This is a genomic window from Enterobacter wuhouensis (genome assembly GCF_035835995.1).
In the GTDB taxonomy this organism is placed as follows: Bacteria; Pseudomonadota; Gammaproteobacteria; order Enterobacterales; family Enterobacteriaceae; genus Enterobacter; species Enterobacter wuhouensis.
Genome location: NZ_CP142124.1, coordinates 1495150 through 1551580, shown reverse-complemented (window position 1 = coordinate 1551580; position 56431 = coordinate 1495150). Strand labels below are relative to the sequence as shown.

55 protein-coding genes and 1 riboswitch (2 of these 56 running past the window's edge) are annotated in these 56431 nt (G+C 57.6%); of the genes, 30 read left to right on the top strand and 25 right to left on the bottom strand.

What is annotated here, in order from left to right; genetic code table 11:
• Both VPX56_RS07425 and mntR read right to left on the bottom strand, forming a co-directional pair.
• A protein-coding gene (locus VPX56_RS07425; RefSeq protein ID WP_326470833.1) for an anion transporter crosses the window boundary here: on the bottom strand, positions 1-513 show its 5' portion. The gene continues 597 nt to the left of window position 1, outside the view; 513 of the gene's 1110 nt are visible here — the first part of the coding sequence; its start codon is at positions 511-513; the stop codon falls past the left edge of the window.
• Positions 510-983, bottom strand: a complete 474-nt coding sequence (mntR, locus tag VPX56_RS07420) for a manganese-binding transcriptional regulator MntR (protein WP_131632958.1) — start codon at positions 981-983, stop codon at positions 510-512. Before mntR ends, VPX56_RS07425 begins: the two co-directional genes overlap by 4 nt.
• Positions 984-1167: 184 nt before the next feature.
• Between mntR and mntS the strand changes: the two genes are divergently transcribed.
• Both mntS and VPX56_RS07410 read left to right on the top strand, forming a co-directional pair.
• A complete protein-coding gene (gene mntS / locus VPX56_RS07415) occupies positions 1168-1296 on the top strand; it encodes a manganase accumulation protein MntS (RefSeq protein WP_326470829.1) in 129 nt (42 codons plus the stop codon).
• 278 nt (positions 1297-1574) lie between these two features.
• Positions 1575-3158: a phosphoethanolamine transferase gene (locus VPX56_RS07410; RefSeq protein WP_131632960.1), complete on the top strand. Its 1584-nt coding sequence runs from the start codon at positions 1575-1577 to the stop codon at positions 3156-3158.
• 161 nt (positions 3159-3319) lie between these two features.
• Here VPX56_RS07410 and ompX read toward each other — a convergent pair whose 3' ends face one another.
• Positions 3320-3838 carry an outer membrane protein OmpX gene (gene ompX, locus VPX56_RS07405; RefSeq protein WP_131632961.1) on the bottom strand — a complete coding sequence of 173 codons (519 nt, stop codon included), beginning with the start codon at positions 3836-3838 and terminating at the stop codon, positions 3320-3322.
• Positions 3839-4191: 353 nt separating this feature from the next.
• On the opposite strand from ompX, the gene rhtA reads away from it, so the two are divergent.
• From rhtA to ybiO, 6 genes are all read left to right on the top strand, one after another.
• Positions 4192-5079: a threonine/homoserine exporter RhtA gene (rhtA, locus tag VPX56_RS07400; protein WP_131632962.1), complete on the top strand. Its 888-nt coding sequence runs from the start codon at positions 4192-4194 to the stop codon at positions 5077-5079.
• Positions 5080-5377: 298 nt separating this feature from the next.
• A complete protein-coding gene (gene dps, locus VPX56_RS07395) occupies positions 5378-5881 on the top strand; it encodes a DNA starvation/stationary phase protection protein Dps (protein ID WP_010428924.1) in 504 nt (167 codons plus the stop codon).
• Between the two features lie 361 nt (positions 5882-6242).
• Positions 6243-6986, top strand: coding sequence for a glutamine ABC transporter substrate-binding protein GlnH (gene glnH, locus VPX56_RS07390; protein ID WP_131632963.1), 744 nt, complete (start codon positions 6243-6245; stop codon positions 6984-6986).
• Between the two features lie 117 nt (positions 6987-7103).
• Positions 7104-7763 (top strand): glutamine ABC transporter permease GlnP, encoded by a 660-nt coding sequence (glnP, locus tag VPX56_RS07385; protein ID WP_010428919.1) that lies wholly within the window; start codon positions 7104-7106, stop codon positions 7761-7763.
• Positions 7760-8482: a glutamine ABC transporter ATP-binding protein GlnQ gene (glnQ, locus tag VPX56_RS07380; RefSeq protein WP_131632964.1), complete on the top strand. Its 723-nt coding sequence runs from the start codon at positions 7760-7762 to the stop codon at positions 8480-8482. The genes glnP and glnQ overlap by 4 nt, the downstream gene beginning before the upstream one ends.
• Positions 8483-8606: 124 nt before the next feature.
• Positions 8607-10820, top strand: coding sequence for a mechanosensitive channel protein (gene ybiO / locus VPX56_RS07375; RefSeq protein ID WP_326470822.1), 2214 nt, complete (start codon positions 8607-8609; stop codon positions 10818-10820).
• 48 nt (positions 10821-10868) lie between these two features.
• On the opposite strand, the gene rlmF is transcribed toward ybiO, so the two are convergent.
• Positions 10869-11780 (bottom strand): 23S rRNA (adenine(1618)-N(6))-methyltransferase RlmF, encoded by a 912-nt coding sequence (gene rlmF / locus VPX56_RS07370; protein WP_165500681.1) that lies wholly within the window; start codon positions 11778-11780, stop codon positions 10869-10871.
• Positions 11781-12022: 242 nt separating this feature from the next.
• Between rlmF and mcbA the strand changes: the two genes are divergently transcribed.
• The 3 genes from mcbA (at position 12023) to ybiJ (ending at position 13223) form a co-directional block, all read left to right on the top strand.
• A complete protein-coding gene (mcbA, locus tag VPX56_RS07365; RefSeq protein WP_326470820.1) occupies positions 12023-12289 on the top strand; it encodes a DUF1471 family periplasmic protein McbA in 267 nt (88 codons plus the stop codon).
• A gap of 121 nt (positions 12290-12410) precedes the next feature.
• On the top strand, positions 12411-12677 hold the full coding sequence (locus tag VPX56_RS07360; protein ID WP_326470818.1) for a DksA/TraR family C4-type zinc finger protein: 267 nt from the start codon (positions 12411-12413) through the stop codon (positions 12675-12677).
• Between the two features lie 285 nt (positions 12678-12962).
• Positions 12963-13223 (top strand): DUF1471 family protein YbiJ, encoded by a 261-nt coding sequence (ybiJ, locus tag VPX56_RS07355; protein ID WP_131632970.1) that lies wholly within the window; start codon positions 12963-12965, stop codon positions 13221-13223.
• A gap of 118 nt (positions 13224-13341) precedes the next feature.
• Here the strand turns inward: ybiJ and ybiB are convergent, their stop codons facing one another.
• Positions 13342-14304, bottom strand: a complete 963-nt coding sequence (gene ybiB, locus VPX56_RS07350) for a DNA-binding protein YbiB (protein WP_263611188.1) — start codon at positions 14302-14304, stop codon at positions 13342-13344.
• A 255-nt stretch (positions 14305-14559) separates the two neighbouring features.
• On the opposite strand from ybiB, the gene VPX56_RS07345 reads away from it, so the two are divergent.
• The 5 genes from VPX56_RS07345 to VPX56_RS07325 all read left to right on the top strand — a co-directional run bounded on the left by VPX56_RS07345 (position 14560) and on the right by VPX56_RS07325 (position 19930).
• Positions 14560-15096, top strand: coding sequence for a fimbrial protein (locus tag VPX56_RS07345; protein WP_131632972.1), 537 nt, complete (start codon positions 14560-14562; stop codon positions 15094-15096).
• Between the two features lie 66 nt (positions 15097-15162).
• The gene (locus VPX56_RS07340; RefSeq protein WP_131632973.1) at positions 15163-15837 is read left to right on the top strand and encodes a fimbrial biogenesis chaperone; all 675 of its coding nucleotides are present in this window, start codon (positions 15163-15165) and stop codon (positions 15835-15837) included.
• Between the two features lie 28 nt (positions 15838-15865).
• A complete protein-coding gene (locus tag VPX56_RS07335; RefSeq protein WP_326470815.1) occupies positions 15866-18409 on the top strand; it encodes a fimbria/pilus outer membrane usher protein in 2544 nt (847 codons plus the stop codon).
• 22 nt (positions 18410-18431) lie between these two features.
• Positions 18432-19421, top strand: coding sequence for a fimbrial protein (locus VPX56_RS07330; protein ID WP_263611190.1), 990 nt, complete (start codon positions 18432-18434; stop codon positions 19419-19421).
• Positions 19422-19426: 5 nt separating this feature from the next.
• Positions 19427-19930, top strand: coding sequence for a fimbrial protein (locus tag VPX56_RS07325; protein ID WP_263611191.1), 504 nt, complete (start codon positions 19427-19429; stop codon positions 19928-19930).
• On the opposite strand, the gene dinG is transcribed toward VPX56_RS07325, so the two are convergent.
• On the bottom strand, positions 19917-22094 hold the full coding sequence (dinG, locus tag VPX56_RS07320; protein WP_326470813.1) for an ATP-dependent DNA helicase DinG: 2178 nt from the start codon (positions 22092-22094) through the stop codon (positions 19917-19919). The two genes, VPX56_RS07325 and dinG, sit on opposite strands and share 14 nt — an antisense overlap.
• A 97-nt stretch (positions 22095-22191) precedes the next feature.
• A complete protein-coding gene (gene rhlE / locus VPX56_RS07315) occupies positions 22192-23577 on the bottom strand; it encodes an ATP-dependent RNA helicase RhlE (RefSeq protein ID WP_131632978.1) in 1386 nt (461 codons plus the stop codon).
• A 205-nt stretch (positions 23578-23782) separates the two neighbouring features.
• Between rhlE and cecR the strand changes: the two genes are divergently transcribed.
• From cecR to VPX56_RS07290, 5 genes are read left to right on the top strand one after another with little or no spacing between them, the layout of a single operon-like run.
• Positions 23783-24460: a transcriptional regulator CecR gene (gene cecR / locus VPX56_RS07310; RefSeq protein WP_263611193.1), complete on the top strand. Its 678-nt coding sequence runs from the start codon at positions 23783-23785 to the stop codon at positions 24458-24460.
• Entirely contained in the window at positions 24457-25452 is a 996-nt protein-coding gene (gene hlyD, locus VPX56_RS07305; RefSeq protein ID WP_131632980.1) for a secretion protein HlyD, read from the top strand. The genes cecR and hlyD overlap by 4 nt, the downstream gene beginning before the upstream one ends.
• The gene (locus VPX56_RS07300) at positions 25445-27184 is read left to right on the top strand and encodes an ATP-binding cassette domain-containing protein (protein WP_326470808.1); all 1740 of its coding nucleotides are present in this window, start codon (positions 25445-25447) and stop codon (positions 27182-27184) included. The genes hlyD and VPX56_RS07300 overlap by 8 nt, the downstream gene beginning before the upstream one ends.
• Positions 27174-28307, top strand: a complete 1134-nt coding sequence (locus tag VPX56_RS07295) for an ABC transporter permease (protein ID WP_326470806.1) — start codon at positions 27174-27176, stop codon at positions 28305-28307. Before VPX56_RS07300 ends, VPX56_RS07295 begins: the two co-directional genes overlap by 11 nt.
• Before the next feature lie 57 nt (positions 28308-28364).
• Positions 28365-29471, top strand: coding sequence for an ABC transporter permease (locus VPX56_RS07290; RefSeq protein WP_326470804.1), 1107 nt, complete (start codon positions 28365-28367; stop codon positions 29469-29471).
• Here VPX56_RS07290 and VPX56_RS07285 read toward each other — a convergent pair.
• A complete protein-coding gene (locus tag VPX56_RS07285) occupies positions 29433-29843 on the bottom strand; it encodes a YbhQ family protein (protein ID WP_131632984.1) in 411 nt (136 codons plus the stop codon). The genes VPX56_RS07290 and VPX56_RS07285 overlap by 39 nt on opposite strands.
• Before the next feature lie 133 nt (positions 29844-29976).
• Here VPX56_RS07285 and VPX56_RS07280 point away from each other — a divergent pair, with 133 nt between their 5' ends.
• Genes VPX56_RS07280 through VPX56_RS07270 form a run of 3 tightly spaced genes read left to right on the top strand, consistent with a single transcriptional unit; the run spans position 29977 to position 32935 of the window.
• A complete protein-coding gene (locus VPX56_RS07280) occupies positions 29977-30738 on the top strand; it encodes an endonuclease/exonuclease/phosphatase family protein (protein ID WP_131632985.1) in 762 nt (253 codons plus the stop codon).
• Positions 30735-31973, top strand: coding sequence for a cardiolipin synthase ClsB (gene clsB / locus VPX56_RS07275; protein ID WP_326470801.1), 1239 nt, complete (start codon positions 30735-30737; stop codon positions 31971-31973). Before VPX56_RS07280 ends, clsB begins: the two co-directional genes overlap by 4 nt.
• Positions 31973-32935, top strand: a complete 963-nt coding sequence (locus VPX56_RS07270; RefSeq protein ID WP_263611197.1) for a lysylphosphatidylglycerol synthase domain-containing protein — start codon at positions 31973-31975, stop codon at positions 32933-32935. The genes clsB and VPX56_RS07270 overlap by 1 nt, the downstream gene beginning before the upstream one ends.
• Positions 32936-33024: 89 nt before the next feature.
• Here the strand turns inward: VPX56_RS07270 and VPX56_RS07265 are convergent, their stop codons facing one another.
• The 6 genes from VPX56_RS07265 to moaA form a co-directional block, all read right to left on the bottom strand.
• On the bottom strand, positions 33025-33732 hold the full coding sequence (locus tag VPX56_RS07265) for a Bax inhibitor-1/YccA family protein (protein ID WP_326470798.1): 708 nt from the start codon (positions 33730-33732) through the stop codon (positions 33025-33027).
• A 58-nt stretch (positions 33733-33790) separates the two neighbouring features.
• Positions 33791-34243, bottom strand: coding sequence for a molybdopterin synthase catalytic subunit MoaE (gene moaE / locus VPX56_RS07260; protein ID WP_326470796.1), 453 nt, complete (start codon positions 34241-34243; stop codon positions 33791-33793).
• Between the two features lies 1 nt (position 34244).
• Positions 34245-34490: a molybdopterin synthase sulfur carrier subunit gene (gene moaD, locus VPX56_RS07255; RefSeq protein ID WP_326470794.1), complete on the bottom strand. Its 246-nt coding sequence runs from the start codon at positions 34488-34490 to the stop codon at positions 34245-34247.
• Complete coding sequence (moaC, locus tag VPX56_RS07250; RefSeq protein ID WP_008501142.1) at positions 34483-34968, bottom strand: cyclic pyranopterin monophosphate synthase MoaC; 486 nt, start codon at positions 34966-34968, stop codon at positions 34483-34485. The genes moaD and moaC overlap by 8 nt, the downstream gene beginning before the upstream one ends.
• 3 nt (positions 34969-34971) lie before the next feature.
• The gene (gene moaB / locus VPX56_RS07245) at positions 34972-35484 is read right to left on the bottom strand and encodes a molybdenum cofactor biosynthesis protein B (protein WP_326470792.1); all 513 of its coding nucleotides are present in this window, start codon (positions 35482-35484) and stop codon (positions 34972-34974) included.
• Between the two features lie 23 nt (positions 35485-35507).
• Positions 35508-36497, bottom strand: coding sequence for a GTP 3',8-cyclase MoaA (gene moaA / locus VPX56_RS07240; RefSeq protein WP_131632992.1), 990 nt, complete (start codon positions 36495-36497; stop codon positions 35508-35510).
• Positions 36485-36619, bottom strand: a riboswitch (molybdenum cofactor riboswitch). (Overlaps the previous gene by 13 nt.)
• Before the next feature lie 226 nt (positions 36620-36845).
• Between moaA and yvcK the strand changes: the two genes are divergently transcribed.
• Positions 36846-37754 carry a uridine diphosphate-N-acetylglucosamine-binding protein YvcK gene (gene yvcK / locus VPX56_RS07235; RefSeq protein WP_131632993.1) on the top strand — a complete coding sequence of 303 codons (909 nt, stop codon included), beginning with the start codon at positions 36846-36848 and terminating at the stop codon, positions 37752-37754.
• A gap of 72 nt (positions 37755-37826) precedes the next feature.
• On the opposite strand, the gene uvrB is transcribed toward yvcK, so the two are convergent.
• Positions 37827-39842 carry an excinuclease ABC subunit UvrB gene (gene uvrB, locus VPX56_RS07230; RefSeq protein WP_131632994.1) on the bottom strand — a complete coding sequence of 672 codons (2016 nt, stop codon included), beginning with the start codon at positions 39840-39842 and terminating at the stop codon, positions 37827-37829.
• 751 nt (positions 39843-40593) lie between these two features.
• Between uvrB and VPX56_RS07225 the strand changes: the two genes are divergently transcribed.
• The gene (locus VPX56_RS07225; RefSeq protein ID WP_131632995.1) at positions 40594-41316 is read left to right on the top strand and encodes an ABC transporter ATP-binding protein; all 723 of its coding nucleotides are present in this window, start codon (positions 40594-40596) and stop codon (positions 41314-41316) included.
• Here VPX56_RS07225 and bioD read toward each other — a convergent pair.
• Genes bioD through bioB form a run of 4 tightly spaced genes read right to left on the bottom strand, consistent with a single transcriptional unit; the run spans position 41279 to position 44906 of the window.
• Entirely contained in the window at positions 41279-41980 is a 702-nt protein-coding gene (gene bioD / locus VPX56_RS07220) for a dethiobiotin synthase (RefSeq protein ID WP_326470788.1), read from the bottom strand. The two genes, VPX56_RS07225 and bioD, sit on opposite strands and share 38 nt — an antisense overlap.
• Positions 41973-42728, bottom strand: coding sequence for a malonyl-ACP O-methyltransferase BioC (bioC, locus tag VPX56_RS07215; protein ID WP_326470786.1), 756 nt, complete (start codon positions 42726-42728; stop codon positions 41973-41975). The genes bioD and bioC overlap by 8 nt, the downstream gene beginning before the upstream one ends.
• Complete coding sequence (bioF, locus tag VPX56_RS07210) at positions 42712-43869, bottom strand: 8-amino-7-oxononanoate synthase (protein ID WP_326470784.1); 1158 nt, start codon at positions 43867-43869, stop codon at positions 42712-42714. The genes bioC and bioF overlap by 17 nt, the downstream gene beginning before the upstream one ends.
• On the bottom strand, positions 43866-44906 hold the full coding sequence (gene bioB, locus VPX56_RS07205; RefSeq protein ID WP_326470782.1) for a biotin synthase BioB: 1041 nt from the start codon (positions 44904-44906) through the stop codon (positions 43866-43868). The genes bioF and bioB overlap by 4 nt, the downstream gene beginning before the upstream one ends.
• 68 nt (positions 44907-44974) lie before the next feature.
• Between bioB and bioA the strand changes: the two genes are divergently transcribed.
• Positions 44975-46282 (top strand): adenosylmethionine--8-amino-7-oxononanoate transaminase, encoded by a 1308-nt coding sequence (gene bioA, locus VPX56_RS07200; RefSeq protein WP_326470780.1) that lies wholly within the window; start codon positions 44975-44977, stop codon positions 46280-46282.
• Between the two features lie 48 nt (positions 46283-46330).
• Positions 46331-46807 carry a kinase inhibitor gene (locus VPX56_RS07195; RefSeq protein ID WP_024908770.1) on the top strand — a complete coding sequence of 159 codons (477 nt, stop codon included), beginning with the start codon at positions 46331-46333 and terminating at the stop codon, positions 46805-46807.
• Between the two features lie 105 nt (positions 46808-46912).
• On the opposite strand, the gene hutH is transcribed toward VPX56_RS07195, so the two are convergent.
• From hutH to hutI, 5 genes are all read right to left on the bottom strand, one after another.
• Positions 46913-48433 carry a histidine ammonia-lyase gene (gene hutH / locus VPX56_RS07190; protein WP_326470778.1) on the bottom strand — a complete coding sequence of 507 codons (1521 nt, stop codon included), beginning with the start codon at positions 48431-48433 and terminating at the stop codon, positions 46913-46915.
• Positions 48433-50118, bottom strand: coding sequence for a urocanate hydratase (hutU, locus tag VPX56_RS07185; RefSeq protein ID WP_326470776.1), 1686 nt, complete (start codon positions 50116-50118; stop codon positions 48433-48435). Before hutU ends, hutH begins: the two co-directional genes overlap by 1 nt.
• Before the next feature lie 127 nt (positions 50119-50245).
• The gene (locus VPX56_RS07180) at positions 50246-50980 is read right to left on the bottom strand and encodes a histidine utilization repressor (protein ID WP_326471987.1); all 735 of its coding nucleotides are present in this window, start codon (positions 50978-50980) and stop codon (positions 50246-50248) included.
• A gap of 19 nt (positions 50981-50999) precedes the next feature.
• Positions 51000-51938 (bottom strand): formimidoylglutamase, encoded by a 939-nt coding sequence (gene hutG / locus VPX56_RS07175; RefSeq protein WP_326470774.1) that lies wholly within the window; start codon positions 51936-51938, stop codon positions 51000-51002.
• Complete coding sequence (gene hutI / locus VPX56_RS07170) at positions 51935-53158, bottom strand: imidazolonepropionase (RefSeq protein WP_326471985.1); 1224 nt, start codon at positions 53156-53158, stop codon at positions 51935-51937. Before hutI ends, hutG begins: the two co-directional genes overlap by 4 nt.
• 223 nt (positions 53159-53381) lie before the next feature.
• Between hutI and VPX56_RS07165 the strand changes: the two genes are divergently transcribed.
• A complete protein-coding gene (locus VPX56_RS07165; protein WP_326470773.1) occupies positions 53382-54665 on the top strand; it encodes a putative acyl-CoA thioester hydrolase in 1284 nt (427 codons plus the stop codon).
• Between the two features lie 87 nt (positions 54666-54752).
• Here the strand turns inward: VPX56_RS07165 and pgl are convergent, their stop codons facing one another.
• Positions 54753-55748 (bottom strand): 6-phosphogluconolactonase, encoded by a 996-nt coding sequence (gene pgl / locus VPX56_RS07160; RefSeq protein ID WP_131633004.1) that lies wholly within the window; start codon positions 55746-55748, stop codon positions 54753-54755.
• A 140-nt stretch (positions 55749-55888) separates the two neighbouring features.
• Here pgl and VPX56_RS07155 point away from each other — a divergent pair, with 140 nt between their 5' ends.
• Positions 55889-56431 carry the 5' portion of a pyridoxal phosphatase gene (locus tag VPX56_RS07155; RefSeq protein WP_326470771.1) on the top strand. It continues 276 nt past the right edge of the window, so the window shows 543 of its 819 coding nt (coding positions 1-543); the start codon lies at positions 55889-55891; its stop codon lies beyond the right edge, outside the window.

Here is a 56431-nt window from a genome sequence, read left to right as displayed (position 1 = left end):
CATCATCACCAGCGCCAGCGGCGCCATCTGCCAGGTAAAGGCGGCAAACGACAGCCCAGAGCGTCCCCAGAGCAGAATGTTTTGCGGGTTACCGATAGGGGTTAACAGTGAACCCGCGTTAACCGCCAGCGCTTCAAAAATAATGAGGCGAGTCACCGGAATTTCGCAAAGCTTACGCAGCGTAAGCGTCAGCGGCACGATGATGAACAGCGCCACATCGTTAGTCAGAAAGGTCGACAGCACCGCCGCAGAAAAGACCATGAACAGCGACAGCCTGCGCTCGGTCGCAAAGCGGCGGACCATCTTGCGACCCAGCACGTCGAAATAGCCGCTCAGCTCTACCCCTTTGGTGAGCATCATTAAGCCGCTCAGGGTGATGATGGTGCGCCAGTCGATGGCAGCAGGCCAGGTATGCGGGGTAAACGGCACAAAAAAACTTAATCCAGCGCCGATAAGTAATAAGAGATGAAAGAAGCGATCGCGGGCCAGCGCCTGCAGTCCAGGAAGCGTCATTCTGCGCCGGGTCCGTATTTAAGGGTAAATTCACGGAATCTCACCAGCGTCTCTTCGCTGACGTGATGCTCCATCCCCTCGGCATCCCGGCGGGCAATCTCCGGGCTAACGCCCAACACCAGCAAAAAGTTTTCAACGATCTGATGACGCTCGCGGCTCTCCTGGGCCAGCTTTTCGCCTTCCGCCGTCAGAAACACGCCGCGCCAGGGGATCATTTCGATCAGGCCGACGGTTGCCAGGCGTTTTAACATTTTGGCAACCGTTGGCTGAGAAACCCCCAGTCGGGCGGCCATATCCACCTGACGTGCTTCGCCGACTTCCCGAATCAAATCGGAGATCAGCTCTACATAGTCATCAATCAGCTCCCGTCGGTGGGCTTCGCGCACCTGACGAAACCCTTCAACGTGCTCTTCAACATTCACCAGTTGCGTCGTTTTTTTTGTTGTTGGCTTACCTGCGCGACGGTTCATTGTACTTCCTCAGTGGGGATGACGCTTCCAGCGCCCGGTATCAAGAGCGAACATTGTAAACCATAGCTCTACAAGCACAAAAAATTAACGAATTAGCCATAGCTATACAATATAGCCTGTGCTATATCTGTATGTAATGCAGTCACCCTTCACGGATCGAAGGGATCTCAAACCAGGAGGCCATATGAATGAATTCAAGAGGTGTATGAACGTGTTTACCCACTCTCCGTTTAAAGTGCGCTTGCTGCTGTTGAATATGCTGTGCGATATGTTCAACAACAAACCGCATCAGGACGACAAGTCATCCCACTAAGCGGCGTCGCGGCACGCCGCTTCATTTTTCCGTCACACATCCTCTGTACGCTGGCCTCTGGCCGCCTTATTCCCGATCTTTTTTGCGGATTTGCAGCCCCCTTCGCAAAACATCTGTTTAGCAACTGTTGACCTTATTTCGCGCTCGCACTATCTTCTTGCAGCCCTGCACTATTTGCGGCTCGCTGAAGCGGACCCTCATTCCCTCTCCACGCACTGTCAGGCAGGCTTTGACCCTTGGCGCCAGGGTGAGCACATGGCGTTTCACGATAGTGAACTATGAACGTAACCCTGAAAGAAACACTTGCTACCCGCAGCCGGGCCTTAAACCCGTGGACGGGATTCTACTTTCTGCAATCGCTGCTGATTAACTTCGCGCTTGGCTATCCCTTTAGCCTGCTTTATGCCGTTGCCTTCACCTGTATCCTTCACCTTCTGTGGCACAGCGCGCCGCGCGTTCAGAAAGTACTCATCGGGATCTGTTCGCTGGTTGCGGCATCCTATTTCCCGTTTGGCCAGGCTTACGGTTCGCCAAACTTCAATACTCTGCTGGCGCTGCACTCTACCAATATGGAAGAGTCAACGGAGATCCTGACGATCTTCCCCTGGTACAACTATGTGGTTGGCCTCTTCATTTTTGCGCTGGGCGTGATTGCGGTCCGTCGTAAGCAGGCCGAGAAAAAAGCGTGGGGCAGAATTGAAAGCCTCTGTCTGGCGTTCAGCGTCGTCACCTTCTTCGTCACGCCGGTACAAAACCTTGCCTGGGGCGGCGTGTTTAAGCTGAAAGACACGGGCTACCCGGTGTTCCGCTTTGTCAAAGATGTCGTGGTTAACAACAAAGAGGTTCTCGACGAGCAGGCGCGCATGGCCGAGCTTTCCAATATGAAAGACACCTGGAACGTGCTGGCCGTGAAGCCAAAATACCATACCTATGTCGTGGTGATTGGTGAAAGCGCGCGCCGCGATGCGCTGGGCGCGTTTGGCGGCCACTGGGATAACACACCGTTTGCCAGTTCGGTCAACGGCACGTTTTTTACCGATTATGTGGCGGCCAGCGGTTCGACGCAGAAATCACTTGGCCTGACGCTGAATCGCGTGGTCGACGGTAAGCCGCAGTTTCAGGATAACTTCGTTACGCTCGCTAACCGCGCGGGCTTCCAGACGTGGTGGTTCTCAAACCAGGGCCAGATTGGTGAATACGATACCGCTATTGCCAGCATTGCGAAGCGCGCGGACGAGGTGCAGTTTCTGAAAAACGGCGATTTTGAAGCCGATAAAAACACCAAAGATGAAGCCTTGCTGAAAATGACGGCGCAGGTCTTTGCCACCCAGCGCACTCAGCCGCAGCTGATTGTTCTGCACCTGATGGGCTCGCATCCGCAGGCGTGCGATCGTACCGGGGGGAAATACGCCGAGTTTGTGCAGTCGAAAGAGACGTCATGCTATCTCTACACCATGACGCAAACCGACGATCTGCTGAGCAAGCTGTATACCCAGTTACGCAATACCGGCGACAGTTTCTCGCTGGTCTATTTTTCCGACCACGGGCTGGCGTTCAAGGAACGGGGCAAAGAGGTGCAGTACCTGGCGCATGATGATAAGTTCCAGCAGAACTTCCAGGTGCCGTTCATGGTGTTGTCGAGTGACGATAAAACCCATCGCATCATTAAAGCGCGCCGGTCAGCGAATGATTTTCTGGCGTTCTTTTCGCAATGGACGGGAATTGCTGCGGAGCAGATAAAAAAAGCTTACCCGTTTGTCTCAAACAAGAAAGCTCCTCCAGTTTACATTACCAACTTCAAGTTACAGAAAGTTGACTATAACCACCTGGGTACGGATATTTTCGATATTAAGAGTAAGTAATATCTTCCGTCTCGTGCGGTCTGATGCCCTCACCCTGGCCCTCTCCCACGGGGAGAGGGGACAAACACTAAAAACGGCAACCTCTGGTTGCCGTTTTGCTTTTACCTTCCAAAAAAAAATCCGCCACATTGGGCGGATTTTTTACTGGCTCACCGAAGTGATTAGAAGCGGTAACCTACGCCTGCGATCCAGGTGCCAACGTCAACGTTGCGGATACGGCTCTGCTCATAGGAGAAGTCCAGAGCAACGTTTTCGATTGGGTTGAACTGCAGACCTGCGCCGTAGGAGAAGCCGTAGTCGCTGTTGCTTGCAGTACGGTTAGCAGATTCGTTTTCAGTCTGCTGGAATTTACCGTAGCCAACACCTACAACACCGTAGATGCTTGCCCAGTCGTTCAGACGGTAAGCTGGACCAGCAGTGATACCGTAGTACTGACCTTTGTTATAAGCACCGTTGTCGAAATTATCTTTTTCGGTGTAGGTGAAAGAACCGATCACGCCCAGCGGGTTGTTATCCTGCTCATAACGGTACTTCAGGTTGAAACCGTTAGCTTTGTTCATTACGCCCTGATAGTCGCTCTGTGCGTAACCACCGGTAACGGTAGAAGTCGCAGCTACAGCGGTACCTGCGGAAACAGCCAGAACAGCGGCCAGTGCTGAAAGACATGCAATTTTTTTCATAACCACCTCAAATGTGCTTCAAGTAAATCCGTAAGTTTTAAATATATCAAAAAATCTTGTGAAACTCTTTGAGATTCGTGATGTCTAATGAAGCCTTTCCTGTAACAGAACGTTTCCAGAATCAGCTATCTTATTCAAATCTCGCCCGTTTTTCACGTCTCAACGCTGATTTTGCGCGACCTCACCGTTACATTCATCCAGATTATTCCTAATCTTTTCGATGATAAATCAACCAGTGCCCGTCCATTTTACGGATTTCTCCTGGATTTTTTTCAACAGTAGCTCAACCGTAGCCGCTTATTTCATTTACACTGCGTTTTTTACTTCATTTGACAAAATTGACAGGAGAAAGGATGCCTGGGTTATCCCGCAGGACGTCGGTCTGGATGCCGGTTGTCGTAATATTGATAGCGATGATGTCTATCCAAAGTGGCGCATCGCTGGCGAAATCGCTTTTCCCGCTGGTAGGCGCACCCGGCGTTACGGCGTTGCGTATCGCGTTAGGCACTCTGATCCTCGTCGTCATTTTTAAGCCCTGGCGGCTGCGTTTCAAAAAAGAGCAGCGCTTGCCTCTCCTGTTCTACGGACTGGCGCTCGGCGGGATGAACTATATGTTCTATCTCTCCATTCAGACTATCCCCCTTGGGATCGCCGTTGCCCTCGAGTTCACGGGGCCGCTGGCGGTAGCCCTCTTTTCCTCCCGCCGGCCGGTTGACTTCATTTGGGTAATATTAGCCGTTCTCGGGCTTTGGTTCCTGCTGCCGCTGGGCCAGGACGTAACGCAGATAGATCTGACGGGTGCAGCGCTGGCGCTGGGCGCGGGTGCCTGCTGGGCCGTCTACATTCTTACCGGGCAGCGTGCCGGGGAAGAGCACGGCCCGGCGACCGTTGCCCTTGGCTCGCTGATTGCCGCCATTATTTTTGTCCCGATCGGTATGGCGCAGGCCACGGAGTCCATCTGGCAGTGGTCCATCCTCCCGGTTGGGCTGGCGGTTGCTGTTCTCTCGACGGCACTCCCCTACTCGCTGGAGATGATTGCCCTGACGCGTCTGCCCACGCGAATCTTCGGCACCCTGATGAGCATGGAACCCGCGCTGGCGGCCATCTCCGGAATGGTTTTCCTCGGCGAAACCCTCACCTTTACCCAGACGCTGGCGCTTTGTTCCATTATCGCAGCGTCAATGGGGTCGACGCTTACCATGCGCCCGGAGCCAAAAGTCCATAACGTGGACGTCAATTAATGGCGTATATTCTGCATGGCGTCACCGTCATGCAGAATAAAGTCTGGTGCCGTCGTTATTATAATTTCTGACATACTTTGTCATACTGCAGAAATATCCCCCCGAAACCAGTAATGCATATCAAATTAAGATTGATCTGCATCAATTTTAAAATAATCACTATTATTCATGCACTTATAAACTCAACATCCTTCTCGCTATTAAACCGATAGGCAGCGCCAAATCGCAGAGAAAAAATCAGGTGCTATACTTAGTTCCGTAATTACCTGGGACACACACATCAAGAGGATATGAGATTATGAGTACCGCTAAACTGGTGAAAACGAAAGCGTCTAATCTGCTTTATACCCGTAACGATGTATCGGATAGCGACAAGAAAGCGACGATTGAGTTGCTGAATCGCCAGGTGATCCAATTCATCGATCTTTCGCTGATCACCAAACAAGCACACTGGAATATGCGCGGTGCCAACTTTATTGCCGTTCATGAAATGCTGGACGGATTCCGCACGGCACTGGTTACGCATCTGGATACCATGGCAGAACGTGCCGTGCAGTTGGGCGGCGTTGCCCTGGGTACCACGCAGGTGATCAACAGCAAAACGCCACTGAAAAGCTACCCGCTGGATATCCATACCGTTCAGGATCACCTGAAAGAGCTGGCTGACCGCTACGCGATTGTGGCAAATGACGTACGTAAAGCGATTGGCGAAGCGAAGGACGAAGATACCGCTGATATCTTCACCGCCGCGTCTCGCGATCTGGACCAGTTCCTGTGGTTCATTGAGTCTAACATCGAGTAATCCATACGGATTTCTAATCAAACCCTCGCGTCATGCGGGGGTTTTGCACGTTTATGGTGCACACTTTTTGCTTCCACACCTGCAAAAGTGAACAAAATGTAATAATCACTTCACACAACCGTTAATAGAAGATTGTTTTTTCGTCTGAATTTGCGCTAAATAGCACCACGTCAAATGCCCTGAATGATGCGCACCAAAACGGTGCTCCAGTTTGGTGCATAACATCGCCATTGCCACGATTATTGTGCAATGCGTGACGCACTCCCCTTTGCAAAACAAGAGCTTGTAAAGTTGGCACGTTTTTTTCATTGTGCAACTTGTTCTCGCAGGGGATCGCCCCGTGGATATAAAAGGAAATGCTATGAAGTCTGTATTAAAAGTTTCACTGGCTGCACTTACCCTGGCTTTTGCGGTGTCATCCCATGCCGCCGACAAACTGGTTGTAGCGACCGACACGGCGTTCGTTCCGTTTGAATTCAAACAGGGTGATAAATACGTTGGTTTTGACGTGGATCTGTGGGCTGCGGTCGCAAAAGAACTCAAACTGGATTACACCCTGAAGCCGATGGACTTCAGCGGCATCATCCCGGCACTGCAGACCAAAAACGTTGACCTGGCGCTGGCGGGTATCACCATTACTGACGAACGCAAAAAAGCGATCGACTTCTCCGACGGCTACTACAAAAGCGGCCTGCTGGTGATGGTCAAAGCGGATAATAACGACGTAAAAAGCGTGAAAGATCTCGACGGTAAAGTGGTTGCGGTGAAGAGCGGCACCGGTTCCGTTGATTATGCAAAAGCAAATATCAAAACCAAAGATCTGCGTCAGTTCCCTAACATCGACAACGCCTATATGGAGCTCGGTACTAACCGTGCTGACGCGGTTCTGCACGACACGCCGAACATCCTGTACTTCATCAAAACGGCGGGCAACGGCAAGTTCAAAGCGGTAGGTGACTCTCTGGAAGCACAGCAGTACGGCATCGCGTTCCCGAAAGGCAGCGACGAGCTGCGCAACAAGGTGAACGGCGCGCTGAAAACCCTGAAAGAGAACGGTACGTACAACGAAATCTATAAAAAATGGTTCGGTACTGAACCTAAATAATCCAGCCTGAATTATCAGGTACTGTAATGCCCGGTGGCGCTTGCGCTTACCGGGCCTACAATTTGAGTCAGCCCTCTGACTCATTTTAGTTTTCACCACGGTATACAGGAATACATCATGCAGTTTGACTGGAGCGCCATCTGGCCTGCCATTCCTCTCTTGCTTGAAGGCGCCAAAATGACCCTGTGGATTTCGGTCCTCGGTCTGGTTGGCGGGTTGATTATCGGCCTTGTCGCCGGTTTCGCCCGCACCTACGGCGGCTGGATTGCAAACCACATCGCACTGGTTTTCATCGAAGTGATCCGCGGTACGCCAATTGTCGTACAGGTCATGTTCATCTACTTCGCCCTGCCAATGGCCTTCAACGATCTGCGCATTGACCCGTTCAGCGCCGCGGTCGTGACCATTATGATCAACTCCGGCGCGTACATTGCGGAAATCACCCGCGGCGCCGTACTGTCGATTCATAAAGGCTTCAGCGAAGCCGGGCTGGCCCTGGGGCTTTCCCGTCGCGAAACCATTCGCCACGTTATTCTGCCGCTGGCGCTGCGCCGCATGCTGCCGCCGCTGGGTAACCAGTGGATCATCAGCATTAAGGACACGTCGCTGTTCATCGTTATCGGCGTTGCTGAACTGACCCGTCAGGGCCAGGAGATCATTGCCGGCAACTTCCGCGCGCTCGAAATCTGGAGTGCGGTGGCCGTTGTTTACCTGATCATCACGCTGGTTCTGAGCTTTGTTCTGCGTCGTCTTGAAAGAAGGATGAAAATCCTGTGATTGAATTTAAAAACGTTTCCAAGCACTTTGGCCCAACCCAGGTGCTGCACAATATTGATTTGAACGTCAGCCAGGGTGAAGTGGTGGTGATTATCGGGCCTTCCGGCTCCGGTAAATCGACCCTGCTGCGCTGCATCAACAAGCTGGAAGAGATCACCAGCGGCGATCTGATTGTCGATGGCCTGAAGGTCAACGACCCGAAGGTGGACGAACGTCTGATCCGTCAGGAAGCAGGCATGGTGTTCCAGCAGTTCTACCTGTTCCCGCACCTGACGGCGCTGGAAAACGTGATGTTCGGCCCGCTGCGCGTGCGCGGTGCCAACAAAGCGGCAGCGGAAACGCTGGCGAAAGATCTGCTGGCGAAGGTTGGCCTGGCGGAGCGTGCGCACCACTATCCGTCCGAGCTGTCGGGCGGTCAACAGCAACGCGTGGCGATTGCCCGCGCGCTGGCGGTGAAGCCGAAGATGATGCTGTTTGATGAGCCTACGTCGGCACTCGACCCTGAGCTGCGCCACGAAGTGCTGAAGGTGATGCAGGATCTGGCCGAAGAAGGGATGACGATGGTCATCGTGACCCACGAAATCGGCTTTGCCGAGAAGGTGGCTTCGCGTCTGATCTTCATCGACAAAGGGCGTATCGCCGAGGACGGCAATCCGCAGGAGCTGATCGCGAACCCGCCGAGCCAGCGCCTGCAGGAGTTCCTGCAGCACGTTTCCTAATCCACAGTATTCAGCAGAGCCGGGCATGCCCGGCTTTTTTACGCCAGATTGTTCCCAAAAATCCCCCTTAGCTCCCTGCCCTCTATACTTATCATTTTGTTGGACATTTTTACCGGAGGACGCCGTGCCGTGGATCCTGCTGCTGTTGCTTAGCCTGTTTAGTGCGCCATCGTTCGCCGTCGCGATCCCCGGCGTCACCACCGGAACCACTGCGACGCAGGAGAGCGCCCCGCCTCAGGAGCCTGACGTTGAACAGAAAAAAGCCGCGTACAGCGCGCTGGCTGACGTTCTGGAAAACGACGCCTCGCGGCAGGAGCTTATTGGCCAGCTGCGCAAAGTTGCCGCCACGCCGCCGCGGGAGCCCGTGCCTGCCATTACCCCGCCAGACGTGAAAGAGCAAAAAACGGTGCTGGAGAACGTGACCGACGTTAGCCGTCAGTATGGGGAAGCGCTCTCTTCTCGCTTCGCCCAGCTCTACCGCAACCTGATTGGTTCCCCGCACAAGCCGTTTAATCCACAGACGTTTTCCACTGCCGCCACCCAGTTTTTAATGCTGGCGGGCGGAGTCTTTCTTTTTTACTGGCTGGTGCGCCTGTGTGCCTGGCCGCTGTATCGCAAAATGGGGCAATGGGGCCGCAAAAAGAACCAGCAAAAAAGCAGCTGGCTTCACCTGCCCGCCATGATCGCGTCTGCCTTTATTATTGATTTACTCCTGCTGGCGCTCACGCTGTTTATCGGCCAGCTGCTGGCCGACCGGCTCAATGCGGGCAACAAAACCATCGCCTTCCAGCAGGGGCTGTTTCTGAACGCCTTCGCGCTGATCGAGTTCTTTAAGGCGCTGCTGCGGGTCATCTTTTGCCCGCGCGTGCCCGAGCTTCGCCCCTTCAACATCAACGATGAAAGCGCGAAATACTGGGCGCTGCGCCTGAGCGTGCTTAGCGGCCTGATAGGCTACGGCCTGCTGGTCGCGGTGCCGATTATTTCAAACCAGGTGAACGTCCAGTTTGGCGCGCTGGCAAACGTGCTGATCATGCTCTGTATTACCGTCTGGGCGCTGTATCTGATTTTCCATAACAAAAAGGCGATCACCGAAAGTCTGCTTCACCTGGCCGATCGCTCTCTCTCCTTCTTCAGCCTGTTTATCCGCGCCTTCGCGCTGGTGTGGCACTGGCTGGCAAGCGCGTACTTTATCGTGCTGTGCTTCTTCTCGCTGTTCGATCCGGGCAACAGCCTGAAGTTTATGATGGGGGCGACGTTTAAAAGCCTGGCCATCATTGGCGTTGCGGCCTTTGCGTCCGGCCTGCTCTCTCGCTGGATCTCGAAAACCATCACGCTGTCACCGCAGGTGCAGCGTAACTACCCGGAACTGCAAAAGCGGGTCAACGGCTGGATGTCGGTATCGCTGAAGGTGGCGCGTATTCTGACCGTCTGCGTGGCGATCATGCTGCTGCTGAACGCCTGGAGCCTGTTTGATTTCTGGAACTGGCTGCACAACGGCGCGGGGGAGAAAACCGTTGACGTGTTAATCCGCATTGCGCTGATCCTGTTCTTCTCCGCTGTCGGCTGGACGCTGCTGGCGAGCCTTATCGAGAACCGGCTGGTGTCCGATATTCACGGCAGGCCGCTGCCGAGCGCCCGCGCCCGCACGCTGTTAACCCTGTTCCGCAACGCGCTGGCGGTGATCATCAGCACCATTACCATCATGATTGTGCTCTCGGAAATCGGCGTGAATATCGCCCCGCTGCTGGCGGGTGCGGGTGCGCTGGGGCTGGCCATTTCCTTCGGTTCGCAAACGCTGGTGAAAGATATTATTACAGGCGTTTTTATTCAGTTTGAGAACGGCATGAACACGGGCGATCTGGTCACCATTGGGCCGTTAACCGGCACGGTTGAGCGGATGTCCATTCGTTCGGTCGGCGTGCGTCAGGATACCGGGGCCTATCACATCATTCCGTGGTCATCGATTACCACCTTCGCCAACTTTGTGCGCGGGATTGGCTCGGTAGTGGCGAATTACGATGTGGATCGCCATGAGGATGCCGATAAAGCGAAACAGGCGCTGCGGGATGCGGTAGAAGAGCTGATGCAGATGGAAGATATCCGCGGGCTGGTGATTGGCGAACCGTCGTTTGCCGGGATTGTCGGGCTGACGAACACGGCGTTTACCCTTCGCGTGTCGTTCACTACCCAGCCGCTGAAGCAGTGGACGGTGCGCTTTGCGCTCGACAGCATGGTCAAAAAACACTTTGACCTGGCGGATGTGCGTATGCCGGTGCAGACGTATCAGGTGCTGCCTTCGCCGACCGCACAGCTTCCCCCGCAGGAGCCAACCTTATAGCGCGGATGCCGGGTGGCGGCTTCGCCTTACCCGGCCTACGACGGAGTGCTATTTGCGGCGTTTGTTGTTTTCCATAAACGACCAGGCAATAAAGCGGCTCTGCTTCTGCCCCTGCGCCATCTCTTTTTTCACCACCTTCACCGCGCCGGCCTCGGTTAGCGCACGGTAGAGCGGCGGAAGGTTATCGCCGCGCGAAACCAGCGTGGTGAACCATTTCACCTGACGGCCAAACTGTTTGCTTTCCGCAATCATACGCAGGATAAACGCCACCTCACCGCCCTCGCACCACAGCTCCTGCTGCTGGCCACCGAAGTTCAGCGCAGCATCCTCAGCCTGACCCAGGTTACGGCGCTTGCGCTCGCTGCCCTCGCGGGCCGCGGCGGCTGAATCATGGAACGGCGGGTTGCACAGGGTGGCATCGTATTGTTCATTTTTATGGATAATGCCGTTGAAGATCGAACCTGCATCTTTCTGACGACGCAGGCGGATTGCCCGGCTTAAGCCCGGATTTCCGTTTATAATCGCCTGCGCGCTGGAGAATGCCTCTGCGCCGATTTCACTCCCGGTGAAGCGCCACTGGTATTCATGAGCGCCAATCAGGGGGTAAATCAGGTTTGCCCCGGTACCGATATCCAGAATGGTGGCCTGCTGCGGAACGACGCCCTCATTACCTTCTGCAAGCAGATCGGCGAGATGATGGACGTAATCTGCGCGGCCAGGAACGGGCGGACAGAGAAAACCTTCCGGAATATCCCAGTTCGCCACGCCGTAATAGTGGGCAAGCAGCGCTTTGTTCAGCATTTTAACCGCCAGCGGGTCAGCGAAGTTGACCGAAGGTTCACCGGCGGGCGTCTGTACAATGAAGCCCTGTAACTGCGGGCAGCTCTGGCACAGCGCGTTCATGTCGTAGCGGCTGCGGTGGCGATTTCGTGGGTGCAATCCCGGCTTTTGGGAAGTCATGGCGTTCTCCTTTAAACAGCGGCGTAAGATACCCTTTGCAGACCCAACGGTAAATAACTGTGTGCGGTGCACAAAAATACGCCATAAATCAGTAGCCTTTATGTCTATGATCTGTCAGCAAATCGTCAATTTATATCGTTCAAAAAATAAGCAGATCATCATCAAATATTTGCGCTAAATCACACTCGCGGGGCTTCTAAACTTAAGGGGAATCACCTGTTGTTTCCCCTGAGGATGTGATTATGAAAAACTACCTGACCCTTGTTGTAATCGCCGGCGCGCTGGCCACGGTGTCCTTCTCTGCCTGGTCAGTTCAGTCCCTGACCGAAAATAATGATACCAGTCAGCTGCAGGCTGCGGGTACGGTCTCGGTAAGCCGGGCGAGTAACCTTGACGACCTCCAGGATAAGCTGGCTGAAAAAGCCCGCCAGGAGGGTGCTAAAGGCTTCGTGGTGAACTCCGCTGGCGGAGATAACCATATGTACGGCACAGCCACCATCTATAAATAACCGCTCATACACGCCCACAACTGCATCCGCACAGCGGATGCAGTTTCTCTTTTCCGCGCCTTGACTGTACGATTTTTAACCCCATATTCATACAATGCGCTTAACACAAACAGGAGGACGTATGGCTTCCGGCTGGGCGAATGACGACGCCGTTAATGAACAGATCAACAGTACGATTGAAGATGCGGTTGCCCGCGCGCGCGGTGAAATTCCGCGCGGCGAAAGTTTGCATGAATGTGAGGAATGCGGCGATCCGATCCCCGAGGCGCGTCGTAAGGCCATTCCTGGCGTGCGGTTATGCATAACCTGTCAGCAGAATAAAGATTCAAAAAATGCTTCACATTCGGGATATAATCGTAGAGGATCGAAAGACAGCCAGTTACGTTGACTTTCCTTTACCTAAAATCACCGCGCAAGCGGTTTCCTTTACGCTCACGATTTTCGGAACTGCACGTAGCAAAATGTGCGCTCGATCGCTGCTCTGTAAAGCGAAGCGACAAGAAGTGTCAATTGCCGTTCCGAATTTATTAATAATCAATAAGTTATTTGTCATTCAATTTTTTTGAGCAACCACGTCAATTCTCTTCGATTTTATCTCTCGCAAAAAAACGTGATACTTATCACATCGACGGAACATCGTCCCCTTAACAGAATAACCTGCGAGAGATTAACCATGAAAACCATTAAATATGCTGTTGCTGCTGTTGCCCTGTCCGCTCTGTCCTTTGGCGCATTCGCCGCGGAAGCGGTCTCTTCTACTCAGGCACAGAACATGAATAAAATCGGTGTGGTGAGTGCAGAAGGCGCAACCACGCTGGACGGTCTGGAAGCAAAACTGGCTGAGAAAGCGGCTGCAGCAGGCGCAAGCGGATACACCATTACCTCCGCGAACGCCAATAACAAACTGAGCGGCACTGCGGTTATCTACAAATAATCGACTGAATGAATGTACTACCCTCACCCTACCCTCTGGTGAGATGCTCCAACCCTCATTGACCCTGTTGTTGTTACCCTTTGTTTGCCCGTCCGCCACTGGACGGGCTTTTTTTTGCTTAAAAGGACCGGGCGACCCGCGCCAGCCCGTCGTCCACCGTTTCCACCTCACCGGTTGCCAGCAAACAGCAGGCCATCTGCAGCGTGATCGAGTGCGGAACGGGAACGCTTCCGGCCAGACACTGCTCTATCCAGTGCGCGGTCGTATGCGGATCTTTTGCCTGAGGCAGGATAACCTCGCTATTTTCTGCCCCACGCTCATACACCACGCGTGAGCCGGAAGAATCAATCAGCATCAGCTGAGGGCATCGCTGTGGATTAGCGTAAACCTCACCTTCTGTTCCATGCATCAACAACGCACGGCCACCAATTTCTTCGAAGAATTTGCCTACTCGCGTCACGTACTCCGGGTGCGATACGCTGGACAGGCGCAGCGCCGCATCTTCTGCAAACGGCGTGGCCAGTTTTGCCAGCGTGTGCGCACTGTTACGTACGCCCATTCGCCAGCGCATATCCAGCTGCTTTTCCAGCGGCGGGCAGAGCGCGCGGACGGGAATATAAACCGGCTGATGCCCGTCCAGCTTCGCCTGCGCCTGCCCCGCATGCAGAGTGGGTTCGATGCCTAAAAGCTCGAAGATAGTTTCCGTCAGCACGCGCGTCGGATCTTCACTCACCCCGTGCACCACCACCGGGAAACCGAGCTTGTTTAATAAAATAGCCAGGAGCGGCGTCAGGTTGGCCTGCTTGCGCGCGCCGTTATAGCTTGGGATCACAATCGGCATGGGCTTTGCCAGCGGCGGCGATAAGCGCAGCGTTTGCGCCTGCATAGCCTCATAAAAGCCGCGCATTTCGGCTTCACCTTCGCCTTTGATGCGCAGGGCGATCAGGATGCCACCCATCTCAAGTTCTGGCACATCGCCATTCAGCATATGGGTATACAGCGCGTGAGCCGTTTCCTGATCCAGATCGCGGGCATGGTTTTTTCCACGCCCTACCTCTTTGATAATTTTACGATAATCCACGACATCTCTCCTGACAGCTTCATCTTGTTAACAATATAGCCCTGAAGGACGCCCGGCCGTTAGTTTTTTATCTGCGGAATTAACCTTCTGTTTTGACGATAAAAAATAAACGCAAGCCTTTTCGGAATTATTTGTGATGGCTATAGAAGATTCTTACCCATACATTTTTTGATTAAATAACCAACGAAAAGTCATTGAGGTCACGGGTGAAAACGTCCAGGCAACGCGCTCACCAGAAACATATCAGGATTTATTATGAACAAGGTTGCTTTAGGTTTATTCATTGCTGCAACGGTAGGATGTTCCGCATCCGCATTTGCGGCTACAAACGGCGAAGGGCAAATTAACTTTACCGGTGAAATTATCGATTCTGCCTGTCAGGTCGTTAATGGGTTAAGCAACCCGTTAAACGTACAGTTAGGTAAAGTCTCTAAAACCGTATTTACCGGTGCAGGCTCCACCAGCACGTTAACAAAGTTTGATATTCAGCTAAAAGATTGTCCGGAAACAGTCACCTCTGCGGCAATTAACTTTGGCGGTACGCCGGATGCAAATAACAACTCCACGCTGGCATTAACGCCAGGCGCGGATACCGCAACGGGCGTGGCTATTCAGCTGGTTGACTCCTCTGAGCAACCGGTCAGCCTGTATACCCCTACTCAACAATATCCGTTAGCATCCGGCACGGCGGTGAACGACCTTGAGTTCGGTGCGCGTTATATTCAAACCGATGCGGCAGTTACCGCAGGCCCGGCTAACTCTGTATCGACTTTTACCGTTATTTATAACTGATATTATCAATCCTGAGATATTAACGTTATCAGCGTTAATATCTCTTATTTTTATTGAGAAATATTTATGCGCCACGGTTATTTACTGAGCACTCTTTTACTGGCTGCCGCCACTGCACATGCAGGTGTCGTGATTAACGGCACACGGCTGGTTTACCAGGGAGATAAAAAGGAATCATCTCTTGGTCTTTCAAATCCAGATGCTACGGATTATCTGGTACAGTCCTGGGTCGATTCCGGCGGTAAAAATCTGGCCAGAGCACCTTTTCTAATCACCCCACCGCTTTTTCGCCTGGATGCGAAAGAGGATAACGTTCTGCGCGTCGTGCGCACGGGTGGTAATTTACCCGACGATCGCGAATCCCTGTACTGGCTCAACATCAAAGCGATCCCATCGTCAAAACACGTCGAGGGGATGAATACCCTGCAAATCGCCATTAATACCCGCATTAAACTGCTGTATCGCCCGTCGGCGGTAAAAGGCAAACCTGAAGATGTGGCAGATAAACTTGAGTGGCGTCGTGAAGGCAACGATCTGGTGGTGAATAACCCTACGCCGTTCTATATGAATTTCCAGGCCGTGACGCTGAATGGTCAGAAAGTCACAAAAGCCACCTGGGCGGTGCCTAAAACGGAAACTCACTTTGCATTACCCGGCAGCGTGGGCGGTTCCACCGTCGCGTATTCCATCATTACGGATTACGGCAGCATCAGCCAGACATGGACGACATCCGTTCGTTAATATTGCGCGTAGACAAATAAAAATCATCATGTACAGCCATAAAAAGCCTTTCACATGCCGTATTTCGTTATTGCCGATCATTCTGTGTAGTCTGGTAATGGCGATCTTTGCGCAGCAGGCGATGGCCGATGATTATTTCAACCCGGCACTGCTGGATATTGATAATCCACAGCAGGGGAAAACCGATCTGTCGGTTTACGAGAAGGGCCCAGGACAAGCGCCGGGAAAATATCAGGTCACCATTTTTATCAATAATAATAAAATTGATACCCGTGACGTGACCTTCACCTTAAAAAATGATGCTCAGGGTAATAATTCGCTTCAGCCCTGCTTTAGCCTGAACGATTTAAAAAGCCTCGGCATCAGAACCCAAAAATATCCGCAGCTGATGGCTAAAGGACAGTGTGCCGATTTAACCGCCATTCCTGCGGCCTCCGCTTCGTTTCACGTTCGCAACCAGCAGCTGTTGCTCAGCATTCCTCAGATGGCGCTCGGCAAGGTCCCACGCGGCTATATCGACCCCAAGGAGTTCGATGAAGGGATCACCGCGGGGCTGCTGAACTACAGCGCCACGGCCAGCCAGAGCCATGCGCGCCAGCAGGGAGAACAGGACAACAGCAGCCAGTACGTCAACCTGCGGCCTGGCCTTAACGTCGGGGCCTGGCGCGTGCGCAATTATTCCACCTGGAACCGCAGCGCCACGGGCAAGGAGGAGGAGCAAAAGTTTTCCTCCGTCTATACCTACGCGCAGCGCGACATTGTGGCGATGAAAAGCGACCTGACGGTAGGACAAAGCTCCTCGCCTTCAGATGTTTTCGACAGCGTGCCCTACACCGGCGTGCAGCTCAACTCCGACAACGACATGCTGCCGGACAGCGAAAAAGGTTATGCGCCTATCATTCGCGGCACCGCCCACAGCAACGCGCTGGTGATGGTGCGTCAGAACGGTTACGTCATTTATCAGAATACCGTTGCCCCCGGCGCGTTTGAAATTAACGACCTCTACCCGACCGGCAGCAGCGGCGACCTGCAGGTGACGGTAAAAGAGACCGACGGCAGCGAAAGCCATTTTGTGGTGCCCTATGCCTCCGTGCCGGTTCTGCAGCGTGAAAAAAATCTGCGCTACAGCGTCACCGCCGGGCGTTATCGCTCTTATGACAAAGACGTGGAAAAGACGCCCTTTGCCCAAGGCAGCGCCATCTATGGCTTGCCCTATGGCTTCACCGCGTACGGCGGCGTGCAGCAGAGCAGCCACTATCAGTCGCAGGCGCTGGGCGCCGGAAAAAACATGGGCGATTTGGGCGCGTTCTCCATCGACGTCACCCGCGCCAAAGCCCTGCTGAAGAAGCAGCAGTCCAGCAAAGGCCAGTCCTGGCGCGTCCGTTACAGCAAAGATTTTGCCGGTTCGGGAACCAACTTCTCGCTCGCGGGCTATCGCTACAACAGCAAGGGGTTTTACACCATGGAGGATACCATGGAGTCATATACCCGCTCTGACGACTGGTCAGCACCGCAGCAGCGCCGCGCCCGTACCGAAGCCACTATCGACCAGACGCTGCCTGAAGGCTGGGGCTCCGTTACGCTGAGCCTGGTCAAAGAAACATACTGGAGCCAGAGCCAGAACATGACCTCCATGAGCGTCAGCTATAACAACAGCTGGCACGGCGTCAGCTACAGCCTGAGCTACAGCATGAACAAAAACACCAACGACAGCGATGAGGACGGTGAAGAGGTGACGAACGACAACCAGTTCTCGCTGAACGTCTCCGTTCCGCTCGATCGCTGGATGCACAACACCTGGGCCACCTACAACATGAATAACACCAAAGACGGCACCACGCAGAATATCGGGCTTAACGGCACGGCACTGAAGGAAGACAACCTGAACTGGAATATCCAGGAAGGACTCAGCCGCTCCGGAAGCGGTAATTCAACCAGCATGAACGCTGATTATAAAGCCACCTACGGCGAGGTGAGCGGCGGCGTCAGCCAGGACAAATATCAGCAAACCGTCAACGTCGGGCTGCAGGGAGGCGTGATTGCCCATGCCAACGGTATCACCCTGAGCCAGCCGCTCGGCGAAACCATCGCCCTGGTGAAAGCGCCGGGCACGCACGGGACGCATATCGCTAACCAGACCGGCGTTGAGACGGATTTCCGCGGCTATACCGTCGTACCGTTCGTTACCGCGTATCGTCACAACACCATCGCGCTGGATACCGAAACGCTGCCGGACGATGCCGACGTGACGCACGCGGCGCAGGTTGTCACCCCAACGCGCGGCGCCGTGGTGCGCGCGAGCTTTAACACCCGGGTGGGTAGCCGCGTGCTGATGACGCTCACGCAAAACGGAAAACCGCTGCCCTTCGGCGCAACGGTGACCACGGACGATAAGGACAGCGAGTTTATTGTCGGGAATGACGGCCAGACATACCTCTCTGGCCTGCCGCAGCAAGGGCATCTCGCCGTCTCCTGGGGACAGGATGCGAGCGAGCACTGCGTCGCTGACTATGCGCTAACGGATGAGAAAGAGAAAACCAGCATCATTAACGCTGCCGCGCAGTGTCACTGATTCACCGTTCAGGCTAAACATTATGCAAATGATTAAACAGTGCTTTTTCTTACTGGTTCTGGGTACCGCCGCGTTATTTATGCCGCACGCGAAGGCAAGTTGTTCCACGCCTGATATGCCGAAAATGATTAACGTCGCTACCCTGTCGGTCCCGACAACGCTGGCTGTGGGCGCCACTATCCCCGGCTCTGAACAGACGGTGCATGTTGCGGGCAACTGCGATCATCCCTACGAGAGCGGGATGGAAATCATCTCCTGCTACTACGGAAGCGGCTCGGAAATTCCCGGGTTAACCGGAGTTTATGATTCGGGCGTACCCGGCGTCGGCGTGGCATTAATGAATGATAAAGGTCAGCGTATTACTGGAGGGGGCAAAACCGCCTGCGATTCCCGCAGTACGCCAGTTGGCTATGTGTCAAATGACGGAATGCAGTCATTTGATTTTAACGTCACCCTTGAACTGGTGAAAACCAGTGAGGCAGTCCAGTCCGGTACCCTGATGCAGGCGCAAACCGAGTTCGGTATCGGCGTGTATGGCAATGACGGCATCGGGAGTCCGAACACTATCTCCTACGCCGGTAACGTCAATTTCCAGAATGTCACCTGCTCCGTCCTGCCAAGAAATCTGACGGTTGATCTGGGTGATTTCCCGGTCAGTTCGTTTGTGAGCGTGGGAACCCTCTCTTCTCCGGCGCAGAATTTTGACGTCACGGTGAATTGTAACAGCACCGTGCAGCCCGAGGTAAAAGTGACAAGTTCAAACGGGTATGAAACGGCGTTCGAAGGCGTGCTGAAACTCACTCAGCAGACCGGCATGGCAACGGGCGTCGGGGTTCAAATGGTGTTCGACAACAATATCGCCACGTTCGATACCTACGTAAACACCCAACGCGAAGCGGTAGCCAACGAAACGCTGGCCATTCCATTCCAGGTTCGCTATGAACAAATCAGCGATGTAGTCACACCCGGACCGGCCAACACCGTTGCCACCATCACCCTCGCCTATAAGTGAACGACATGAAAAAGACCATTGCGATACTCATGCTGGGGCTGATGGCCCAGGCACAGGCAGACGACATTCAGATCCAGATGAAGGGGAATATTTACGCCAATACCTGCGTCATCGACAGCGCCAGCCGCAACCTGACGGTGGATTTAGGCCAGGCGGTGTCGGGCAGTTTTAAAGACGTTGGCGATACGGGCGCGTGGAAAGACTTCTCCCTGCTGCTGACGCACTGTCCGACCACGCGCTCGCTGGTTACCGCCTTTTTCTATGGACAGGCCGATAGCGTACACCCCACAAAATTTGCCAATACCGGCAGCGCAAAAGGGCTGGCGCTGGAGCTGGCGGATCGCCAGGACAAGATCCTCATCGCCCCACAGGCGGCATTTAGCGTCCCGATTAATACTGCCGACCACACGGCCACCTTTCCGCTCGCCGCGCGCTATTACGCCACCTCCATGCCCGTCAGCGCCGGGACGTTCAGCAGCGTGATTCAGGTGACCTTCACTTACCAGTAGGACCGCGCCCCTTAGCACGGATGCTTTTTTTACGCCCGGCGGCCAGTTTTGCCGGGCGTTTTTTTACCTCCGGCACCTCCGGCTGCTCTATCGGGAAGATCGGCAGCGCGTTCAGCAGCCGCTGGCCGTAGTTTTTGGTGAGCAGACGCTTATCGTAAATCACCACTTCGCCCCAGCAGCCGTGGCTACGAATAAGACGCCCCACCTGCTGAATCAGGTTAAACGACGCCGCAGGCAGGCTTTGCACCTCAAACGGATAGCGGTTCAGGCTTTTCAGCCACTCGCCTTCGGTGATCACTACCGGGCTGTCGATGGGCGGGAAGGCGATTTTATGAATATGCACCTGCGTCAGGTAGTCCCCTTTCAAGTCCAGACCTTCCGCAAACGACTGTAGCCCCACCAGCACGCTGCGCTCGCCGTTATCAATGCGCTTGCGGTGCGTTTCCACCAAGCGGTAGCGCGGCTGGTCGCCCTGCACCAGCAGCAGCAGGCGCAGATCGGTCACGAACTCAAGAAAACGCTGCATCGCCCGCCCGCTGGCAAACAGCACCAGCATGCCGGGGTACTTTTTGCTCTCGACCTGTTCGCGGAAGTAGGCCGCCATTTCGGCAATATGCTGCTCTTCGTTGTCGATGAGCGGCTCGAACGACATGCGCGGAATGACCAGCTTGCCCTGCTCGCAGTGGTTAAACGGCGAGTCCAGCGCCACGAAGCGGTCGCCCGCTTTCTCCTTCAGGCCGCTCATCTCCTGCAGGCGAGAAAAGCTGTTCAGGGAGCGCAGCGTGGCTGAAGTGACCACCACGTGCGGCACGCTGCGCCAGATCAGCTTTTCCAGCTGATCGGCCACGCGAATGCCCACGCAGTGGAAAAAGAGATGCACCTGCCCGTCCCGCTCTTCCCGCGTGGCCCACTTGGTGACCGGCGCGCCGGAGGCCTGCGCCAGCGAGGCCAGTCGCCAGAGCTTACTCTGTGATTCAAACATGCCCAGCGCGCGGTTCATCTGCAGCAGGACGCGGTGAACGCGCACCACGTCGTGCGTGCCGGTTTTCTCGCTGAGATCGTTCAGGAACATTTCTGCCAGGCCGCGCAGCTTCTCAAGAAGTTTCGCCAGCTGCTTGCAGATCTCCATTATCTCTTCCGGCAGTTCGCCCATTGCGAAGCGGTGTTCGGCCTCCTGCGTTTGCGGGAGGTAAAGATTCAGGATGTTATTCAGCGATGAAATGAGGCCGTAGACCTCTTCGCAGTGCTCGCTCAGCCGCTCCGGGACCGCCAGCGGCGGCGTGGTTTTCGGGCGGAACTGCTCCATGCAGGTGGCAATCAGCTTGCAGAACAGATCGAGCTGCAGGCGGAACCACGGGGCGGTAATTTCCGCGCTCATCTCCAGCGCGTCCCGCGCCACGTCCGGCAGGTGATGGCCTTCATCAAGCACCAGCAGCAGATTTTTGGGCTCCGGCAGCACCGCTTCGCTTTCCAGTGCCGCCATCACCAGCGCGTGGTTGGCCACAACCACTTCCGCCTCCTGAATTTCGCGACGGGCGACAAAGAACGGGCACTCGCGGTAGTAGTGGCAGTTACGGTTCAGGCAGCTTGCTTTATCGGTGCTGAGCCTGCGCCACAGATCGTCGCTGATGGCTTTGTCGGTATGGTCGCGCAGGCCATCCCACTTATACCCGTCAAGATCGACCTTGAGCGTGGCGCAGAGTTCCTGCTCGGCCTTGTTGTTCGGCGTGAGATCGTCGTCGAGGAAGGCCAGCAGATCCTGCTGCGTCGCCTCGCTGCTGGCGAGCCCCGCCAGGTTGCGCGGACACACGTAGCGCCCGCGTCCAAACGCCGCGGTAAAACGCAGCTCGGGGATGATTTTTCGCAGCAGCGGCAGGTCTTTACTGAAGATCTGATCCTGCAGCGCCACGTTGGCGGTGCTGACCACCAGCGTTTTCTGTTCTTCCCTGGCGATGGCAATGCCGGGAATAAGGTATGAAAGGGTTTTCCCGACGCCGGTTGGGGCTTCAATCGCAAGATGTCGCCCGTAGTCCCCGGCGAGCGTTTTGGCCACGTCAGCAATCATCTGCCGCTGCGGCGCTCGGGGGATAAAGTCGGGGATCTGCTGTTGTAGCGCCTTATACCATGCGCCAATTTGCGCTTTGAGCGCAGCGGTTAAAGCCATCGGGAAACCTGAAATACTGTATAAACAGCCACTATTGTGGCACTTTCTTTGGGTTGCCGCAAAAAGAAAAGCCCGGCTTTACGACCGGGCTTCCAGATTACTGCGGGTTAGCAGGCTTGCGCGGGCGGCGTCGACGCTGCCCTTCTCCTGCCGGTTTCCCTTCGCCGCTGCGCCACGGGTTTTCACCCGCCGGTTTGCTGTCGTTGTTACGACGCGGCGGTTTGCCGGATGATTTCGGCGCGCCACCTTCTGTACGACGCGGCTGCTGACCGCGACCGCCGCCGCCCTGACCACGTCCACCGCCGCCCTGACGGCCGTTCTGAATCGGCTCGGCTTTGATGGACGGGTCCACTTCATAGCCTGGGGTTTCGATGCGCGGGATCTCTTTCTTCAGCAGGCGCTCGATGTCGCGCAGAAGCTTGTGCTCGTCCACGCAGACCAGAGAAAGCGCTTCACCGGTTGCCGCCGCGCGGCCGGTACGACCAATGCGGTGAACGTAATCTTCCGGCACGTTAGGCAGCTCGTAGTTCACCACGTGCGGCAGCTCTTCGATGTCCAGACCGCGGGCGGCGATGTCGGTCGCCACCAGCACGCGGATGTCGCCGGATTTGAAGTCCGCCAGCGCACGGGTACGCGCGCCCTGGCTCTTGTTACCGTGGATCGCCGCGCTGCGGATGCCGTCCTTGTTGAGCTGTTCCGCCAGGTGGTTAGCGCCGTGTTTGGTGCGGGTAAAGACCAGCACCTGCTGCCAGTTGCCCTGGCCGATCATCTGGGAGAGCAGCTCCCGCTTGCGCTTTTTATCCACAAAGTGAACGTGCTGCGTCACCTGCTCGGAGGCGGTGTTGCGGCGCGCCACTTCCACTTCCAGCGGGTTGTGCAGCAGCTTTTCTGCCAGGCCTTTAATCTCATCAGAGAAGGTCGCGGAGAAAAGCAGGTTCTGACGACGCGCGGGCAGCTTGGCCAGCACGCGACGGATATCGTGAATGAAGCCCATGTCGAGCATGCGGTCAGCTTCATCCAGCACCAGAATTTCAATACCATCAAGCTTAACGGCGTTCTGGTGTTCAAGATCCAGCAGACGGCCCGGCGTTGCCACCAGCACGTCCACGCCGCCGCGCAGCTTCATCATCTGCGGGTTAATGCTTACCCCACCGAAAACCACCAGCGAGCGAATGTTGAGGTAGCGGCTGTACTCGCGCACGTTCTCGCCAATCTGCGCCGCCAGCTCGCGGGTTGGGGTGAGGATCAGCGCGCGAACCGGACGACGACCTTTGGCGTGCGGCTGGTTTTTAACCAGCAGCTCTAACAGCGGCAGCGTAAAGCCGGCGGTTTTACCGGTGCCGGTCTGGGCGCTGGCCATCAGGTCACGGCCCTGAAGAACGGCGGGGATCGCCTGCTGCTGGATAGGGGTTGGCTCGACGTAGCCCTGCTCTGCAATCGCACGCAGAATTTCAGGGTTCAGGCCAAGGGAATCAAAAGACATAAAAACTCCGAACCGCCCCGACCATCACAGGTGTAGTTTTCAGGGAGATATAACAATTAGGAGGACAAAAACCACAGTGTCGCGAAGCAGCGGAGTGTAGCAGCTTTTGTGACGTGGCGCATAAAATATCCCTCAGCCTTCACTCGACGGAAAGGCGAATCAGGCATAATCTTAATCAATCGATTGATTAATTTTTAATGCTGCTATGAATACGACACCCACAACAACCAAAGGTGAACAGGCCAAAAGCCAGCTTATCGCCGCCGCGCTGGCGCAGTTTGGTGAGTATGGCCTGCACGCCACCACGCGGGATATTGCCGCGCAGGCCGGGCAGAACATTGCGGCCATCACCTACTACTTTGGCTCAAAAGAGGATTTATACCTCGCCTGCGCGCAGTGGATCGCCGATTTTATCGAGAGGAACTTTCGCCCGCACGTCGAGGAGGCCACCGCGCTGTTCAGCCAGCCAGCGCCTGACCGTGCCGCCATCCGTCAGCTTATCCTCAACGCCTGCCACAACATGATCCGCCTGCTGACGCACGACGATACGCTGAACCTGAGTAAGTTTATCTCACGCGAACAGCTTTCGCCTTCCGCCGCCTACCAGCTGGTACATGACCAGGTGATTGCGCCGATGCACTCGCACCTTACGCGGCTCATTGCGGCCTATACCGGCCGGGAGGCCAACGATACCGAGACGATTTTGCATACCCATGCCCTGCTGGGCGAAGTGCTCGCCTTCCGTCTGGGGCGTGAGACCATCCTGTTACGCACGGGCTGGACACAATTCGATGAGGATAAAGCCGCGCAGATTGGCCGGGTTATCGCCTGTCATCTCGATCTGATCCTGAATGGCTTAACGCAAAGGAGCCTGAAGTCATGAAAAAACCTGTCGCCATCGTTCTGGTGGTTGTTGTGTTGCTTGCTGCGGGAGTCGGCGGCTGGCTGTGGTATCAAAGCCAGCAGGATAAAGGCCTGACGCTGTATGGTAACGTCGATATACGCACCGTGAATATGAGCTTCCGCGTCGGCGGGCGGCTGGCGTCGCTGAGCGTTGACGAAGGCGATGCCATTAAAAGCGGGCAGACGCTGGGGATGCTGGATAAAGCGCCCTACGAAAACGCCCTGATGCAGGCCAAGGCAGGCGTTTCGGTGGCGCAGGCGCAGTATGACCTGATGCTGGCAGGCTATCGCGATGAAGAGATCGCCCAGGCCGCCGCCGCCGTTAAGCAGGCGAAAGCCGCCTATGACTACGCGCAGAACTTCTACGCGCGCCAGCAGGGGCTGTGGAAAAGCCGCACCATTTCTGCCAATGACCTGGAAAATGCGCGCTCGTCACGCGACCAGGCGCAGGCGACGCTGAAATCCGCGCAGGATAAACTGAGCCAGTACCGCACCGGCAACCGCGCGCAGGATATCGCTCAGGCGAAAGCCAGCCTTGAGCAGGCGCAGGCGCAGCTGGCCCAGGCGGAGCTGGATCTGCACGACACCACCTTAATCGCGCCGTCTGACGGCACGCTGATGACCCGCGCCGTTGAGCCAGGCAGCATGCTCAGCGCGGGCAGCACCGTCTTAACGCTCTCCCTGACGCGCCCGGTGTGGGTGCGCGCCTATATCGACGAACCGAACCTCGGCCAGATGCAGCCGGGCCGCGAGCTGCTGCTTTACACCGACGGCCGTCCGGACAAGCCCTATCACGGCAAAGTGGGCTTTGTCTCCCCGACCGCCGAATTCACCCCGAAAACGGTTGAAACGCCGGACCTGCGTACCGACCTGGTGTATCGCCTGCGCATCATCGTGACCGACGCGGACGACGCGCTGCGCCAGGGCATGCCCGTCACCGTAACAGTGAACGACGGGGAACGACATGAATGACGCGGTTATTCAGCTCAACAACCTGGTCAAACGCTTCGCGGGGATGGACAAGCCGGCGGTCGCGCCGCTGAACTGCACCATCCAGAAAGGCTATGTGACCGGTCTGGTGGGCCCGGACGGCGCGGGCAAAACGACGCTGATGCGGATGCTGGCGGGTCTGCTGAAGCCGGACGAAGGCTCCGCCAGCGTGCTCGGCCTTGACCCGATCAAAGACGACGGCCCCCTTCATGCGATTATGGGCTATATGCCGCAGAAGTTTGGCCTGTACGAAGATCTGACGGTGATGGAAAACCTGAATCTCTATGCCGATCTGCGCAGCGTCACCGGCGAAACGCGGCAGAAAACCTTCGCGCGCCTGCTGGAGTTTACCTCCCTCGGCCCGTTCACCGACCGGCTGGCGGGCAAGCTCTCCGGCGGGATGAAGCAGAAGCTGGGGCTGGCCTGCACGCTGGTGGGCAAGCCGAAGGTGCTGCTGCTGGATGAGCCCGGCGTGGGCGTTGACCCGATATCCCGCCGCGAGCTGTGGCAGATGGTGCACGAGCTGGCGGGCGACGGGATGCTGATCCTCTGGAGCACCTCCTACCTCGACGAAGCGGAACAGTGCCGCGACGTGCTGCTGATGAACGAAGGCGAGCTGCTCTATCAGGGTGAGCCAACGACGCTGACGCAGAGCATGGCCGGGCGCAGCTTCCTGCTGCACAGCCCGCAGGAGTCTAACCGCAGGCTGCTGCAGCGGGTGCTTAAGCTGCCGCAGGTGAGCGACGGAATGATTCAGGGACGTTCGGTGCGCGTGATCCTCAAAAAGGAGGCTACCGCCGACGATGTTCGTCAGGCGAAAGGGATGCCGGAAATTGACATTGAGGAAACCGCTCCGCGCTTTGAAGACGCCTTTATCGATCTGCTGGGGGGCGCGGGGACGTCGGAATCGCCGCTCGCGGCCATTCTGCACACGGTTGAAGGCACGCCGGGCGAAACGGTGATCGAGGCCAAGTCCCTGACCAAGAAGTTCGGTGACTTTGCCGCGACCGACAACGTCAACTTTGCGGTGAAGCGCGGGGAGATTTTTGGCCTGCTCGGGCCAAACGGCGCGGGAAAATCGACCACCTTTAAAATGATGTGCGGCCTGCTGGTGCCGACGTCCGGCAAGGCGCTGGTGCTGGATATGGATTTGAAGGTCAGCTCCGGCAAGGCGCGCCAGCGGCTTGGCTATATGGCGCAAAAGTTTTCGCTGTACGGCAACCTGACGGTCGAGCAGAACCTGCGTTTTTTCTCCGGCGTGTACGGCCTGCGCGGCCGGGCGCAGAGCGAGAAAATCCGCCGCATGAGCGACGCCTTCGCGTTAACCAACATTGCCACCCACGCCACCGACGAGCTGCCGCTCGGCTTTAAGCAGCGGCTGGCGCTCGCCTGCTCGCTGATGCACGAGCCGGACATTCTGTTTCTGGATGAACCGACGTCGGGCGTTGACCCCATTACCCGCCGCGAATTCTGGCTGCATATCAACAGCATGGTGGAGAAAGGCGTTACCGTCATGGTGACCACCCACTTTATGGACGAGGCGGAGTACTGCGACCGCATCGGGCTGGTCTATCGCGGCAAGCTGATTGCCCACGGCACGCCGGACGACCTGAAGGAACAGGCCGCCGACCAGGAGGTCCCGGACCCGACCATGGAGCAGGCGTTTATTACCCTCATCCACGACTGGGATAAGGAGAATGCCCATGCGCAGTAACGCCATTTCGTGGCGCAGGGTGCGCGCCCTGTGCGTTAAAGAGACGCGCCAGATCGTGCGCGATCCCAGCAGCTGGCTGATCGCGGTGGTGATCCCCCTGCTGCTGCTGTTTATCTTTGGCTACGGCATTAACCTCGACTCCAGCAAGCTGCGGGTCGGCATCCTGCTGGAGCAGCGGAGCGAAGAGGCGCTGGACTTTACCCACGCCATGACCGGCTCGCCCTACATCGACGCCACCATCAGCGACAGCCGGCAGGAATTGATCCAGAAAATGCAGGCAGGGAAAATTCGCGGCCTGATCGTCATCCCGGTGGATTTCGCCGCCAACATGGCCCGCTCGGGCGCCGATGCGCCGATTCAGGTCATCACCGACGGCAGCGAGCCGAACACCGCCAACTTTGTGCAGGGCTACGCGGAGGGGATCTGGCAGCTGTGGCAGATGCAGCGCGCGGAAGACCGGGGGGAGACGTTTGAACCGCTGATCGACGTGCAGACGCGCTACTGGTTTAACCCCGCCGCCATCAGCCAGCACTTTATTATTCCGGGCGCGGTGACGATCATCATGACGGTGATCGGCGCGATCCTGACCTCGCTGGTGATTGCCCGCGAATGGGAGCGCGGCACCATGGAGGCGCTGCTCTCTACCGAAGTGACGCGGGTTGAACTGCTGCTGTGCAAGCTCATCCCCTACTATTTCCTCGGCATGCTGGCGATGTTGCTCTGTATGCTGGTCGCCGTCTTTATCCTCGGCGTGCCGTACCGCGGTTCGCTGGTGCTGCTGTTCTTTATCACCAGCCTGTTTTTGCTCAGCACTCTGGGCATGGGGCTGCTGATTTCCACCGTTACCCGCAACCAGTTCAACGCCGCGCAGGTGGCGCTTAATGCCGCTTTCCTGCCGTCGATTATGCTCTCCGGGTTTATCTTCCAGATAGACAGTATGCCCGCCGTCATCCGCGCCGTGACCTACATTATTCCGGCGCGTTACTTCGTGAGCACGCTGCAAAGCCTGTTCCTGGCGGGGAATATTCCGGTGGTGCTGATTATCAACACCCTGTTTTTGATGGCGTCGGCGGTGATGTTTATCGGGCTGACGTGGATGAAAACGAAAAGAAGATTAGATTAGCCATCGGATTTTGTAGGTCGGGTAAGCGCAAGCGCCACCCGACAGGAGGACGACGCGATGTTTCACCGTTTATGGACACTGATCCGCAAAGAACTGCAATCCCTGCTGCGCGAGCCGCAAACCCGCGCCATTCTGGTCTTGCCGGTGCTGATCCAGGTTTTACTGTTCCCGTTTGCCGCCACCCTTGAGGTGACCAACGCCACCATTGCCATTTACAACGAAGATAACGGCAAACATTCCGTCGAGCTGACCCAGCGCTTTGCCCGGGCGAAAGCGTTCACCCACATCCTGCTGCTGAAAAGCCCGCAGGAGATCCAGCCGACCATCGACACGCAAAAGGCCCTGCTGCTGGTGCGCTTCCCGGCGGATTTTTCCCGTAACCTGGATACCTTCCAGACCGCGCCGATGCAGCTGATCCTCGACGGGCGTAACTCTAACAGCGCCCAGATAGCGGCCAACTATCTGCAGCAGGTGGTGAAGGATTACCAGCAGGAGCTGATGCAGGGAAAACCTAAGCCCAACAACAGCGAGCTGGTGGTGCGCAACTGGTACAACCCGAATCTGGACTACAAGTGGTTTGTGGTACCGTCGCTGATTGCCATGATCACCACCATCGGGGTGATGATCGTGACGTCATTGTCCGTGGCGCGCGAGCGCGAACAGGGCACGCTGGATCAGCTGCTGGTCTCCCCGCTCGCCACCTGGCAGATTTTCGTCGGCAAAGCGGTTCCGGCGCTGATTGTGGCGACATTCCAGGCCACCATCGTGCTGGGCGTGGGGATCTTTGCTTACCAGATCCCGTTCGCCGGATCGCTGGCGCTGTTTTACTTCACGATGCTGATTTACGGGCTGTCGCTGGTGGGGTTCGGGCTGCTGATTTCGGCGCTCTGCTCCACGCAGCAACAGGCGTTTATCGGGGTATTCGTCTTTATGATGCCGGCGATTTTGCTCTCAGGGTACGTCTCCCCCGTCGAGAATATGCCGGTGTGGCTGCAGGTTATAACGTGGATTAACCCGATTCGTCACTTCACGGATATCACCAAGCAGATCTATCTTAAAGATGCGAGTCTGGACATTGTCTGGGGAAGTTTGTGGCCGCTACTGGTCATAGCGGCCACGACGGGCTCAGTGGCCTATGCGATGTTTAGACGAAACATTGCGTAGCTTTTTCTCTTTGGTCAGCAAAGAGACAACCGCAGGCCCTGCGAGGATTGCCAGACCCGCCAGGGCCAGCAGCAGGTTGTTTTGCAGCACGCGTGACAGCAGCCACAGGACGATCATTGCCGCACCAAAATACCAGGTGGTGGTGAGCTCTTCGAGCACATCACCCACTTCACGCCAGCGCGCCTCATGATGGCGCTGCAAGAACAGCATCGACAGCACGGTCACGCCGTAAATCACACATAACCCTAAGCCAACACGCACCAGCGTGCCGCTCATCCAGCCCATCACCAGTACGGCCACGACCAGTAAATGCAACATTATCTGCCAGCAACTAAGACCCGTTGCGACACGAACACGTTGTTGCCACTTCATGGCTTCTCTCCTGAAGGATTTTTATCTGCTAGTTCAGACTACCGCACTTTACGGAAAATTCCGTAACACCGCACCTTTTTGTGACGCCGACTACACTTTATTTTCATCAGGATAATGACCCTGGAAGGTGCATATGACTCATAAAACGCAGCATTTCTCGCTTAAGGTGCTGACGATAAACATTCATAAGGGCTTCACAGCATTTAACCGTCGCTTCATGTTACCGGAGCTACGCGACGCCGTGCGCACCGTCAGCGCGGACATTGTCTGCCTGCAGGAGGTGATGGGCGCGCACGACGTACACCCAATGCATGTCGAAAACTGGCCCGACACGCCGCACTATGAATTTCTGGCCGATACGATGTGGAGTGATTACGCCTACGGACGCAACGCCGTCTACCCGGAAGGCCATCACGGCAATGCCGTGCTGTCACGTTTTCCCATCGAATATTACGAAAATCGCGACGTCTCCGTGGGGGAAAGCGAAAAACGTGGGCTGCTATACTGCCGTATCACGCCCCCGGATCTGGCGTTCCCCGTTCATGTCGGCTGCGTGCATCTCGGGCTGCGCGAAGAGCACCGTCAGGCGCAGCTGCAGATGCTGGCCGACTGGAGCAACGCGCTGCCGGAAGGTGAACCGGTGGTCGTCGCTGGCGATTTTAACGACTGGCGGCAGCGGGCCAACCATCCGCTGAAGGTAAACGCCGGGCTGGAGGAGATTTTCACCCGCGCCAATGGTCGGCCTGCGCGGACGTTCCCGGTGCGTTTCCCCCTGCTGCGCCTTGACCGCATCTATGTGAAAAACGCCCATGCCAGCAGCCCTACCGCGCTGGCGTTACTCAACTGGCGACATTTATCAGACCATGCCCCGCTGAGCGCGGAGATCCACTTATGAAATGTACATGGCAGGAAGGAAACCGCATTACGCTGCTGGAAAATGGCGATAACTTTTATCCGGCGGTCTTTGAGGCCATTAGCCACGCGCAGCAGAAAGTCTTTCTTGAAACCTTTATCTGGTTTGAGGACAACGTGGGCAAGCAGCTGCACAGCGCGCTGCTGCATGCCGCCCGGCGCGGTATAACCATCGAGGTTCTGCTCGACGGGTACGGTTCGCCGGACCTTAGCGATGAATTTGTTAACGAGCTTACCTCCGCAGGCGTGGTGTTCCGCTACTACGATCCCGGCCCGCGCCTGTTCGGCATGCGCACGAATCTGTTCCGCCGTATGCACCGCAAAATTGTCGTGGTGGACGAAACGGTGGCGTTCGTGGGCGGCATTAACTACTCCGCCGAGCACATGTCGGATTACGGTCCTGAGGCGAAGCAGGACTACGCGATCCGCATTGAAGGGCCGGTGGTTCAGGACATTCAGCTATTCGTGCTGGAAAACTTACCCGGCAAAGAGGCCGCGCGCCGCTGGTGGCGACGTCGTCATCGCCCGGAAGAGAACCGCAGGCCCGGTGAGGCCCAGGCGCTGTTTGTCTGGCGGGACAACGAGGAGCATCGGGACGATATCGAGCGGCATTACCTCAAAATGCTGGCGAACGCGAAGCGTGAGGTGATTATCGCCAACGCCTACTTCTTCCCCGGCTACCGTATTTTGCACGCCATGCGCAACGCGGCCCGACGCGGGGTGAGCGTGAAGCTTATCGTGCAGGGCGAGCCCGATATGCCGATTGTGAAGGTGGGCGCGCGCCTGCTGTATCGCTATCTCGTCAAGAGCGGCGTTCAGATATATGAATACCGCCGCCGCCCGCTGCACGGCAAAGTGGCGGTGATGGATGACCACTGGGCAACCGTGGGTTCCAGCAACCTCGATCCGCTGAGCCTGTCGCTTAATCTGGAGGCGAACCTGATCATCCACGATCGCCAGTTTAATCATACCCTGCGCGAAAACCTTCAGGGGCTGATCGACAAGGACTGCGTGCGAGTGGATCAATCCATGGTGCCAAAACGCAGCTGGTGGAACGTTGGCGTCGGCGTGGTGGTGTTCCACTTCCTGCGCCACTTCCCGGCCATGGTCGGCTGGCTGCCCGCGCACACGCCGAAGCTTGCGCAGGTGGACCCGCCGGTTCAGCCCGAAATGGAAACCCAGGACCGCGTTGAGGCGGAAGACGGAGGGAAAACCTGATGTCAAAATCTCATCCACGCTGGCGTGTGGCGAAGAAAATCCTCACCTGGCTGTTCTTTATTGCCGTCGCGGTGCTGCTGGTGGTGTACGCCCAAAAAGTTGACTGGGAAGAGGTGTGGAAGGTTATCCGCAACTACAACCGGACGGTGCTGCTGGGTGCCGTTGGGCTGGTCATCGTGAGCTACCTGATGTACGGCTGTTATGACCTGCTGGGCCGGGCCTACTGCGGCCACAAGCTGGCCAAGCGTCAGGTGATGCTGGTGTCGTTTATCTGTTACGCCTTCAACCTGACGCTGAGCACCTGGGTCGGCGGGATTGGCATGCGCTATCGCTTATATTCGCGCCTCGGCCTGCCGGGTGGGACCATCACGCGCATTTTCTCGTTAAGCATCACCACCAACTGGCTGGGCTATATTTTGCTCGGCGGCGTGATCTTCACCATCGGCGTGGTGCAGCTGCCCGCGCACTGGTATATCGATGAAACCACGCTGCGGATTTTAGGCTTCGTGCTGCTGCTGATCATCGCCGTTTACCTGTGGGCCTGCGCCTTTGCCAAGCGTCGGCATATGACCATCAAAGGGCAAAAGCTGGTGCTGCCCTCGTGGAAGTTCGCGGTGCTGCAGATGGTGGTTTCCAGCGCCAACTGGATGGCGATGGGGGCGATTATCTGGCTATTAATTGGCGAAGACGTGAACTACTTCTTCGTGCTCGGCGTGCTGCTGGTGAGCAGTATCGCTGGCGTGATTGTCCACATACCGGCGGGGATCGGCGTGCTGGAAGCGGTGTTTATCGCGCTGCTTGCGGGGGAACATGTTTCTCAGGGGACAATCATCGCCGCCCTGCTGGCGTACCGCATGATTTATTACTTCCTGCCGCTGGCGCTGGCGACGGTCTGTTATCTGGCGCTGGAGAGTCGGGCGAAGAAGCTGCGGGCGAAGAATGAGAGGATGTTGGCGAAGTGAATAAGTCGGGTGGCGGCTTCGCCTTACCCGACCTACGGTTCGCGTTTCGTAGGCCGGGTAAGGCGAAGCCGCCACCCGGCAAAACAACCTTAACGACGGTTGCCCATAATACGCAGCAGCATCAGGAACAGGTTGATGAAGTCGAGATAGAGCGTCAGCGCACCGACAATCGAGTATTTGCGCAGCGTTGAACTGTCGCGCACGTCAATCTGCTCGCCGATGTTCTTCAGCTTCTGGGTGTCGTAGGCCGTCAGCCCGACGAAGACCACCACCCCAATGTAGGTTACGGCCCACATCAGCGCTTCGCTCTTCAGCCACAGGTTCACCAGCGACGCCAACACGATCCCAATCAGCCCCATAAACAGCATGCTGCCAAAACCGCTCAGATCACGCTTGGTGGTGTAGCCGTAGAGGCTCATCGCGCCAAACATCCCGCCGGTCACCACAAACGTGCTGGCGATGGAGGCGTAGGTATAGGCGATAAAAATACTGGAGAGCGTGAGCCCGGTCAGCACCGAATAGAGCATAAACAGCGTGGTAGCCATGCCGGCGCTGAGCTTATGCACCATACCGGAAAGGACAAAAACAACCGCCAGCTGCGCAATGATCAGGCCAAAGAAGGTTATTTTGCTCGAGAAGATAAACATCATGACTTCTGGCGTATTTGCCGCATACCACGCGATAAACGCGGTAAGCAGCAGGCCGACCGTCATCCAGCCGTACACCTGAGCCATATACGTCTGCAGGCCGCTACGGGTCTGCTGTACTATTGAATCGGAACGCGGAAATCGGTCCATGATTCACTCCTGATTAAGTTAACACACACGTTAAGACTAACACATCAAAGTAAACCTGTTACCAACGGCTGGCCGCCTGCTTGTCGCTGTCGCGGGATTCCACCCACCGGTCGCCTTCCGGCGTCGCTTCACGCTTCCAGAAAGGGGCTTTGGTTTTGAGGTAATCCATAATGAACTCCCCTGCCGCGAACGCGCTGCTGCGGTGCGCGCTGGTCACCCCGACAAAGACAATCTCCTCGCCTGGCCACATCTCGCCGATGCGGTGAATAACCGTGACGCGCCCCAGCGGCCAGCGGCCACGCGCCTCTTCCACAATCTCCGCCAACGATTTTTCCGTCATCCCCGGATAGTGCTCCAGCGTCAGCGCCTTCACGCTGTCGCCGAGGTTGTGGTTGCGCACTTTGCCGGTGAACGTCACCACCGCGCCGTCTTCATCACGCTCCGCCAGCCAGTCATATTCTGTGCCTACGTTAAAGCGTTCAGGGCCGACCAGAATTCGGGTTTCCGCCATCTTAGCCCCCTGTCACCGGCGGGAAGAAGGCCACTTCATCGCCTTCCTTCAGCGGGTGGGTGAGCTCCACCAGCGTCTGATTAACGGCTGCCAGCAGCTTGCCTTCATCCAGCGCTAGCGCCCAGCGGTCGCCTTGCGCGGCCAGATGCGCGCGCAGCGCGGCAACGTTTTCAAACGGCGCGTCCAGCGTCAGGCTGTCGGTATTGACCAGCTCGCGCACCTGCGCAAAAAAGAGCACTTTAATCATGGCTGTCCACCTTAAAATCACCGGATTTGCCGCCGCTTTTCGCCAGCAGGCGCACCGGGCCAATGACCATATCTTTCTGCACGGCTTTGCACATATCGTAGATAGTCAACGCCGCCACGGACGCCGCCGTCAGGGCTTCCATCTCAACGCCGGTTTTGCCCGTCAGGCGGCAGAGTGATTCAATGCGCACGCGGTTATGCTCCGGCTGCGCCTGCAGGTTCACTTCCACCTTGCTCAGCATCAGCGGGTGGCAAAGCGGAATTAAATCCCAGGTGCGCTTGGCGGCCTGGATCCCGGCGATGCGGGCGGTGGCAAAGACGTCGCCCTTGTGGTGACTGCCGTCGATAATCATCGCCAGGGTTTCTGGCAGCATGGTGACGAACGCCTCGGCGCGCGCCTCGCGCACGGTTTCGGCTTTGGCGGAAACATCCACCATATGCGCTTCACCGGCGGCGTTAATGTGGGTCAGTTGCGACATAGCTTATTTCTTTAAATGGGGATGAAAATTACACGGACGGGTGCGGGCATCCAGCTGCGGGGCGATAATGTTTTCCCACGCGGTGCGGCAGGCTTTGGTCGAACCCGGCATGGCGAAGATCAGCGTCTTGTTCGCCACGCCCGCCACGGCGCGCGACTGGAGCGTGGAGGTGCCAATCTCTTCAAAGGAGAGCATGCGGAACACCTCACCGAAGCCTTCAACCTCGCGGTCAAACAGCGGGATCAGCGCTTCCGGGGCCTGGTCGCCTGCGGTAAAACCGGTGCCGCCGGTGATCAAGACCACCTGCACCTCATCGCTGGCAATCCACTGTGACACCTGCGCGCGAATGGCGTAGCGGTTCTCTTTGACAATGGCTTTATCAACGACGTGGTGCCCGGCCTCGTGGGCCGCCTCGCGCAGCCAGTGGCCGGAGGTATCGTCCTCTTCACCACGGCGATCGGAAACGGTAAGAATAGCAATGCGTGTCGGGATAAATTCTGCGCTTGCCTGACTCATCTTCTGGTTCCTTCTAAGACTGTTTACCCGCCGATGTAGGACAGGTTCTGAGTAATGCCGGTGTTGCCCTGATGCAGGAAGTGGGTCTGTTTTTTATGCGTCAGCGCTTCAGAAATGCGCGCTTCAAGCGCCTCCTGCTGAGCGTCGTCTTCCAGCAGATCGCGAAGATCTACGCCGCCGTCGCCGAACAGGCAGAGATGCAGCTTGCCGACGGAGGAGACGCGCAGACGGTTACAGCTGGCGCAGAAATCTTTCTCATAGGGCATGATAAGCCCAATTTCCCCTTCGTAATCCGGGTGACAAAAGACCTGCGCCGGTCCGTCGCTGCGCTGGCGGATCTGGTGGATCCAGCCGCGTCTCAGCAGCGCGTCGCGCAGCACCATGCCGGAGATGTGATGACGGCGGAACAGCTCGCTGCCCTCGCCGGTTTCCATCAGCTCAATAAAGCGCAGCTGAATGCGGCGCGGTTTGATCCACGCCAGGAAGGTGTCCAGCTGATGATGATTCACATCACGCATCAACACCGTGTTGACTTTGACCTTGTCGAAGCCCGCAGTGAACGCCGCGTCGATGCCGTCCATCACCTGCTGGAACTTGTCCTGTCCGGTAATGGCGTGGAACTGTCGCGCATCGAGGCTATCGACGCTGACGTTGATCGCGGTCAGGCCCGCCTCGCGCCAGCTCGCCACGTCGCGCGCCATGCGGTAGCCATTGGTGGTAACCGCAATCTGACGGATACGCTCGTTTTCACGCACGGCGGCAATGATGTCGGGGAAATCACGACGCAGTGAGGGCTCCCCACCGGTCAGGCGGACTTTTTCCGTGCCGAGCTCAGAGAAGGCGCGCGTGACGCGGCGGACTTCATCGACGGAGAGAAAGCCGTTGTTGGTGACCTTACCCGGCCTGTAGCCGTCGGGAAGGCAATAGGTGCAACGGAAGTTGCACACGTCGGTAATCGACAGACGTAAGTAGAAAAACTTACGCGCGAAAGCATCAGTAAGTTGTGAAGCCATGTACACCTTTCCAGATACGGGAGGCACAGTCATTTCTTTCTGTACCCTGGTGGCAAATCCGCCACGGCCAGGGCGCCATATCGTTCGACACAGGCGCCAGGGCTAGAGTGTATGTTTTCAAATTCGAAAACGTGGTTATGGCGATAGTAGCGCGTAAATCATCACTTCGCCATTATCGCCTTACGCTATATAATTATCTATATAGCGCCATGATCGTGCATTTTCGCTACAGAATACCTAAAAGCAGCACTTTCGCATTGATATACGTCATTAAGCTACGGCTGAGGCATCGTCTTTTAGGGGTAGTTGGGTTACTGTTACGCAGATCGAATGAGATAAGGAATGTGTATGCGCAATCGCACTTTGGCGGATCTTGACCGCGTCGTCGCCCTCGGCGGGGGCCACGGTCTGGGACGGGTAATGTCGTCGTTATCCACCCTGGGGTCCAGATTAACAGGGATAGTGACCACGACCGATAATGGGGGATCTACCGGCCGGATCCGCCGCGCCGAGGGCGGAATAGCCTGGGGCGATATGCGTAACTGTCTGAACCAGTTAATAACAGAACCCAGCGTTGCCTCGGCGATGTTTGAGTACCGTTTTGGCGGGAACGGTGAATTATCGGGCCATAACCTTGGAAACCTGATGTTAAAGGCGCTGGATCACCTGAGCGTGCGCCCTCTCGAAGCCATCAACCTCATTCGAAACCTGCTTAAAGTCGATGCGTTTCTGATCCCCATGTCGGAACATCCGGTCGATTTAATGGCTATCGACGTGGAAGGGCATGAAGTTTACGGCGAAGTGAACATAGACCAGCTTCTGCTGCCGCCGGCAGAGCTAATGACCTACCCGAGCGTGCCTGCCACGCGCGAAGCGGTTGAAGCCATCAGCGAAGCGGATCTGATTTTGATTGGCCCGGGCAGTTTTTACACCAGCCTGATGCCGATCCTGCTGGTGAAGGAGCTGGCGCAGGCGCTGCGCAGAACGCCAGCCCCGATGGTCTATATCGGCAATCTTGGGCGTGAGCTGAGCCCGGCGGCGGCGAGCCTGTCGCTGGCGAACAAGCTGGAGCTAATGGAGCAGTACGTCGGTAAGAAAATTATCGACGGCGTGGTGGTAGGCCCGAATGTGGATGTGTCCGGTATTGGGGATCGGGTGGTGGTTCAGGAGCCGCTGGAAGCGAGCGACATCAAGTATCGCCACGACCGTCACCTGCTGCGCGAGGCGCTGGAGAAGGCGATTCAGGCATTGGGTTAGGGCCGCTTTGTGCGGCCTGATGCCCTCACCCCGGCCCTCTCCCACGGGGAGAGGGAGAAAACATGACCTTACTCACGATGCCGCGATGAACAGATCCCGCAGCTGATGCAGCTGGTCGCGGATCTGCGCCGCCTCTTCGAACTCCAGGTTCTGCGCGTGCTGCATCATCTGCCCTTCCAGCTCGTGGATTTTCTGCTGCAGCGCTTTCGGCGTCAGTACGACGGTATCCTCTTCCACCACGGAACGCGCCTTGCCGCGCCCTTTCGATTTGGTCTTGGCAATGTTCTGACCCAGCGCCAGAATGTCCACCACCTTCTTGTTCAGACCCTGCGGCGTGATGCCGTGCTCTTCGTTGTAGCGCTGCTGCTTCTCGCGGCGACGTTCCGTTTCGCCAATCGCTTTCGCCATCGACGGGGTAATCTTGTCTCCGTACAGAATGGCTTTCCCGTTGACGTTACGCGCGGCGCGGCCAATGGTCTGGATCAGCGAACGCTCGGAACGCAGGAAGCCCTCTTTGTCGGCGTCCAGAATGGCTACCAGCGACACTTCCGGCATGTCCAGACCTTCTCGCAGGAGGTTGATCCCCACCAGCACGTCGAACTCGCCCAGACGCAGATCGCGGATGATCTCCATGCGCTCTACGGTATCGATATCCGAGTGCAGGTAACGCACCTTCTCGCCGTGCTCTTCCAGATACTCCGTCAGGTCTTCCGCCATGCGTTTGGTCAGCGTCGTGACCAGCACGCGCTCGTTGATGGCGGAACGGGCGCGGATCTCGGAGAGCAGGTCGTCCACCTGCGTCGCAACCGGACGAACCTCGATAATAGGATCAAGCAGCCCGGTCGGACGCACCACCTGGTCCACCACGTCCTCGCCGGATTTCTCCAGCTCATAGTTGCCCGGCGTTGCCGATACGTAGATGGTCTGCGGCGCGAGCGCCTCGAATTCTTCAAACTTCATCGGACGGTTATCGAGCGCCGACGGCAGGCGGAAGCCGTACTCCACCAGCGTCTCCTTTCGCGCCCGGTCGCCGCGGTACATCCCGCCGATCTGCGGGATCGTGACGTGGGATTCGTCAATCACCAGCAGGCCATCCGCCGGAAGGTAGTCAAACAGGGTTGGCGGCGCTTCGCCCGGCCCGCGCCCGGAAAGGTAACGCGAGTAGTTTTCGATACCGGAGCAGTAGCCCAGCTCGTTCATCATTTCCAGATCGAACTGGGTACGCTGGCTCAAGCGCTGCTCTTCAAGCAGCTTGTTGTTCGCCAGGAGCACTTTACGACGATCGGCCAGCTCGACTTTGATATCTTCCATCGCCTGCACGATACGCTCGCGCGGCGTCACGTAGTGCGTTTTAGGGTAGACGGTAAAGCGCTGGATCGTCGACTCAACGTGTCCGGTCAGCGGGTCGAACAGCGACAGCCGTTCAACCTCTTCGTCAAACAGCTCAACGCGCAGCGCCATATCGTCCGATTCGGCCGGGAAGATGTCGATCACCTCCCCGCGCACGCGGAAGGTGCCGCGCTGGAACGCCTGGTCATTACGGGTGTACTGCAGCTCGGCCAGACGGCGCAGTATCGCGCGCTGGTCGATGATCATCCCCTGAGTCAGGTGCAGCATCATCTTCAGGTAAAGATCGGGATCGCCCAGACCGTAGATGGCTGAAACCGATGCCACCACAACAACATCGCGACGCTCCAGAAGCGCCTTCGTCGCCGACAGACGCATCTGCTCGATATGTTCGTTTACCGAGGCATCCTTCTCGATGAAGGTGTCTGAGCTGGGGACGTAGGCCTCAGGCTGGTAGTAATCGTAGTAGGAGACGAAATATTCCACCGCATTTTCCGGGAAGAACTCTTTCATCTCGCCGTACAGCTGCGCCGCCAGCGTTTTGTTGGGGGCAAGCACCATCGTGGGGCGTTGCAAATCCGCAATAACGTTAGCAACGGTAAAGGTTTTACCCGAACCGGTCACCCCCAGCAGCGTCTGGTGCGCCAGCCCGTCTTCCAGACCCTCTTCGAGACGACGTATCGCCTCAGGCTGATCGCCTGAAGGACGGAAAGCAGAATTCAATTTGAACGGTTTACTCATTGGCGACAACCTGATGACGTAAAAAGCGGCAGGTGAATAATTTTACTCGTTGTGGCCAGGAATGCCAGTAAAAAACACTGGATGAAAAACCAGTGGCATGTCAGGATATTTAGAGTAGCGCATGAATGATTAGCGCGATCCCGGTCGGAATTTAGACAGGGACAAGATAAAACACCAGCCGATACGGGTTATCCCCAGAAGTTTTCCTTTTTTAACATTTGTCAAGCTGTGTAATGGGCGTTTTAGGGCAGCGAGTGACACTTTCGTGACGGTGATTGCTTTTATCCAACCCTTTAATAATTAAACGATATTTCTTAAAGCCGCGTTTCGCACCAATTTGCGCGTAACCCGCGTATTCTCTCGCTTATCGCGTGTTTTCTAACTCTAATGCACATGGTTATCCACAGGAATAGTGGATAACTGCTTCCAGCCCATATGGCGCGCCACTCGGCAAATTCCCGGTTTTTCCCACGAAGCGGCGACAAAAAATTTTTATAGCTCTTTTTTGCTATTCATCAGCTGAGCCGCACATAACGTATTGGTGAGATCTTACTCACAATTCCGTCATCATGGCGCTGCACCATCCTCCTTCTCTCTCCAGCACTGTCGCGGTGCACTCCTGCAGCCTGCAGGCCGCAAAGCAGCGACTTATTCCTAAAAAAGGCTCTTTTTTAAACGATTTAAGGGTTCTGGCAGGCATTTTGCAGAAAATAGAATGAGCCTTGCCCATACGCATTTTAAGGAGAGAAAGATGTTGAGTCTGCGCGCAGTGAATCAGTTCTACGGAAGCCAACATACGCTATGGAATGTCGATTTAGATTTACCGAAAGGCTTATGCACCGGAATTGTGGGTTTACCCGGGATGGGCAAGACAACCCTGATGAACTGCATCACCGGTGCGTTACCGGTTGAGAGTGGTACGATCGTCTGGCATGAAGCCGGTGCCCCGCCCTGCGATTTGCTGAGCAAGATACCCGAGCAGCGTTCCCTGCTGGGCATTGGCTATGTTCCGCAGGACAGGCGGATCTTTTCCCAGTTGACCATAGAAGATAATTTGCACATTGCGGTGCGGGCAACGGGTATGCCTGATGCTGCGGTGAAAAGCGATATTTACGATCTTTTTCCACAGCTTTACGCCCTGCGGCAAACCCGCGCCAACGCCCTTTCACCGGAAGATCAGTATCAGCTGGCGCTGGCCAATGCGCTGGTCAATCGACCGCAGGTGCTGATTCTGGACGAGCCGATGCACGGCGCCGGACAGAGCTTCGCCCAGAAGCTAGGGCAGCTGCTGGTGAGGCTAAGTCAGGAGTTAGGGATGACGGTCCTGCTGGCAGAGCAGCAGCTGTCGTTTATCCGTCGGTTCGCGGATCGCTTCTGCATGCTTTATCGCGGGCGTAACGTGGCGCAGGGCCACGTTAACGAGCTTGATGATGAGCTTATCGCTCACTGGATGTCGCGAGAGGCAAGGCGCTGATATCGAGATAGCGGCCGGTCTCGACATTGTCCGCACCGTCAGGAAGCCACGGGATCTCGCCGAGGAACGGCGCGGGCAGCACGCGTCTGAGCGTTGCCAGATACTCCTGATGGCGTTTCCCCGGCGCAACCACGTCGTTAGCGATCCAGCCCGCCAGCGGCAGTCCTGCCTGCTGCACGGCCTGCGCCGTCAGCATCGCATGGTTAATGCAGCCCAGCTTCACGCCGACAACCAGGATCACCGGGAGACGCTCGGCCTGTACCCAGTCAGCAAAGGTCTGCTCTTGCGAAAGCGGCGTAAACCAGCCGCCCGCGCCTTCCACCAGCACCCACTCGGCCCGCTCTTCCAGCGAACGCAATCCGGCAGACAGCACGGCAAAATCTATCGGACGTCCTTCGTCGGCGCTGATGATGTGCGGCGAGGTCGGCTCGGCAAAGGTGTACGGATTCACCGCGGAATAGGCGAGTTCAATCGTGCTGTTGCGCTGGAGCGCCAGCGCGTCGGAATTGCGTAATCCGTCCGGCGTCATCTCGCTGCCGGAGGCAACGGGCTTATATCCTGCGGTGGATTTTCCCTGCAGGCGCGCGGCCTGCAGCAGCGCGGCGCTGGCCACCGTTTTACCCACTTCCGTATCCGTTCCGGTGACAAAATAGCGTTCAGCCACGTTCAATAACCCCATGAAATAGTTGATAAGAGAGCGGGAACTCACCCCGCTGCTGCGGCCAGGCCAGCTCGAGGCGCTGCAGCTGCCCGCGGGTCAGGGGTTTTCTCTCCCGCCCGGCGTGCAGGTGCGTAGCGCCAATCCCCTTGAGGGAGCGCATGGCGCTGAGCGCGTCGTCAAAATTGAGGGTGATGGTCTGCACCGCGCTGCGATAGCGCCAGCCGGACAGCGCCAGCGTCACCTGCTCGTGCGATAAGAAACGGTTCGCGTGCGGTTGCGCATCCACCGCTTTCCACGCCTGATTAAGCTCCGGCAGCGAGCTTTCCAGCAGCGTGGTAAAGGCCACCTTCCCGCCCGGTCGCGCTACGCGGTAAAGTTCAGCCAGCGCCTGCGGCAGGCTGGTGCACCACTGCACCGCCAGGTGGCTCCAGACCAGATCGAACTGCGCGTCCGCCAGCGGTATGGCTTCGATATCCGCCTGCAGATAGCGGTCTGCGGCCCGCTGCTGGCGCGCTTCATCAAGCATTTGTGCGGACAGGTCGAGAGCCGTGACGTGGCTTCCCGCGTCGCGCCAGTAGCGGCTGTTGCCTCCTGGCCCACAGCCGGCGTCCAGCACCTGCGGGAAATTATATTCACCGAGTGCGGCAAGCAGCCCCTTCGCGCTCTGTCGCTGCAGTTCATCATGCTGTGAATAGCTGCGCGCTGCCCTGCCAAAGGCCGCCGCGACGGCCTGCTTATTGACCGGCGACATGTAGCGCCTCCACAAGTGCATCGATATCCTGCGCCTCGTGCGCCGCCGTCAGGGTCAGCCGCAAACGGGCTGTCCCTGCGGGCACGGTTGGCGGGCGAATGGCGGTGGCCCACATTCCGCGCTCGCGTAGCCCGTCCGCCAGCGACAGCGCGCGGCTGTTGTCGCCTGCAATCACCGGCTGGATAGCGCTTTGAGAGTCCGTCGTCCGGAACGGCAGCGCGCGCAGCGCCTCGCGAAAGCGGGCGATGTGCCCGTTTAAGCGCTGGCGACGCTCTTCCCCCTCAGCGCTTCGGATCACCGCCAGCGAGGCGGATAACGCCACGGCCTGCGCGGGCGGCATGCTGGTGCTGTAAATCAGATGCCGCGCGAACTGCAGCAGGTAGTCGGCAACGGACTCGCTGCACAACACCGCCGCGCCGCTCGCGCCAAAGCCTTTGCCGAAGGTGACAATCAGCAGTTCGGGTTTAACATTCTGCAGGTGCGCGCTGCCGCGCCCCTCTTCGCCCATCACGCCAATGCCGTGGGCGTCGTCGACCAGCAGCCACGCGTTTTGCCGTTTTGCCGCCTCCTGCAGCGCGGCAAGCGGCGCGCTGTCGCCGTCCATGCTGAACACGCCCTCGGTGACCGCCAGCTGCTGTCCGTCGCAGGGTTTATCCAGCAGCGTAGCGAGCTGCCCCGCATCGTTATGGGCAAAGCGGCGCAGCTGAGCCGGGCTTAAATTTGCCGCCTCCAGCAGCGAGGCGTGGCTAAGCCTATCGGCAACAATACGATCGTCTTTGCCCATCAGCGCGGCAATCACCGCCTGATTGGCGGCAAAGCCGGAGATAAACAGCAGCGCGCGCGGATAGCCCAGCCAGTCGGCAAGCGCCTCTTCCAGCGCGCGGTGCGCGGTCGTGTATCCGCTCACGTGGCCCGAGCCGCCGCTGCCTACCCCGTAACGCTCCGCGCCCTGCTGCCAGGCGCGAACGATGGCCGGATGCTGGCTCAGCCCGAGGTAATCGTTGCTGGAGAAATTACAGAACCGCCGCCCCTCGCGGATCAGAAAACGGCCCGCGCCCTTCTCCACGACGTTGCGTACGCGAAAAGCGTCCGCCGCCCGACGCTCGTCCAGCGCGGTATTGATACGTGCCTGCCAGGTCATACGGCTGCCGCGTTGTAGAACTGGTCGGTATCGGCGTTGAAAATCTGCTGCTCCAGCTGCTGCTGCTGTTCGTTATCGCCCGTCAGCACCTCGGTCTGGTGCGGGTTCAGCCCCAGCTTGCGGAACAGCTGCACGTCTTTGTCCTCTTCCGGGTTCGGCGTGGTCAGCAGCTTGCAGCCGTAGAAGATGGAGTTGGCGCCCGCCATAAAGCACATTGCCTGCGTTTGCTCGCTCATCTGCTCGCGACCGGCAGAGAGGCGCACGAACGAGGTCGGCATCATGATGCGCGCCACCGCGATGGTGCGGATAAAATCAAACGCATCCACATCCTCGTTGTCCGCCATCGGCGTGCCCTTAACCTTCACCAGCATGTTGATCGGCACGCTTTCCGGCGGGGTCGGCAGGTTCGCGAGCTGCAGCAGCAGTCCGGCACGATCTTTCACCGTCTCACCTAAGCCCACGATACCGCCCGAGCAGACCTTGATCCCGGCCTCACGCACTTTATCCAGCGTGTCGAGGCGCTCCTGATAGGTACGCGTGGTAATGACGTTGCCGTAGAACTCCGGCGAGGTGTCGAGGTTGTGGTTGTAGTAATCCAGCCCCGCCGCCGAGAGGCGCTGCGCCTGTTCGTCGTTCAGCGTGCCGAGCGTCATGCAGGCTTCGAGGCCCATCTCCTTCACGCCTTTGACCATCTGCTCCAGATAGGGCATGTCGCGATCGTGCGGGTTTTTCCACGCCGCGCCCATGCAGAAGCGGGTCGAGCCGGCGTTCTTCGCCTTGCGCGCCGAGTCGAGCACCTGCTCCACCTCCATCAGCCGTTCGGACTCCAGGCCGGTTTTGTAGCGCGCGCTCTGCGGGCAATATTTGCAATCTTCAGGACAGGCACCGGTTTTGATCGACAGCAGCGTGCTGACCTGAACATGGCGGGGGTCGAAGTGCTGACGGTGCACCTGCTGCGCTTCAAACATCAGCTCCAGGAAAGGTTTATTGAATAATTCAGTGACTTGCGACATCGTCCAGCGTGCGTGGTGAGCCATTGGGCTTCTCCAAAGGGTTTTGTTAATTGTCGGTTCGGTTTATACTTGTAAACCTAAAACTTTTCAAAATGGTTTACAAGTCGATTATGACCCAGGACGATCTCGCCTTCGACAAGCAGCATATCTGGCACCCTTACACCTCCACCACCCGCCCGTTGCCCGTCTACCCCGTGGCCTCGGCCCACGGCTGCGAGCTGCATCTTGCTACTGGCGAACGGCTCGTTGACGGGATGTCCTCCTGGTGGGCCGCCATTCACGGGTACAACCACCCGCGCCTGAACGCGGCGATGAAGGCGCAGATTGACCAGATGTCGCACGTGATGTTTGGCGGAATCACCCATCAGCCCGCCGTGGACCTCTGCCGTCGTCTGGTGGCGATGACGCCTGACTCGCTGGAGTGCGTGTTCCTGGCCGATTCCGGCTCCGTGGCGGTGGAAGTGGCGATGAAAATGGCGCTGCAGTACTGGCACGCGAAGGGCGAAACCCGTCAGCGGTTCCTCACCTTCCGCAACGGCTATCACGGGGACACCTTCGGGGCGATGTCGGTGTGCGATCCGGACAACTCCATGCACAGCCTGTGGAAGGGCTATCTGCCGGAAAACCTGTTTGCCCCGGCCCCGCAGAGCCGCTTCGACGGCGAGTGGGACGAGATGGAAATGGTGGGCTTTGCGCGGCTGATGGCGGCGCATCGTCAAGACATCGCCGCCGTGATCCTGGAGCCGATTGTGCAGGGCGCAGGCGGAATGCGGATGTACCATCCGGAATGGCTGAGGCGTATTCGCAGGATGTGCGACCGCGAGGGCATTCTGCTGATTGCCGATGAGATCGCCACCGGCTTTGGCCGCACCGGCAAGCTGTTTGCCTGCGAACATGCGGGTATTGCGCCGGATATTCTGTGTCTGGGCAAGGCGCTGACCGGCGGCACCATGACGCTCTCCGCCACGCTCACGACCCGTCACGTTGCCGACACCATCAGCGACGGCGAGGCGGGCTGCTTTATGCACGGCCCGACGTTTATGGGCAACCCGCTGGCCTGCGCCGTCGCAAGCGAAAGCCTCACCATACTGGAGAGCGGCGAGTGGCAAACGCAGGTCGCGGCGATTGAGGCGCAGCTCAGGCAAGAGTTGGATGCGGCTTCTGCGTCAGAATTCGTCGCGGACGTTCGCGTGCTGGGCGCCATCGGGGTCATTGAAACAACGCATCCGGTCAACATGGCGGCGCTGCAGCGCTTCTTCGTTGAGCAGGGCGTGTGGGTGCGGCCGTTCGGCAAGCTTATCTACCTGATGCCGCCGTACAGCATCGCGCCGGAACAGCTGCGTCAATTAACCGACGCGGTCGTAACAGCCGTTAACATTCCGGCGCATTTCACGATTTAACCCCATGCGTTACACTTCCTGAACGAGCGATCAACGAGGGTAAACCGTATGAAAATCATCAGTAAAGATCTGCGCGACGGCGAAAAGCTGCCGGAGCGCCACGTTTTCAACGGCATGGGCTATCAGGGGGACAATATCTCCCCGCACCTGGCGTGGGACGAGGTTCCCGCCGGAACCAAAAGCTTTGTCGTGACCTGCTACGACCCCGACGCACCAACCGGCTCCGGCTGGTGGCACTGGATTGTGGCGAACCTGCCTGCCGACACGCGCGTGCTGCCGCAGGGTTCCGGTTCAGACCTGGTTGCCCTGCCTGAAGGCGCGATCCAGACCCGCACCGATTTTGGTAAAGCGGGCTACGGCGGCGCGGCGCCGCCAAAAGGGGAAACCCACCGCTATATCTTCACGGTGCACGCGCTGGATGTGGAGAAGATCGAGGTCGATGAAGGCGCAAGCGGCGCGATGGTCGGGTTTAACGTGCATTTCCACACGCTTGGCAGCGCGTCGATTACGGCGATGTATTCGTAATAGTGCGGGCTGATGCCCTCACCCCGGCCCTCTCCCACAGGGAGAGGGAGAAAACCGGGCAATTCCCTCTCCCTGTGGGAGAGGGTTAGGGTGAGGGCAAAAAAATCACAACACCGGCGGCAACAACCCTACCAGCCGCCCCTCTTCCAGAAGCTGCATCGCCTTATCAATATCCGGCGCAAAGAAGCGGTCGTCATCGTAGTGAGATACATGCTCGCGCAGCGCATGACGCGCCTGCTCCAGCAGCGGGCTGGATTTTAGCCCTTCGCGCAGGTCGATACCCTGACACGCCGCCAGCCACTCAACGGCCAGCACGCCGCGGGTGTTAGAGGCCATTTCCCACAGGCGACGCCCGGCAGCCGGGGCCATCGAAACGTGATCTTCCTGGTTCGCTGACGTTGGCAGGCTGTCCACGCTGTGCGGATGCGACAGCGCTTTGTTCTCGCTCGCCAGCGCTGCGGCCGTCACCTGCGCAATCATAAAGCCCGAGTTGACCCCGCCGTTACGCACCAGGAACGGCGGCAGCTGGGACATATGCTTGTCCATCATCAGCGCGATACGACGCTCGGACAACGCGCCCACCTCGGCAATCGCCAGCGCGAGGTTATCCGCCGCCATCGCCACCGGCTCGGCGTGGAAGTTGCCTCCGGAGACCACCTCGTTTTCCTCGGCGAACACCAGCGGGTTATCGGACACCGCGTTGGCTTCCACCAGCAGCACCTCGGCTGCCTGGCGCAGCTGCGTCAGGCACGCGCCCATCACCTGCGGCTGGCAGCGCAGGGAATACGGGTCCTGAACCTTCTCGCAGTTATGGTGTGAATCGGCAATTTCGCTGGTGTCGGTAAGCACGTGACGGTACATCGCGGCGGCATCGATCTGCCCGCGCTGGCCGCGCACCTCGTGAATTCGCGCATCGAACGGGCGACGCGAGCCCAGCACGGCTTCGGTGGTTAGCGCACCGCACACCACCGCCGAGGCAAACAGATCTTCCGCTTCAAACAGGCCGCGCAGCGCGAAAGCGGTCGATGCCTGCGTGCCGTTGAGCAGCGCCAGCCCCTCTTTCGCCGCCAGCGTGATCGGCGCCAGGCCCGCTTTTTGCAACGCCTCCTTCGCAGGAAGCCACTCGCCCTGCCAGCGCGCCTGGCCTTCGCCGAGCAGCAGCAGCGACATGTGCGCCAGCGGCGCAAGATCGCCGGATGCCCCAACGGAGCCTTTTGCCGGGATCCACGGATAGACTTCTGCATTCACCAGCGCCATCAGCGCCTGGATCACGCTCAGGCGAATGCCGGAGAAACCGCGCGCCAGGCTGTTGATTTTGAGCACCATCATCAGGCGAACAATCTCATCATCCAGCGGCTGACCCACGCCCGCCGCATGTGACAGCACCAGCGAACGCTGTAAGTTTTCCAGATCGTGCGTGGCGATGCGGGTCTGCGCCAGCAGCCCAAAGCCGGTGTTAATCCCGTAGGCGGTGCGCCCCTCGGCCACAATCGCCTCCACGCAGGCTACGCTGTCGTTAATGGCGGCATGGGCACTTGCATCCAGCGAAAGGGTGACCGGTTTACGCCAGACGTTACGCAGCTGCGTGAGCGTCAGCGAGCCGGGAGTCAGTGTTAATGCATTCATTATTGCTTTCCTTGTGTGGCAGGGATCATCGGCAGGTTCAGCCCCTGCTCTTTGGCACAGTCAATGGCAATTTCGTAACCCGCATCCGCGTGACGCATCACGCCGGTAGCCGGGTCGTTGTGCAGCACGCGAGCGATACGCGCGGCAGCTTCATCGGTTCCGTCGCAAACGATGACCATCCCCGAATGCTGGGAGAAGCCCATCCCGACGCCGCCGCCGTGGTGCAGCGACACCCAGGTCGCGCCGCTGGCGGTATTCAGCAGGGCGTTCAGCAGCGGCCAGTCGGACACGGCATCGGAGCCGTCGCGCATGGCTTCGGTTTCGCGGTTCGGGCTGGCGACGGAGCCGGAGTCCAGATGGTCGCGGCCAATGACGATCGGTGCGGAGACTTCACCGCTGCGCACCATTTCGTTGAAGGCCAGACCCAGCTTTTGCCGCCACTCCAGCCCAACCCAGCAGATACGCGCCGGCAGGCCCTGGAAGTTAATGCGCTCGCGGGCCATGTCCAGCCAGCGGTGCAGGTGTTCGTCGTCGGCGACGATCTCCTTTACTTTGGCGTCGGTTTTGTAGATATCCTCCGGGTCGCCGGACAGGGCAACCCAGCGGAACGGTCCAATGCCGCGGCAGAACAGCGGGCGGATATAGGCCGGAACGAATCCCGGGAAGTCGAACGCGTTAGTCACGCCCATCTCTTTCGCCATCTGGCGGATGTTGTTGCCGTAGTCAAAGGTCGGAATGCCCATCTGGCTAAAGGCCAGCATGGCGGAGACGTGTTCTGCCATGGCGCGTTTCGCAGCGAGTACCGTACCTTCCGGGTCGGTTTCCGCTTTTTGCTGATAGTCTTCCCACGTCCAGCCTTTTGGCAGGTAACCGTGCAGCGGATCGTGGGCGCTGGTCTGGTCGGTAACCAGATCCGGGCGCACGCCGCGGGCGACGAGCTGCGGGAGAATGTCCGCCGCGTTGCCGCACAGGGCAATCGACATGGCTTTGCCTTCGGAGGTGTATTTTTTGATGCGCGCCAGCGCGTCGTCCAGGTCGGTGGCCTGTTCATCGACGTAGCGGGTACGCAGGCGGAAATCAATGCGGCTCTGCTGGCACTCAATGTTCAGCGAGCACGCACCGGCAAGCGTGGCGGCCAGCGGCTGCGCGCCGCCCATGCCGCCAAGACCCGCGGTGAGCACCCAGCGGCCTTTGAGCGAGCCGTTATAGTGCTGGCGACCCGCCTCGACGAAGGTTTCGTAGGTGCCCTGCACAATCCCCTGGCTGCCGATGTAGATCCAGCTTCCCGCCGTCATCTGGCCGTACATCGCCAGCCCTCTGGCATCCAGCTCGTTGAAGTGCTCCCAGGTCGCCCAGTGCGGCACCAGGTTAGAGTTGGCAATCAGCACGCGCGGCGCGTTCTTGTGGGTTTTGAATACGCCAACCGGCTTGCCGGACTGCACCAGCAGGGTTTCGTCGGATTCAAGGTTGGTGAGGGACTCGACAATGGCGTCATAGCATTCCCAGTTGCGCGCGGCGCGGCCTATGCCGCCGTAGACCACCAGCTCGTGGGGGTTTTCCGCTACCTCAGGATCAAGGTTGTTCATCAACATGCGCAGCGGGGCTTCGGTGAGCCAGCTTTTGGCGGTGAGGGTGGTGCCGCGCGGCGCGCGGACATCCTGCTGGCGGTATTTACCTGACGACATTGTGTGCTCCTCATACGGGACAGATGATGTATTTAGATATACTTGTATAGACAAGCACACACAAGGCAGCATTTAACAAAAAAGATACAATTTTGCTATATTGCGTTAGCGATCACGCTTATAAAACTTATGACATGAAGTGGCCCTGCAGCCGGTAGCGGTTACCCGGGAAAAGCAGCCGGGCATGCGACACAATGTGCGACGAGGACCAGGTCCGGCGGCGGATCAGCAGGCACGGATCGTGCTCTTTAATGCGCAGCCGCTCGCACTCCTGCGGCGTGGCGCGTACCGCTTCTACGATGTGCTCCCCTTCCGTCAGCGGCGCAACCAGCGAGAGATAGGCGTGCGGCGTGGTCTGGGTGTAATCCTGATTTAGATAGTCCGGCACGCGCCCGGCGTTGACGCAGCGGTCTTCAATCTGCACCGGAATGTCGTTCTCGTAATGCACCATCACCGAATGAAAAATGCGGGTTCCTTCTTTGACGTTAAGCTCCAACGCCTGCTCGGCGCTGGCCAGCGTCTCCTCGAGCACCAGCACCTCGCAGCGGTGCTGATGGTTTCGCGCGGCAATTTCGTCCGCAATGCTGCGGATCTCAAAGAGCGCCGACTGTCCTTTTGGCTCGGCAACAAAGGTGCCGACGCCCTGCAGACGCACCAGCAGCCCTTCGTCGGTAAGCTCACGCAGCGCCCGGTTGATGGTCATCCGGCTAAAGCCAAACTGCGCGACCAGCTCCGCCTCCGACGGAATGCGATCGTGCGGACGCCAGACGCCCGCCGCGATTTTTTCGCTGATCGCCTGCTTCACCTTTTCATAGAAAGGCGCGGGAGGGCTCGGTTGCGACAGGGGCGAGCGTGAAAACATCATGACTCCTTACAGGGTGTTATGCCCACCAGTGAGCAATTTGCCAGGCCAGACGGGCGGCGAGTTTTGCCCCCTGCCCGTCCCGATCGTAGTGCGGGTTAAACTCTACCAGATCGGCAGCCTGCAGCTTTCCGCTGCGGCAGATTTTTTCAATGACCGGCATGAGATCAAGCGCCGGTACGCCTAACGCTGCAGGCGCGGAAACCGCGGGCATTTCGCCTGCGGGCAGCACGTCCAGGTCGACGGTCAGATAAACGCGGTCGGCCTGCGCCAGCACCGTTTCGAGCGACGACAGCGCCTCGCGGCGAAAATGAAGGTCCTCCACCAGCGTAACGTTCAGGCGTTCCGCCTCATCCCACAGCGCCTGGGTATTCGCCGCGCGGCTTACGCCAAAACAGGCGTACTGAAATTCGCGCGCGCGTTCATTACAGTAGCGCGCCAGCTGGCGAAACGGGGTCCCGGAGGTAGCGCGATCGGCGTTGCGCAGATCCAGATGCGCATCAAGATTAATCACCGCCACGCGCTCGTTCGGAAAGGCTTCCAGCACGGCGCGACCGTGCGCCCAGGCGGTTTCATGCCCGCCGCCAAAGACAAGGGTGCGCATTCCCGACTGCTGACACGCCGCTACCGCATCGCTTAATGCCTGCTGTGCGGCTTCAAGCTCCTCGCCCTCGACATAAATCGAGCCCATATCCGCAAGCCGTTCATGTCCCTGATGGCTGGCCATGTTCGCCAGCGCCTTGCGTAGCACGTCGGGCGCCTCTGCGGCTCCCGGCCTGCCGTGATTGCGCCTGACTCCCGCATCACATTCAAAGCCTATCAACGCAATGCCTGACGAAAGCGGGATGAACTGCGCCTGCCGGTGCAGGGTCTGGAAAATACGCCTGGCGTTGCTGGCTTCGGCGCTATCGTCACGCCCCTGCCAGACGTCAGGTGATACGGGTTGCCACAGCCTCATACCGCGGTCCCTCGAAATACGCGCTGATACAACGGATTACGTCCCGGTTCGTAGACCATCTCCACCGGGTTTTGCGCATCCCAGACGATAAAATCGGCGACGTATCCGGCCCGCAGCTGCCCGTGCGTCTCGCCGCGCCCCAGGGCCTTCGCGGCATGCCGCGTCACGCCGGCCCAGGCTTCCTCTGGCGTAAGGCCAAACTGCACGCAGGCCATGTTCATCGCCAGATGAATGCTGGCAAAGGGGCTGGTCCCCGGGTTGTAGTCGGTGGCGACCGCCATTGGCACGCCATATTTGCGGAGCTGCGCAACCGGCGGTCGCTGGCGCTCCTGAAGAAAATAGAAGGCACCGGGCAACAGCACGGCAACGGTACCGCTTTGCGCCATCGCCTGAACGCCAGCGTCATCAAGGTATTCGATATGGTCCGCAGAAAGGCCTTTATAGCGGCTGACCAGCGCCGCGCCGCCCAGATTCGACAGCTGCTCCACGTGCCCTTTCACCGGAATACCCAGCGCGGTAGCCGCCTGGAAAACCCGCTCGGTTTGTGCAGGCGTGAAGCCAACCTTTTCACAAAAGACGTCCACCGCGTCGAATAACTCCCTCTGCCACAGCGCGGGGATAATCTCGTCGCACACCCGCGTGATATAGGCGTCGGGCTCCTGCCGGTATTCCGCCGGAACCGCATGCGCAGCGAGGAGCGTAGGGCTGATATCAATCGGATTGTTGAGGCCCAGCTGGCGGGCAACCTGCAGCATCTTCTCTTCGGCATCGGCGTTCAGCCCGTATCCCGATTTGATTTCAACGGTCGTGACGCCTTCGTTCATCAGACGTTCAAGGCGGCTTTGCGCAACGTTCAGCAGGGCATCAGTTGAGCTGCCGCGCGTGGCCGTCACGGTGGCGTTGATTCCACCGCCCTGCTCGCTGATGGTCTGGTATAAAACGCCATTGAGACGCTGCTCCCATTCCGCCGCGCGATCGCCGCCGAAAACCAGATGGGTATGGCAGTCGATCAGGCCCGGCGTCACCAGCCGCCCGCCGAGATCGACGCCGTTGCGATGTCCCGCGGGAATATCGGACTCGGGAATTACGGCCAGGATGGTCTGGCCTCGAACCACCAACGCGTATTGCTCTCTCAGGCCGTACGGCGCGGGGTCATCTGCAACCATTGTTGCCAGTCGCGCATTTCGCCATATCACATCGTCGGGATGAAGCTGCTGCATGGGCATTCCACTTGTCATGGGTTGTATAGACATTTATTTTCATCTGCTGCCTGCTGTCAACCGCCTTTCGCGAATATGTTATTTATTTGTGATGAATTTCCCGCGTGCTGCGCGGGAAAATGCAACTTTTACCCTTTTTATCTTCCCGTTTCGCTCAACTTAGTATAAAAAAGCAGGCTATTTCGTCTATCCAATAAAGACTTGCATACCCAGGAGCTTCACCTTGAATATTTCCAGGATTTCCCGTCTGGCGTTAGCACTCGCCTTTGGCGCGACATTATCCGCCTGTAGTTCAACCCCACCGGATCAGCAGCCTTCTGAGCAGGTTGCGCCGGGCACGGCGTCCCGCCCGATCCTGTCAGCGGGAGAAGCGAAGAACTTCACCCGTGCGAACTACTTCTCGGCGATGGATCCAAAGGCAACCCCGTGGACCCCTTCTTCTATTAATCTGCCGAAACAGCCTAACTTCGTTGTTGGGCCGGCAGGTGCGCAGGGCGTAACGCATACCTCTATTCAGGCTGCGGTCGACGCTGCCATCACCAAACACAGCGCATCACGTCAGTACATTGCGATCCTGCCTGGTGAATACGAAGGTACCGTTTACGTTCCGGCAGCGCCGGGCAGCATCACGATCTACGGGATGGGCGAAAAAGCCATCGACGTGAAAATTGGCCTGGCGATTGATTCTGAAATCGACAGCACCACGTGGCGCCATCTGGTGAATCCGGCCGGTAAATATATGCCGGGCAAACCGGCGTGGTACATGTTTGATAACTGCCAGAGCAAGCGTTCCGCCACCATTGGCGTGATGTGCTCCGCCGTGGTCTGGTCCCAGAACAATGGCCTGCAGCTGCAAAACCTGACCATTCAGAACACCGTGGGTGACAGCGTTGATGCGGGCAACCATCAGGCCGTAGCGCTGCGTAGCGACGGCGACCAGGTGCAAATTAACAACGTGAACATTCTGGGTCGCCAGAACACCTTCTTCGTCACCAACAGCGGCGTGCAGAACACCCTGCAAACGAACCGTCTGACCCGTACGCTGGTCACTAACAGCTACGTTGAAGGCGACGTGGACCTGGTATCCGGCCGTGGCGCGGTGGTGTTTGATAACACCGATTTCCGCGTGGTGAACTCGCGCACGCAGCAGGAAGGCTATGTGTTTGCTCCGGCTACGCAGTCAAACCTGTTCTACGGCTTCCTCGCAGTCAATAGCCGCTTCACCGCAGCAGGCGACGGCGTCGCGCAGCTGGGCCGCTCTCTGGACGTGGACTCTGCGACCAACGGTCAGGTCGTGATCCGCGACAGCGTCATCAACGAAGGCTTCAACATGGCGAAACCGTGGGCGGATGCCGCTATCTCTAAACGTCCGTTCTCCGGCAATACCGGTGCGGTGGATGATAAGGGTGAGGTGCAGCGCAATCTGAACGACGCAAACTTCAACCGCATGTGGGAATACAACAACCGCGGTCTGGGTAGCAAAGTGGTCGCAGAGCCTAAGCAGTAAGCTGTTTTGCCGGGTGGCGGCGTCGCCTTACCCGGCCTATAAAGATAAAAAAACCTCGCATTCGCGAGGTTTTTTGTTTTAAGCCGCTTAGTGAGCGTGAACCACAACCCACATTGGCCCCTGGCCGACGGCATAACGCCCCTTCTCTTCCAGCAAGCCCTGCTCGCCTTTGATTTCATACAGCGCAATGTGGTGCGATTTTTGCCCCGCCGCAATCAGGAATTTACCGCTGTGATCGACATTAAAGCCGCGCGGCTGGGTTTCCGTTGGCTGGAAGCCTTCAATCGCCAGCACGCTGCCATCTTCAGAAACGCTAAACACGGTGATCAGGCTGGAGGTGCGGTCGCATGCGTACAGATGACGTCCATCAGGCGTGATGTGAATATCCGCAGCCCAGCGGGTATCGGCGAAATCGGCCGGCATCATATCCAGCGTCTGCACGCACTCAATCTGGCCGTTAGGATCTTTCAGCTCCCATACGTCCACCGAGCTGTTCAGTTCGTTTACCACGTAAGCATACTGCTGGTTAGGATGGAAGACCATGTGGCGCGGACCCGCGCCTTCTACGGTGGTCACTTCAGCCGGGGTTTGCGCCACCAGATGACCGTCATCACTGAGGGTAAACAGGCAGATGCGATCCTGCTTCAGCGCAGGGACCCACAGGGTGCGGTTATCCGGGGAGATATTCGCCGAGTGGCAGCCTTCCAGCCCTTCAACGACATCAACGGTATCCGTCGGTATACCGTCCTCCAGTCGGGTCACGCTTACGCAGCCCGCATTATAGGAGCCGCTGAAGACGAAGTTGCCTTTGCGATCGGTAGAGATATGGGTTGGGCTGCCCGGCAGTGGCGCTTCGGCAGTGTAGGTCAGCGCGCCATCGTCCGGAGAGATGCGGTAGGCCAGCACGCGGAACTCCGGGCGCACGCCCACGTACAAGAAACGTTTATCCGGACTGATGACCATCGGCTGAACCTGTCCTGGCACATCAACAACCTGAACCAGCGTGAGTGTCCCTTCGGTATTTAAACGCCAGACGTGGATCTGCTGGCTTTCAGGGCTGGCGGTATAAACGGTTTGTTTCATGAATACTCTCTCCTCACTGCGCATGAAAGTAGTTAACTTTTAACGGTGAATGCTGAATTGTCGACGGGGATTTTGAAGCCTTCGCCTCTGGGTGTAACATCCCATCAGAACATAAATTCAATATTAACCCGGAAAAACAAATGACCTCGCGTGTGATTGCTCTGGATTTAGACGGTACCTTACTTACCCCGCAGAAAACCCTTCTTCCCTCTTCCCTCGAAGCGCTTAAACGTGCGCAGGAAGCAGGCTATCAACTCCTCATCGTAACGGGTCGACATCACGTTGCCATTCATCCTTTTTATCAGGCACTGGCGTTAGATACACCTGCAATTTGTTGTAATGGCACCTATTTGTATGATTATCAGGCAAAAAAGGTTTTAGAATCCGATCCGCTGCCGGTGGCTCAGGCGCTGCAATTGATTGATTTGCTGGATGAGCATGCCGTTCACGGCCTGATGTATGTTGATAATGCGATGGTGTACGAGCGCCCAACCGGCCACGTCGTGCGCACCAGCAACTGGGCGCTGTCGTTGCCGGAGGCCCAGCGTCCCGTCTTTACGCAGGTATCTTCCCTGCGCCAGGCGGCACAGGACGTCGAGGCTATATGGAAATTCGCCCTGACGGATGAAGATACCGCTAAACTGAACGCCTTTGCGAAACACGTCGAAGAAACGCTGGGGCTG

What these genes read in the sequence shown, in the direction of transcription:
- VPX56_RS07330 (WP_263611190.1), top strand. Translation starts at nt 18,432, where the DNA reads ATGCAAATGATTAAACAGTGCTTTTTCTTACTGGTTCTGGGTACCGCC.
- VPX56_RS07280 (WP_131632985.1), top strand. Translation starts at nt 29,977, where the DNA reads ATGACTCATAAAACGCAGCATTTCTCGCTTAAGGTGCTGACGATAAAC.
- bioB (WP_326470782.1), bottom strand. Translation starts at nt 44,906, where the DNA reads ATGGCTCACCACGCACGCTGGACGATGTCGCAAGTCACTGAATTATTC.
- VPX56_RS07270 (WP_263611197.1), top strand. Translation starts at nt 31,973, where the DNA reads ATGTCAAAATCTCATCCACGCTGGCGTGTGGCGAAGAAAATCCTCACC.
- moaC (WP_008501142.1), bottom strand. Translation starts at nt 34,968, where the DNA reads ATGTCGCAACTGACCCACATTAACGCCGCCGGTGAAGCGCATATGGTG.
- hutU (WP_326470776.1), bottom strand. Translation starts at nt 50,118, where the DNA reads ATGTCGTCAGGTAAATACCGCCAGCAGGATGTCCGCGCGCCGCGCGGC.
- VPX56_RS07340 (WP_131632973.1), top strand. Translation starts at nt 15,163, where the DNA reads ATGCGCCACGGTTATTTACTGAGCACTCTTTTACTGGCTGCCGCCACT.
- moaD (WP_326470794.1), bottom strand. Translation starts at nt 34,490, where the DNA reads ATGATTAAAGTGCTCTTTTTTGCGCAGGTGCGCGAGCTGGTCAATACC.
- rhtA (WP_131632962.1), top strand. Translation starts at nt 4,192, where the DNA reads ATGCCTGGGTTATCCCGCAGGACGTCGGTCTGGATGCCGGTTGTCGTA.
- VPX56_RS07360 (WP_326470818.1), top strand. Translation starts at nt 12,411, where the DNA reads ATGGCTTCCGGCTGGGCGAATGACGACGCCGTTAATGAACAGATCAAC.
- uvrB (WP_131632994.1), bottom strand. Translation starts at nt 39,842, where the DNA reads ATGAGTAAACCGTTCAAATTGAATTCTGCTTTCCGTCCTTCAGGCGAT.
- hlyD (WP_131632980.1), top strand. Translation starts at nt 24,457, where the DNA reads ATGAAAAAACCTGTCGCCATCGTTCTGGTGGTTGTTGTGTTGCTTGCT.
- rlmF (WP_165500681.1), bottom strand. Translation starts at nt 11,780, where the DNA reads ATGACTTCCCAAAAGCCGGGATTGCACCCACGAAATCGCCACCGCAGC.
- rhlE (WP_131632978.1), bottom strand. Translation starts at nt 23,577, where the DNA reads ATGTCTTTTGATTCCCTTGGCCTGAACCCTGAAATTCTGCGTGCGATT.
- ybiJ (WP_131632970.1), top strand. Translation starts at nt 12,963, where the DNA reads ATGAAAACCATTAAATATGCTGTTGCTGCTGTTGCCCTGTCCGCTCTG.
- clsB (WP_326470801.1), top strand. Translation starts at nt 30,735, where the DNA reads ATGAAATGTACATGGCAGGAAGGAAACCGCATTACGCTGCTGGAAAAT.
- VPX56_RS07410 (WP_131632960.1), top strand. Translation starts at nt 1,575, where the DNA reads ATGAACGTAACCCTGAAAGAAACACTTGCTACCCGCAGCCGGGCCTTA.
- VPX56_RS07295 (WP_326470806.1), top strand. Translation starts at nt 27,174, where the DNA reads ATGCGCAGTAACGCCATTTCGTGGCGCAGGGTGCGCGCCCTGTGCGTT.
- VPX56_RS07300 (WP_326470808.1), top strand. Translation starts at nt 25,445, where the DNA reads ATGAATGACGCGGTTATTCAGCTCAACAACCTGGTCAAACGCTTCGCG.
- bioC (WP_326470786.1), bottom strand. Translation starts at nt 42,728, where the DNA reads ATGTCGCCGGTCAATAAGCAGGCCGTCGCGGCGGCCTTTGGCAGGGCA.
- mcbA (WP_326470820.1), top strand. Translation starts at nt 12,023, where the DNA reads ATGAAAAACTACCTGACCCTTGTTGTAATCGCCGGCGCGCTGGCCACG.
- dinG (WP_326470813.1), bottom strand. Translation starts at nt 22,094, where the DNA reads ATGGCTTTAACCGCTGCGCTCAAAGCGCAAATTGGCGCATGGTATAAG.
- bioF (WP_326470784.1), bottom strand. Translation starts at nt 43,869, where the DNA reads ATGACCTGGCAGGCACGTATCAATACCGCGCTGGACGAGCGTCGGGCG.
- hutG (WP_326470774.1), bottom strand. Translation starts at nt 51,938, where the DNA reads ATGAGGCTGTGGCAACCCGTATCACCTGACGTCTGGCAGGGGCGTGAC.
- glnP (WP_010428919.1), top strand. Translation starts at nt 7,104, where the DNA reads ATGCAGTTTGACTGGAGCGCCATCTGGCCTGCCATTCCTCTCTTGCTT.
- bioA (WP_326470780.1), top strand. Translation starts at nt 44,975, where the DNA reads ATGGTTTACAAGTCGATTATGACCCAGGACGATCTCGCCTTCGACAAG.
- VPX56_RS07195 (WP_024908770.1), top strand. Translation starts at nt 46,331, where the DNA reads ATGAAAATCATCAGTAAAGATCTGCGCGACGGCGAAAAGCTGCCGGAG.
- VPX56_RS07285 (WP_131632984.1), bottom strand. Translation starts at nt 29,843, where the DNA reads ATGAAGTGGCAACAACGTGTTCGTGTCGCAACGGGTCTTAGTTGCTGG.
- hutI (WP_326471985.1), bottom strand. Translation starts at nt 53,158, where the DNA reads ATGCAGCAGCTTCATCCCGACGATGTGATATGGCGAAATGCGCGACTG.
- mntR (WP_131632958.1), bottom strand. Translation starts at nt 983, where the DNA reads ATGAACCGTCGCGCAGGTAAGCCAACAACAAAAAAAACGACGCAACTG.
- VPX56_RS07345 (WP_131632972.1), top strand. Translation starts at nt 14,560, where the DNA reads ATGAACAAGGTTGCTTTAGGTTTATTCATTGCTGCAACGGTAGGATGT.
- moaE (WP_326470796.1), bottom strand. Translation starts at nt 34,243, where the DNA reads ATGGCGGAAACCCGAATTCTGGTCGGCCCTGAACGCTTTAACGTAGGC.
- yvcK (WP_131632993.1), top strand. Translation starts at nt 36,846, where the DNA reads ATGCGCAATCGCACTTTGGCGGATCTTGACCGCGTCGTCGCCCTCGGC.
- dps (WP_010428924.1), top strand. Translation starts at nt 5,378, where the DNA reads ATGAGTACCGCTAAACTGGTGAAAACGAAAGCGTCTAATCTGCTTTAT.
- VPX56_RS07265 (WP_326470798.1), bottom strand. Translation starts at nt 33,732, where the DNA reads ATGGACCGATTTCCGCGTTCCGATTCAATAGTACAGCAGACCCGTAGC.
- glnH (WP_131632963.1), top strand. Translation starts at nt 6,243, where the DNA reads ATGAAGTCTGTATTAAAAGTTTCACTGGCTGCACTTACCCTGGCTTTT.
- ompX (WP_131632961.1), bottom strand. Translation starts at nt 3,838, where the DNA reads ATGAAAAAAATTGCATGTCTTTCAGCACTGGCCGCTGTTCTGGCTGTT.
- cecR (WP_263611193.1), top strand. Translation starts at nt 23,783, where the DNA reads ATGAATACGACACCCACAACAACCAAAGGTGAACAGGCCAAAAGCCAG.
- VPX56_RS07180 (WP_326471987.1), bottom strand. Translation starts at nt 50,980, where the DNA reads ATGTTTTCACGCTCGCCCCTGTCGCAACCGAGCCCTCCCGCGCCTTTC.
- VPX56_RS07225 (WP_131632995.1), top strand. Translation starts at nt 40,594, where the DNA reads ATGTTGAGTCTGCGCGCAGTGAATCAGTTCTACGGAAGCCAACATACG.
- pgl (WP_131633004.1), bottom strand. Translation starts at nt 55,748, where the DNA reads ATGAAACAAACCGTTTATACCGCCAGCCCTGAAAGCCAGCAGATCCAC.
- moaB (WP_326470792.1), bottom strand. Translation starts at nt 35,484, where the DNA reads ATGAGTCAGGCAAGCGCAGAATTTATCCCGACACGCATTGCTATTCTT.
- moaA (WP_131632992.1), bottom strand. Translation starts at nt 36,497, where the DNA reads ATGGCTTCACAACTTACTGATGCTTTCGCGCGTAAGTTTTTCTACTTA.
- VPX56_RS07325 (WP_263611191.1), top strand. Translation starts at nt 19,427, where the DNA reads ATGAAAAAGACCATTGCGATACTCATGCTGGGGCTGATGGCCCAGGCA.
- VPX56_RS07335 (WP_326470815.1), top strand. Translation starts at nt 15,866, where the DNA reads ATGTACAGCCATAAAAAGCCTTTCACATGCCGTATTTCGTTATTGCCG.
- mntS (WP_326470829.1), top strand. Translation starts at nt 1,168, where the DNA reads ATGAATGAATTCAAGAGGTGTATGAACGTGTTTACCCACTCTCCGTTT.
- VPX56_RS07290 (WP_326470804.1), top strand. Translation starts at nt 28,365, where the DNA reads ATGTTTCACCGTTTATGGACACTGATCCGCAAAGAACTGCAATCCCTG.
- hutH (WP_326470778.1), bottom strand. Translation starts at nt 48,433, where the DNA reads ATGAATGCATTAACACTGACTCCCGGCTCGCTGACGCTCACGCAGCTG.